Annotated in this window: 55 protein-coding genes and 1 tRNA gene (1 of these 56 only partly in view); 22 read left to right on the forward strand and 34 right to left on the reverse strand. The window is 69.3% G+C overall.

The genetic code is table 11. The features are described from left to right. Positions 1–486, reverse strand: the 5' end (the start) of a protein-coding gene (gene purF, locus E4P42_RS16360) for an amidophosphoribosyltransferase (RefSeq protein WP_135127127.1). The gene continues 1,047 nt to the left of window position 1, outside the view; only the first 486 of its 1,533 coding nucleotides appear in the window; its start codon is at positions 484–486; its stop codon lies off the left edge, out of view. 209 nt (positions 487–695) lie between these two features. Here purF and E4P42_RS16365 point away from each other — a divergent pair, with 209 nt between their 5' ends. Further along, positions 696–1,940: a DoxX family protein gene (locus E4P42_RS16365; protein WP_135127128.1), complete on the forward strand. Its 1,245-nt coding sequence runs from the start codon at positions 696–698 to the stop codon at positions 1,938–1,940. A 3-nt stretch (positions 1,941–1,943) separates the two neighbouring features. Here the strand turns inward: E4P42_RS16365 and E4P42_RS16370 are convergent, their stop codons facing one another. After that, the gene (locus tag E4P42_RS16370) at positions 1,944–2,336 is read right to left on the reverse strand and encodes a sterol carrier family protein (protein ID WP_135127129.1); all 393 of its coding nucleotides are present in this window, start codon (positions 2,334–2,336) and stop codon (positions 1,944–1,946) included. A gap of 16 nt (positions 2,337–2,352) precedes the next feature. Here E4P42_RS16370 and E4P42_RS16375 point away from each other — a divergent pair, with 16 nt between their 5' ends. Continuing rightward, on the forward strand, positions 2,353–3,558 hold the full coding sequence (locus E4P42_RS16375) for an MCE family protein (RefSeq protein WP_135127130.1): 1,206 nt from the start codon (positions 2,353–2,355) through the stop codon (positions 3,556–3,558). Here E4P42_RS16375 and E4P42_RS16380 read toward each other — a convergent pair. The 8 genes from E4P42_RS16380 to E4P42_RS16415 all read right to left on the reverse strand — a co-directional run bounded on the left by E4P42_RS16380 (position 3,548) and on the right by E4P42_RS16415 (position 17,090). Next, positions 3,548–4,180, reverse strand: a complete 633-nt coding sequence (locus E4P42_RS16380) for a CPBP family intramembrane glutamic endopeptidase (protein ID WP_135127131.1) — start codon at positions 4,178–4,180, stop codon at positions 3,548–3,550. The two genes, E4P42_RS16375 and E4P42_RS16380, sit on opposite strands and share 11 nt — an antisense overlap. Further along, entirely contained in the window at positions 4,180–5,853 is a 1,674-nt protein-coding gene (locus tag E4P42_RS16385; RefSeq protein WP_245234063.1) for an alpha/beta-hydrolase family protein, read from the reverse strand. Before E4P42_RS16385 ends, E4P42_RS16380 begins: the two co-directional genes overlap by 1 nt. Before the next feature lie 89 nt (positions 5,854–5,942). After that, entirely contained in the window at positions 5,943–8,240 is a 2,298-nt protein-coding gene (gene purL, locus E4P42_RS16390; RefSeq protein ID WP_135127133.1) for a phosphoribosylformylglycinamidine synthase subunit PurL, read from the reverse strand. Positions 8,241–8,249: 9 nt separating this feature from the next. Beyond that, positions 8,250–9,482, reverse strand: a complete 1,233-nt coding sequence (locus E4P42_RS16395; RefSeq protein WP_135127134.1) for a cation:proton antiporter — start codon at positions 9,480–9,482, stop codon at positions 8,250–8,252. A 142-nt stretch (positions 9,483–9,624) separates the two neighbouring features. Then, a complete protein-coding gene (locus E4P42_RS16400; RefSeq protein WP_135127135.1) occupies positions 9,625–11,670 on the reverse strand; it encodes a PE-PPE domain-containing protein in 2,046 nt (681 codons plus the stop codon). Positions 11,671–12,338: 668 nt separating this feature from the next. After that, entirely contained in the window at positions 12,339–14,921 is a 2,583-nt protein-coding gene (locus E4P42_RS16405; RefSeq protein ID WP_245234059.1) for a PE-PPE domain-containing protein, read from the reverse strand. A gap of 546 nt (positions 14,922–15,467) precedes the next feature. Beyond that, complete coding sequence (locus E4P42_RS16410; RefSeq protein ID WP_135127137.1) at positions 15,468–15,815, reverse strand: VOC family protein; 348 nt, start codon at positions 15,813–15,815, stop codon at positions 15,468–15,470. A 15-nt stretch (positions 15,816–15,830) separates the two neighbouring features. Then, positions 15,831–17,090: a M18 family aminopeptidase gene (locus E4P42_RS16415; RefSeq protein ID WP_135127138.1), complete on the reverse strand. Its 1,260-nt coding sequence runs from the start codon at positions 17,088–17,090 to the stop codon at positions 15,831–15,833. 50 nt (positions 17,091–17,140) lie between these two features. Between E4P42_RS16415 and E4P42_RS16420 the strand changes: the two genes are divergently transcribed. Together E4P42_RS16420 and E4P42_RS16425 are read left to right on the forward strand one after the other, a co-directional pair. Next, positions 17,141–18,160: a Dyp-type peroxidase gene (locus E4P42_RS16420; RefSeq protein ID WP_135127139.1), complete on the forward strand. Its 1,020-nt coding sequence runs from the start codon at positions 17,141–17,143 to the stop codon at positions 18,158–18,160. Further along, positions 18,160–18,957, forward strand: coding sequence for a family 1 encapsulin nanocompartment shell protein (locus tag E4P42_RS16425; RefSeq protein WP_135127140.1), 798 nt, complete (start codon positions 18,160–18,162; stop codon positions 18,955–18,957). The genes E4P42_RS16420 and E4P42_RS16425 overlap by 1 nt, the downstream gene beginning before the upstream one ends. A 12-nt stretch (positions 18,958–18,969) precedes the next feature. On the opposite strand, the gene purQ is transcribed toward E4P42_RS16425, so the two are convergent. Genes purQ through E4P42_RS16440 form a run of 3 tightly spaced genes read right to left on the reverse strand, consistent with a single transcriptional unit; the run spans position 18,970 to position 20,582 of the window. Continuing rightward, a complete protein-coding gene (gene purQ, locus E4P42_RS16430; RefSeq protein WP_135127141.1) occupies positions 18,970–19,644 on the reverse strand; it encodes a phosphoribosylformylglycinamidine synthase subunit PurQ in 675 nt (224 codons plus the stop codon). Beyond that, entirely contained in the window at positions 19,641–19,880 is a 240-nt protein-coding gene (gene purS, locus E4P42_RS16435; RefSeq protein WP_135127142.1) for a phosphoribosylformylglycinamidine synthase subunit PurS, read from the reverse strand. Before purS ends, purQ begins: the two co-directional genes overlap by 4 nt. Before the next feature lie 36 nt (positions 19,881–19,916). Next, positions 19,917–20,582 carry an ATPase gene (locus tag E4P42_RS16440; protein WP_135127143.1) on the reverse strand — a complete coding sequence of 222 codons (666 nt, stop codon included), beginning with the start codon at positions 20,580–20,582 and terminating at the stop codon, positions 19,917–19,919. Between the two features lie 45 nt (positions 20,583–20,627). On the opposite strand from E4P42_RS16440, the gene E4P42_RS16445 reads away from it, so the two are divergent. Beyond that, positions 20,628–21,281, forward strand: a complete 654-nt coding sequence (locus tag E4P42_RS16445; RefSeq protein ID WP_135127144.1) for an MBL fold metallo-hydrolase — start codon at positions 20,628–20,630, stop codon at positions 21,279–21,281. Here the strand turns inward: E4P42_RS16445 and E4P42_RS16450 are convergent. The 5 genes from E4P42_RS16450 to E4P42_RS16470 all read right to left on the reverse strand — a co-directional run bounded on the left by E4P42_RS16450 (position 21,278) and on the right by E4P42_RS16470 (position 26,211). Further along, entirely contained in the window at positions 21,278–21,982 is a 705-nt protein-coding gene (locus E4P42_RS16450; RefSeq protein WP_135127145.1) for a DUF2334 domain-containing protein, read from the reverse strand. The genes E4P42_RS16445 and E4P42_RS16450 overlap by 4 nt on opposite strands. Before the next feature lie 73 nt (positions 21,983–22,055). Continuing rightward, positions 22,056–22,544, reverse strand: a complete 489-nt coding sequence (locus E4P42_RS16455) for a glutathione peroxidase (RefSeq protein ID WP_135127181.1) — start codon at positions 22,542–22,544, stop codon at positions 22,056–22,058. Positions 22,545–22,579: 35 nt separating this feature from the next. Next, positions 22,580–23,134 carry a TetR/AcrR family transcriptional regulator gene (locus tag E4P42_RS16460; protein ID WP_135127146.1) on the reverse strand — a complete coding sequence of 185 codons (555 nt, stop codon included), beginning with the start codon at positions 23,132–23,134 and terminating at the stop codon, positions 22,580–22,582. Between the two features lie 42 nt (positions 23,135–23,176). Further along, complete coding sequence (locus E4P42_RS16465) at positions 23,177–25,321, reverse strand: S9 family peptidase (protein ID WP_135127147.1); 2,145 nt, start codon at positions 25,319–25,321, stop codon at positions 23,177–23,179. Beyond that, positions 25,318–26,211: a phosphoribosylaminoimidazolesuccinocarboxamide synthase gene (locus tag E4P42_RS16470; RefSeq protein ID WP_135127148.1), complete on the reverse strand. Its 894-nt coding sequence runs from the start codon at positions 26,209–26,211 to the stop codon at positions 25,318–25,320. The genes E4P42_RS16465 and E4P42_RS16470 overlap by 4 nt, the downstream gene beginning before the upstream one ends. A gap of 67 nt (positions 26,212–26,278) precedes the next feature. On the opposite strand from E4P42_RS16470, the gene E4P42_RS16475 reads away from it, so the two are divergent. Then, positions 26,279–26,896 (forward strand): hypothetical protein, encoded by a 618-nt coding sequence (locus E4P42_RS16475; protein ID WP_135127149.1) that lies wholly within the window; start codon positions 26,279–26,281, stop codon positions 26,894–26,896. A gap of 66 nt (positions 26,897–26,962) precedes the next feature. On the opposite strand, the gene E4P42_RS16480 is transcribed toward E4P42_RS16475, so the two are convergent. Genes E4P42_RS16480 through purB form a run of 5 tightly spaced genes read right to left on the reverse strand, consistent with a single transcriptional unit; the run spans position 26,963 to position 30,852 of the window. Further along, the gene (locus tag E4P42_RS16480; protein ID WP_135127150.1) at positions 26,963–27,538 is read right to left on the reverse strand and encodes a DUF1707 domain-containing protein; all 576 of its coding nucleotides are present in this window, start codon (positions 27,536–27,538) and stop codon (positions 26,963–26,965) included. Between the two features lie 10 nt (positions 27,539–27,548). Continuing rightward, positions 27,549–28,001, reverse strand: a complete 453-nt coding sequence (locus tag E4P42_RS16485; protein ID WP_135127151.1) for an SRPBCC family protein — start codon at positions 27,999–28,001, stop codon at positions 27,549–27,551. Positions 28,002–28,028: 27 nt separating this feature from the next. Next, positions 28,029–28,166: a hypothetical protein gene (locus tag E4P42_RS27015; protein ID WP_167759512.1), complete on the reverse strand. Its 138-nt coding sequence runs from the start codon at positions 28,164–28,166 to the stop codon at positions 28,029–28,031. Between the two features lie 23 nt (positions 28,167–28,189). Then, a complete protein-coding gene (locus E4P42_RS16490) occupies positions 28,190–29,437 on the reverse strand; it encodes a cytochrome P450 (RefSeq protein WP_135127152.1) in 1,248 nt (415 codons plus the stop codon). Further along, entirely contained in the window at positions 29,434–30,852 is a 1,419-nt protein-coding gene (gene purB, locus E4P42_RS16495) for an adenylosuccinate lyase (RefSeq protein WP_135127153.1), read from the reverse strand. Before purB ends, E4P42_RS16490 begins: the two co-directional genes overlap by 4 nt. A gap of 40 nt (positions 30,853–30,892) precedes the next feature. Between purB and E4P42_RS16500 the strand changes: the two genes are divergently transcribed. Beyond that, a complete protein-coding gene (locus E4P42_RS16500; RefSeq protein WP_135127154.1) occupies positions 30,893–31,621 on the forward strand; it encodes a DUF429 domain-containing protein in 729 nt (242 codons plus the stop codon). Here the strand turns inward: E4P42_RS16500 and E4P42_RS16505 are convergent. Together E4P42_RS16505 and E4P42_RS16510 are read right to left on the reverse strand one after the other, a co-directional pair. Beyond that, positions 31,584–33,008: an APC family permease gene (locus E4P42_RS16505; RefSeq protein WP_135127155.1), complete on the reverse strand. Its 1,425-nt coding sequence runs from the start codon at positions 33,006–33,008 to the stop codon at positions 31,584–31,586. The genes E4P42_RS16500 and E4P42_RS16505 overlap by 38 nt on opposite strands. A 94-nt stretch (positions 33,009–33,102) precedes the next feature. Next, the gene (locus tag E4P42_RS16510) at positions 33,103–33,714 is read right to left on the reverse strand and encodes a TetR/AcrR family transcriptional regulator (protein WP_135127182.1); all 612 of its coding nucleotides are present in this window, start codon (positions 33,712–33,714) and stop codon (positions 33,103–33,105) included. A 100-nt stretch (positions 33,715–33,814) separates the two neighbouring features. Here E4P42_RS16510 and E4P42_RS16515 point away from each other — a divergent pair, with 100 nt between their 5' ends. Then, positions 33,815–34,699: an alpha/beta hydrolase family protein gene (locus E4P42_RS16515; protein WP_135127156.1), complete on the forward strand. Its 885-nt coding sequence runs from the start codon at positions 33,815–33,817 to the stop codon at positions 34,697–34,699. 4 nt (positions 34,700–34,703) lie between these two features. Here E4P42_RS16515 and purD read toward each other — a convergent pair whose 3' ends face one another. Continuing rightward, on the reverse strand, positions 34,704–35,972 hold the full coding sequence (gene purD / locus E4P42_RS16520; RefSeq protein ID WP_135127157.1) for a phosphoribosylamine--glycine ligase: 1,269 nt from the start codon (positions 35,970–35,972) through the stop codon (positions 34,704–34,706). A 95-nt stretch (positions 35,973–36,067) separates the two neighbouring features. Between purD and E4P42_RS16525 the strand changes: the two genes are divergently transcribed. After that, positions 36,068–37,303 (forward strand): cytochrome P450, encoded by a 1,236-nt coding sequence (locus E4P42_RS16525; RefSeq protein ID WP_135127158.1) that lies wholly within the window; start codon positions 36,068–36,070, stop codon positions 37,301–37,303. 25 nt (positions 37,304–37,328) lie between these two features. Then, positions 37,329–37,925 carry a TetR/AcrR family transcriptional regulator gene (locus E4P42_RS16530; RefSeq protein WP_135127159.1) on the forward strand — a complete coding sequence of 199 codons (597 nt, stop codon included), beginning with the start codon at positions 37,329–37,331 and terminating at the stop codon, positions 37,923–37,925. A 73-nt stretch (positions 37,926–37,998) separates the two neighbouring features. Here the strand turns inward: E4P42_RS16530 and E4P42_RS16535 are convergent, their stop codons facing one another. Genes E4P42_RS16535 through E4P42_RS16555 form a run of 5 tightly spaced genes read right to left on the reverse strand, consistent with a single transcriptional unit; the run spans position 37,999 to position 42,788 of the window. Next, entirely contained in the window at positions 37,999–39,225 is a 1,227-nt protein-coding gene (locus E4P42_RS16535; protein WP_135127160.1) for a hypothetical protein, read from the reverse strand. Continuing rightward, on the reverse strand, positions 39,215–39,649 hold the full coding sequence (locus tag E4P42_RS16540) for a carboxymuconolactone decarboxylase family protein (RefSeq protein WP_135127161.1): 435 nt from the start codon (positions 39,647–39,649) through the stop codon (positions 39,215–39,217). The genes E4P42_RS16535 and E4P42_RS16540 overlap by 11 nt, the downstream gene beginning before the upstream one ends. 4 nt (positions 39,650–39,653) lie before the next feature. Further along, a complete protein-coding gene (locus E4P42_RS16545) occupies positions 39,654–40,517 on the reverse strand; it encodes an NAD(P)-dependent oxidoreductase (protein WP_135127162.1) in 864 nt (287 codons plus the stop codon). A gap of 31 nt (positions 40,518–40,548) precedes the next feature. Then, the gene (locus E4P42_RS16550; protein ID WP_135127163.1) at positions 40,549–41,310 is read right to left on the reverse strand and encodes an SDR family oxidoreductase; all 762 of its coding nucleotides are present in this window, start codon (positions 41,308–41,310) and stop codon (positions 40,549–40,551) included. 8 nt (positions 41,311–41,318) lie between these two features. Continuing rightward, complete coding sequence (locus tag E4P42_RS16555) at positions 41,319–42,788, reverse strand: aldehyde dehydrogenase (RefSeq protein ID WP_135127164.1); 1,470 nt, start codon at positions 42,786–42,788, stop codon at positions 41,319–41,321. 190 nt (positions 42,789–42,978) lie between these two features. Here E4P42_RS16555 and E4P42_RS16560 point away from each other — a divergent pair, with 190 nt between their 5' ends. From E4P42_RS16560 to E4P42_RS16600, 9 genes are all read left to right on the forward strand, one after another. Continuing rightward, entirely contained in the window at positions 42,979–43,563 is a 585-nt protein-coding gene (locus E4P42_RS16560) for a TetR family transcriptional regulator (RefSeq protein ID WP_135127165.1), read from the forward strand. Positions 43,564–43,585: 22 nt separating this feature from the next. Further along, a complete protein-coding gene (locus E4P42_RS16565; RefSeq protein WP_135127166.1) occupies positions 43,586–44,791 on the forward strand; it encodes a cytochrome P450 in 1,206 nt (401 codons plus the stop codon). A gap of 11 nt (positions 44,792–44,802) precedes the next feature. Then, positions 44,803–45,627, forward strand: coding sequence for an SDR family oxidoreductase (locus E4P42_RS16570; RefSeq protein WP_135127167.1), 825 nt, complete (start codon positions 44,803–44,805; stop codon positions 45,625–45,627). After that, complete coding sequence (locus E4P42_RS16575; protein WP_135127168.1) at positions 45,624–46,976, forward strand: cytochrome P450; 1,353 nt, start codon at positions 45,624–45,626, stop codon at positions 46,974–46,976. Before E4P42_RS16570 ends, E4P42_RS16575 begins: the two co-directional genes overlap by 4 nt. A gap of 8 nt (positions 46,977–46,984) precedes the next feature. After that, the gene (locus E4P42_RS16580) at positions 46,985–47,188 is read left to right on the forward strand and encodes a ferredoxin (protein WP_135127169.1); all 204 of its coding nucleotides are present in this window, start codon (positions 46,985–46,987) and stop codon (positions 47,186–47,188) included. A gap of 6 nt (positions 47,189–47,194) precedes the next feature. Continuing rightward, on the forward strand, positions 47,195–47,749 hold the full coding sequence (locus E4P42_RS16585; protein WP_135127170.1) for a nuclear transport factor 2 family protein: 555 nt from the start codon (positions 47,195–47,197) through the stop codon (positions 47,747–47,749). A 100-nt stretch (positions 47,750–47,849) separates the two neighbouring features. Then, positions 47,850–48,980 (forward strand): NDMA-dependent alcohol dehydrogenase, encoded by a 1,131-nt coding sequence (locus tag E4P42_RS16590; RefSeq protein WP_135127171.1) that lies wholly within the window; start codon positions 47,850–47,852, stop codon positions 48,978–48,980. Continuing rightward, positions 48,977–49,396: a nuclear transport factor 2 family protein gene (locus tag E4P42_RS16595; protein WP_135127172.1), complete on the forward strand. Its 420-nt coding sequence runs from the start codon at positions 48,977–48,979 to the stop codon at positions 49,394–49,396. The genes E4P42_RS16590 and E4P42_RS16595 overlap by 4 nt, the downstream gene beginning before the upstream one ends. Next, complete coding sequence (locus E4P42_RS16600; RefSeq protein ID WP_135127183.1) at positions 49,393–50,232, forward strand: SDR family NAD(P)-dependent oxidoreductase; 840 nt, start codon at positions 49,393–49,395, stop codon at positions 50,230–50,232. The genes E4P42_RS16595 and E4P42_RS16600 overlap by 4 nt, the downstream gene beginning before the upstream one ends. Before the next feature lies 1 nt (position 50,233). Here the strand turns inward: E4P42_RS16600 and E4P42_RS27595 are convergent, their stop codons facing one another. Next, the gene (locus E4P42_RS27595; RefSeq protein WP_371287045.1) at positions 50,234–51,946 is read right to left on the reverse strand and encodes a PGRS repeat-containing protein; all 1,713 of its coding nucleotides are present in this window, start codon (positions 51,944–51,946) and stop codon (positions 50,234–50,236) included. A 292-nt stretch (positions 51,947–52,238) separates the two neighbouring features. On the opposite strand from E4P42_RS27595, the gene E4P42_RS16610 reads away from it, so the two are divergent. After that, on the forward strand, positions 52,239–52,643 hold the full coding sequence (locus tag E4P42_RS16610) for an HIT family protein (protein WP_135127173.1): 405 nt from the start codon (positions 52,239–52,241) through the stop codon (positions 52,641–52,643). Here the strand turns inward: E4P42_RS16610 and E4P42_RS16615 are convergent. After that, the gene (locus tag E4P42_RS16615) at positions 52,615–54,069 is read right to left on the reverse strand and encodes a cell wall metabolism sensor histidine kinase WalK (RefSeq protein WP_135127174.1); all 1,455 of its coding nucleotides are present in this window, start codon (positions 54,067–54,069) and stop codon (positions 52,615–52,617) included. The two genes, E4P42_RS16610 and E4P42_RS16615, sit on opposite strands and share 29 nt — an antisense overlap. A gap of 63 nt (positions 54,070–54,132) precedes the next feature. Further along, entirely contained in the window at positions 54,133–54,852 is a 720-nt protein-coding gene (locus E4P42_RS16620; protein WP_135127175.1) for a response regulator transcription factor, read from the reverse strand. A gap of 94 nt (positions 54,853–54,946) precedes the next feature. On the opposite strand from E4P42_RS16620, the gene E4P42_RS16625 reads away from it, so the two are divergent. Further along, complete coding sequence (locus E4P42_RS16625) at positions 54,947–55,678, forward strand: hypothetical protein (RefSeq protein ID WP_135127176.1); 732 nt, start codon at positions 54,947–54,949, stop codon at positions 55,676–55,678. Positions 55,679–55,706: 28 nt separating this feature from the next. After that, positions 55,707–55,778, forward strand: a tRNA-Thr gene (locus E4P42_RS16630). Positions 55,779–56,334 lie beyond the last annotated feature (556 nt).

Raw genomic sequence — 56,334 nt, forward strand, 5'->3', positions numbered from 1 at the left:
GGCGGCGCCGTGGGCGAGCAGCGCGCCGAGGATGTCGGAATCGGTGGTGGCCGAGCCCTGGGCGCGGCCGTTGATCAGCCCGGCGTCGCGGGCGCGGGCAGCCAGCTCGGTGGTGTTGACCAGGTTGCCGTTGTGGCCCAGCGCGACGCCGGTGCCTGCGGCGGTGTTGCGGAACACCGGCTGGGCGTTCTCCCACGTGGTGGAGCCGGTGGTGGAGTAGCGGCAGTGCCCGACGGCGACGTGCCCGTGCATGGCGGCCAGCGTCTGCTCGTCGAACACCTGGCTGACCAGGCCCAGATCCTTGAACACCAGCACCTGTGAGCCGTCGGCGACCGCGATACCGGCCGCCTCCTGGCCGCGGTGCTGCAGCGCGTAGAGGCCGTAGTACGCCATCTTGGCGACGTCCTCACCGGGCGCCCAGACGCCGAACACGCCGCATTCTTCGCGAGGTTCGGTTTCGGTCTCGATGTCGTCGTGGCCGATCACGATAGGGCTGCTCCCAGGGGGCGGTGGGTGACGTAACTCAGTCTACGGGCAAAACCGGTCGACAAAAGAATCGGCCGATGGTGTCGTCGTCACGTCCAACGACTGGATCTCGCACCACATTTCCGTGTACACCGACGAAACCCAGGAGTCCGCTGTGATCCCTGTCGCATCTGCGGAGACGCTGACGCGGCCATCCCGTCACGCGCGTCGTGTTCCGCTTCGGTGTCGTCTATCTCGGGCTGTTCTGCCTGGTCTTCGCGCAGCTCACCTTCGCCTACGCCGGCGTGCTCACCCACTGGCTACCCGACAACGCGGTGATCTGGCAGCTGATGGCGCTCGAACCCCTGCTCGGCTTCGTCGCACGGCACCTGTTCGGCGTCGACGCGGTCCTGCATCTCGACTCGGGCAGCGGCGATCAGGCGATCATCTGGGTGCTGGTGTTCTGCCTGCTGGTCGTGGCGCTGATCGCGACGGCGGTGTGGAGCCTGCTGGACCGGAAACGGCCCGCCTACCCGCGGTTGGCCGCGTGGTTCCTGACGTTCCTGCGGATGTGCCTGGGCGGGCAGCTGCTGTTCTACGGGTTCGCCAAGGTCATCCCGACCCAGGTGCCCGCGCCGCCACTGTCGGCGCTGCTGCAGCCCTACGGTGACCTCAGCCCGGCGTCGGTGCTGTGGCTGCAGGTGGGCGGTTCGTATCCGTACGAGATCTTCCTGGGCGCGGCCGAGGTACTCGCCGGTGTGCTGCTGTTCTGGCCGCCGACCGCCACGCTCGGCGCGCTGCTGAGCGTGGCGGCGATGGGGCAGGTGTTCCTGCTGAACATGACCTTCGACGTGCCGGTCAAGATCCTGTCGTTCCACCTGCTGGTGATCAGCGCCGTGCTGGTGGCGCCGCACGCACGAGGCCTCGTCGACCTGCTGGTGCGGCAGCGGCCGTCCGGCCCCCTTCGGCAGCCGGCGCTGTTCGGCGCGGCCCGGGCCAACCGGATCGCCGCGGTCGTGCAGGTGGCCCTGGGGGTGTGGGTGCTGATCGGCTGTGTGTCGGTGAGCCGGCAGGCCTGGTACGAGTACGGCGGCGGGCGGCCGGAGCCCGAGCTGTACGGCATCTGGGCGGTGACGGAGTTCCGCGTCGACGGCCGGCCGACCCCGCCCCGCACCGACGACGCCGCCCGGTGGCAGCGGGTGGTCGTCGACCAGCCGGGCGCGGTCACGGTGCAGCAGATGGACGGCACGCTGACCACGGTGCCCGCCACCATCGACCCGGGATCGCGCACCGTCGAGATGCCCGACCTCGCAGCGGATCTGCGCTACCGCCGGCCCGACGGGGACCGCCTGATCCTGGCGGGCCGGGTCAACGGCCGCGCCGTCGAGATCGATCTCGATGCGGTGGACCCGAACTCGTTCACCCTGCGCAGCCGCGGCTTCACCTGGGTGCAGGAGTACCCGTACTTCCGCTGACGTTCAGTCACCGGCCGTCACCACGGGCAGCCAGTTCGCGATCTCCGGGGCGCGCGCCCCGGACAGCGTCAGCGTGCCCCCGGCCACGGCCCGATCGAACGCCAGCAGCCCGGTGGCGATCAGCAACCAGGTCCGGGGATCGGTCTCGACCACGTTGGGCGGGTTGCCGCGGGTGTGCGTCGGACCCGCGACGCACTGCACCGCGACGAACGGTGGGATGCGTACCTCGACGCTGGCCCCCGGGGCGATGGCGGCCAGCGTGCGGGCGGTGAGCCGAACCGCTTCGGCGAGCTCGGGTAGCGGCGGCGCCGGCGTCGTGTCGTCGCGCAGCCAGTCCGCGACGGCGGCCACGGCGGCGCGGGTCTTCTCCGGATCGGCGGTGCGGCGTGCAGCCATAACTTAGTGTCGCAAAGTGGCCCTCGACCGGCACCGACCGCCGTACCGGGCGGCCGGTGCGCTGGCCCTGGTGGCCGTCGGCGCGGTGGCGGCGGTGATCTCCATGGCGTTCCGCGGCGAGTTCACCGAGAGCACCACGTTGACGGTGCTGTCGTCGCGGGCCGGCCTGGTGGTCGACCCGGGCGCGAAGGTGACGTTCAACGGCGTCGAGATCGGCCGGGTCGCGCGCATCGCGACCGTCGACTCCGACGGGCGGGCCGAGGCGGCGCTGACGCTCGAGGTGGCGCCCCGGTTCCTGTCGGCGATCCCGGCCAACGTGATCGCCGACGTCACCGCCAGCACGGTGTTCGGCAACAAGTACGTGTCGTTGCGATCACCGGATGTCCCTGCGGCACACCGTCTTTCACCGGGCGACGAGATCCGGGCGGCGACGGTGACCACCGAGTTCAACACGCTGTTCGAGACCGTCGTGGCGCTGGCCGAACGCGTCGACCTGGTCAAGCTCAACCAGACGCTGGCCGCAACCGCGGAGGCGCTGACGGGGCTCGGTGACCGCTTCGGCGATGCGCTGACCGACAGCGACGCCGTCCTGGCCGACCTCACCGCTCGGATGCCCGAACTGAGGGCCGACCTGATGGGCGTCGCGGAGCTGGCCGACATCTACGCCGCCGCCTCACCGGCGCTGTGGGACGGTCTGGACGACGCGGTGCGCACGTCGGTCACGGTGTACGCGCAGCGCTCCGCGTTGGACCGCGCGCTGCTGGCAGCGGCGGGCTTCGGCACCGTCGGCGCCGACCCCGTCGAGCGGGCCGGTCCCTATCTGGTTCGCGGCAGCGTCGATCTGCAGCCGACCACCAAGCTGCTCGACGACTACCGCGGGATGATCTTCTGCACGATCCGCAACTTCCACGACGTCGCGCCGGAGATCCACCGCACGCTCGGCGGCGACAACGGCTACGCGCTGCGCGCCGCAGGAACCGTGCTGGGCGCGGGCAACCCGTACGTCTATCCGGACAACCTGCCACGGATCAACGCCCGCGGCGGCCCCGGCGGCCGGCCGGGCTGCTGGCAGAAGATCACCCGCGAACTGTGGCCGCACCCGTACCTCGTCATGGACACCGGCTACAGCATCGCGCCGTACAACCACGCCGAACTGGGGCAGCCGTTCGCGATGGACTACGTGTGGGGCCGTCAGATCGGCGAGCTGACCATCAATCCGTGACCGCGCGTCGGCGTCCGGTCCGCAGGGCCGCCACCGCACCGACCTCGTTGACGGCCAGGTGGGCGAGCATCGCCGCGGCGAGGCTGCCCGAGTGCTCGGCCAGCCGGGCGAACACCCAGCCCGCCAGCCCGGTCACCAGCACAGTGCCGGTCACGGGCTGGCCGGCCGCCCGGGCGTCGGCGATGTGGGAGAGCCCGAACGCCGCCGACTGCAACAGCCGGCCTCCGTCGGGACCGAGCGCGTCGGCGGCCACGTGGGCCAGCGCGCCGCGGAAGCTGGCTTCCTCGGCCCAGACGGTGCCCAGCGGTATGCGCAGCAGCATCCAGCGCGCCGGGGTGTCGATCGGGTCCTGGCCGGCCAGCGCCCGGCGCACCGGGGGCAGCGGCGCGGCGGCGGTCACCACCGCGACGACGACGGCGGTGGCGGCCGCACCGGTGCGCAGACCGGCGAGCAGCGGGGGCGGCCGCAGCCCCAGCCGCGGGCGGGTGAGCGCCACCAGGCCGGTGCCCAACAGCCCGTTGAGCACGGGATGCCACCGGGGGGACAGCCGTGGGCTCACCACCTTGTGCCAGGCGACCAGACCGCCGGCGAGCGCCGCGGCGTTGATGTGCTTGTGGCGCATCAGTATTCGGGTCCGTCCGCGGATTCAGTGTGATGCAGGACCTGGCGGATGCGTTCGGTGTCCGCGGCGGTCCATCCGGGCGGCGGCGCGACGGCGGCCCAGCCGTCGAGCACCGAGTCACCGTAGTTGTGGCCGTGTCCGCCGGGAACGGCCGCCGCATTCGTCATGTCGGCGCTCACCTGCCAGAACGTCACGATGGGATACCAGCGCATGGACGGGGTGCGGTCCCTGCCGGGTGGTTCCCGCAGCCAGTCGGGCCGGGTGGTCAGCAGGTCCGGCGACCACCACACGATCGGGTCGGAGGCGTGCTGCAGGAACAGCACCCGGGTGCCCTGCCACGGCGCGTCGGTGTCCCGGGCGATCTCGGCCGGAGTGGTGCCCTGCGAGAACCGCACGGTGCGCCCGTCGTCGTAGCGCGGATCGACCTGCGGGGTGCCGGGATCGCGGCGCTCGACGACCGCGCGCCACAGCGGGCTGGCGTTGGGTGGGCCCACCCACAGCACAGAGGAGAAACCCTTCTCGGCGATGTCGGGCAGCCAGCCGAACGCGCCCTGTCCGGCCATCGACCCGAGGCTCTCGCCGTAGAGCATCAGTTCGGGCCGCCGGTCCGGCGGCCGTGCCGCCCACCGCTGCTGCACCGCGTCGATCAGCAGCTTGCCCGCCTCCATGGACTTTTGCTGATCACCGAGGAACGAAATCCAGCTCGGCAGATAGGAATACTGCATCGCGACCATCGCGGTGTCGCCGTTGTACATCAGTTCCAGCGCGCGGGCCGCCACCGGGTTGACCCACCCGGTGCCGGTGGTGGGCACGATCACCAGGACGTCGCGGTCGAAGGCGCCGGTGCGTTCGAGCTCGCTGAGCAACACCGCGATGCGCTGCTCGTCGGTGTCGGCGGTCTGCAGACCGGCGTACACGCGGATCGGTTCCTGTGCCGGGCGGCCGTTGATGCGGGCGAGTTCGTCGGCGCGGGGTCCGGCGGCGACGAAGTTGCGGCCCTGGTAGCCGAGCGTGTCCCAGGGGGCGAACGATGCTGGGCTGCCGGAGCGTTCGGGCTCTGTGGGTTGGCTGATGCCGTCGCGGGTGGTGTTGTTCTGCGGCTGGAAGACGCGGCTGGCGCTGGCCAGGAAGCCCTGGAACAGCACGCCGTTGACCATCGTGATGATCAGGACGACGACGACCGCGGTTCCGATGAACAGCGCCGTCTCGTCGTGCAACCGGAACCGCCGGATCAGCAGCCGGGCAAGGGCTTTGATGGTGTCGAGGACGACCCGGGCGGCCGCGACGCACAGCGCACCGACCAGTGCGGCGATCACGAGCACGCGGGCATAACCCAGCGTGTCGGGGCCGGCCATCCCCATTTCCGCGGAGACCTGCCGCTGCCAGGCGGCGGCGGGCACGACCATGGCCGTACACGCCCCGAAGGCCAGCACGACGACGACCACCTTGAGCGCCTGCACCACCCGCCGCGACGGCGGCCACCAGCGGCGGTTGTTCAGCACGAACCGGTTGGACAGGCGCCAGGCGAAGACGCCGATGCCGTACCCGATGGCCGCGTTCACCCCGCCGATGAGGCCCTGGAACAGCCAGTCGCGCGGGAGCAGCGACGGCGTCAGCGACAGGCAGAAGAACAGCGCGCTGAAGGCGACGCCCACGACGTCGAGGCGCAGCAGTCCCCACACCCACGCCACCAGCGGATGCGGGCGCGGGCGGTCAGGGGTGGCGGCGACGGCGTCGCCGGTGAGTTGGTCGGTGCCCCCGCTCACCCGAACAATCCGGGCAGCACCGCCTCGGACGTGCTGCGCAGTTCGGCCAGCGACACCGTGAAGTGGTCCTGCACCTCGACCGAGTCGCTGCCTTGGTCGACGACGCCGACCCGAGTGACCGGCAGGCCGCGTGCCTCGCACATCGACCGGAACCGGCTCTCCTCGGTGCGCGGCACCGCCACCAGCACCCGTCCGGCCGATTCGCTGAACAGGAACACGAACGGGTCGGCATCCTCGGGAACCAGGAGGCGACAACCGGTTTCGCCGGCGAGCGCGGCCTCGGTGACGGCCTGGATCAGCCCGCCCTCGCTGAGGTCGTGGGCGGCGGAGATCAGCCCGTCGCGCGAGGCGGCGGTCAGCACGTCGGCCAGCAGCTTCTCGCGCTGGAAGTCGACCTTCGGCGGCAGCCCGCCGAGATGGTCGGCGGTGACCTGCGCCCAGATCGACCCGTCGAACTCGTCGCGGGTGTCGCCGAGCAGCATCAGCGTCTCCCCCGGCTCGGTGCCCAGCCCGGTGGGGATACGCCGCCGGACGTCGTCGATCACCCCGAGCACACCGACCACCGGGGTGGGGAGGATCGCGGTGGTGCCGGTCTGGTTGTAGAAGCTGACGTTGCCGCCGGTGACCGGGATGCCCAGGGCGACACAGCCGTCGGCGAGTCCGCGGACCGCCTGGGAGAACTGCCACATCACGCCCGGGTCCTCCGGGGAGCCGAAGTTCAGGCAGTTGGTGACGGCCACCGGGGTCGCGCCGGTGACGGCGACGTTGCGGTACGCCTCGGCCAGCGCGAGTTGCGCGCCGGCGTAGGGGTCCAGCGCGGTGTAGCGACCCGAGGCGTCGGTCGAGATCGCGATGCCGCGGCCGGTGGCCTCGTCGATGCGCAGCACGCCGCCGTCGGCGTGTTCGGCCAGCACCGTGTTCCCGCGCACGTAGCGGTCGTACTGCTCGGTGATGTAGCCGCGGCTGCACAGGTGCGGGCTGCCGACCATCTTCAACAGCGTGGCGCGCAGCTCGTCGCCGGTGGCCGGGCGCGGCAGCGCCGCGGAGGTGTCGGCGTTGAGCGCGTCCTGGGTGTCGGGGCGGGCGACCGGGCGCTCGTAGACGGGGCCCTCGTGGGCGACGGTGCGCGGCGGCACGTCGACGACGGTCTCGCCGTGCCAGGTGATCTCGAGCCGGTCGCCATCGGTGACCTCACCGATGACGGTGGCCAGCACGTCCCACTTGCGGCACACGGCGAGGAACGCGTCGACGTTCTCGGGGGTGACGACCGCGCACATGCGTTCCTGCGATTCGCTCGACAGGATCTCGGCGGGCGTCATATTGGCCGCCCGCAGCGGCACCTGGTCGAGTTCGACGCGCATCCCGCCGTCCCCGGCCGACGCGAGTTCGGATGTCGCGCAGGACAGTCCGGCGCCGCCGAGGTCCTGGATGCCGACCACCAGGCCGGCGGCGTAGAGCTCGAGGCAGCACTCGATGAGCACCTTCTCCATGAACGGGTCGCCGACCTGCACGCTGGGCAGCTTCTTACGCCCCGGGCCGCTTCCCTCGTCGCCGCCGAAGGTCTCGCTGGCCAGCACCGAGACCCCGCCGATGCCGTCGAGGCCGGTGCGGGCGCCGAACAGGATGATCTTGTTGCCGGCGCCCGAGGCGAAGGCCAGGTGCAGATCCTCCTTGCGCATGGTGCCCACGCAGAGCGCGTTGACCAACGGGTTGCCCGCGTAGGAGGCGTCGAAGACGGTTTCGCCGCCGATGTTGGGCAGGCCCAGCGAGTTGCCGTAGCCGCCGATGCCCCGCACCACACCGTCCAGCACACGGCGGGTGTCGGGGGCGTCGGCCGCGCCGAACCGCAGCTGGTCCATCACGGCGACCGGGCGGGCGCCCATCGCCATGATGTCGCGGACGATGCCGCCGACGCCGGTGGCCGCACCCTGGTACGGCTCGACGTAGGAGGGGTGGTTGTGGGACTCGACCTTGAAGGTGACCGCCCAGCCGTCGCCGATGTCGACGACACCGGCGTTCTCCCCGATGCCGGCGAGCATGGTGGAACGCATCTCCTCGGTGGTGGTCTCACCGAAGTAGCGCAGATGGACCTTCGAGGACTTGTAGGAGCAGTGTTCGCTCCACATCACCGAGTACATGGCCAGCTCGGCGTCGGTCGGGCGGCGGCCGAGGATCTCGCGGATCCGCTGGTACTCGTCGTCCTTGAGGCCCAGCTCGCGGAACGGCTGCGGTTGGTCGGGGGTGGCTGCGGCCCGCTCGACGGTGTCCGGCGTGGGGGCAAGCTCCTGCGTCACGAGGACAGTCTATTTCCCCGGGTCAGTGTGCTCGGGGTCACTGGACCCGGCGGCCGTCGCGGCGTGGGCGCGGGCCGCCGCGGGCGCCCCGAGGCCGTGCAGGACGACGCTGCCCAGGACGGTCACCACGGTGGTGATCAGCACGACGTGCTCGTCGGCTCCGGTCAGCGCGTTGTAGGCGAGCAGGCCGAAGACGATCGACGTCGTGCCGCGGGGTCCGAGGCCGCCGAGCAGCAGACGCTCCGGGCGGGTGAAGCGTGATCTCCACATGCTCAGCGCGGTCGGCACCATCCGGATCAGCGTCAGCGCCAGGACGGCGAAGACCACGGTGCCGATCGGCACTCCGGACTGCAGCGCGACCACCGCGGCCGCGCCGAACACGAACCACATGCCGACGACCAGCAGGAAGCCGACGTCGTCGACCAGTTCGAGTTCGTGGCGCAGGTCCCCGGTGCGGCGGAAGTAGTTGAATGCGATGCCGCACACGAAGGCGGCGACGAAGCCGTTGCCGCCGACGGCCAGGCTTGCGCCGAACGACAGCAGCGGGGCGGCCACCGGCACCAGCCGGAAAGACTGCGCCGTCATCCAGTCGCGGCGGTGTGCGGCGTTGACCGCGAGCGCCAGCGCGGCCCCGACGGCCAACCCGACCACGATGGCCTTCGCGGCTTGCGGCACCGCTGCGCCGAGCGCCTGCAGCGGGGTGTCGGCGCGGGTGTCCGGCGCGGCGAGCACCAGCGCGAAGATGAACAGTGGCGAGATGATGCCGTCGTTGTAGCCGGCCTCGACGTTGAGCAGGTTGCGCACCCGCTCGGGCACGCGGGCGTCGCGCACGATCGCCGGCGCCGGGGCGAAGTCGATGGGCACCACGATGCAGGCGATGATCAGCAGCACCGGCCAGGAGGTGCCCGGTAACAGCCACAGTCCCAGGACGACGGCGACGGCGAGGCTGAGCGGCATCGCGATGAACAGCACGCGCAGCGCCGCGCGCGGGTGGTCGCCGAACAGGCCGCCGCGCACGTCGGTGGCGTCGACGAACAGCAGGATCGCCAGGATGATCTCGGCGATGTGTTCGGCGGTGTCGGTGTTCAGTTGGGCGGCCAGCTGATCCGAGGCACCGAGGCCCACGGCGGCGCCCGCGAGCACCAGCACCATCGGCGCGGTGAGATGCCAGCGCTCCATGCGTCGCGCCGTCACCGACCATGCGGCCAGCACGGCGGACAGCGCGATCAGCGACAGGAGCACGGCGGGGATCTTTCCAGGGTGGGGCGAGGGTGTCCCGGCGACAAGGACTTCGACCCGGGACACGAGGAAGGCCTCCTGCCGGTCCGACTCGTCTCCCCCTCGGAGTCGGTGGCAGGAGGCCCCTGGTCTCGCTACGACGTGATCAGGCCGCCGCGTCGTTGGTGCTGTTGTCCTTGTCGGTGTCGTTGGTGTTGGTCTCGTTGTCGTCGTTGTCGGCGCCGTCGTCGTTGCTCTCGGTCGGCTGATCGTCGTCGTCGTCGTTGGTGGCCGCAGGCTTCTTGGGCCCGTTGACGACCTTGGTCAACGTGTCGCGGGTGCCGTTGATCGCGTCGTTGAGGCGCTTGCCTGCCTCGTCGATGGAATCCTGGAACCGCTCGCCGGCCTGGCGCAGCGCCTTCTCGAACTCGCTGGCGCGGTAGGCCGGTTTCGGGGTGACGGCTTCGTCGCCCTCTTCGACGACCTCGCCGTCGACCGGTCCGGTGCCCTCGGTCGTGTCGGTGACGCCCTGCTCGTTCGTGGTGTTCGTCGACACGAGGCGCGCCTGGTCCTCGGTCTGGCTCAGCGGACCCGGCAGACCCGGGATGTCCGGCAGACCAGGAATGTCCGACAGGTCTGGCAGCTCGATGTCGGGCAGCTCGAGACCAGGTAGATCCGGTCCGCCCGGCAGGCCGGGCAGGTTCAGATCGAGGTTGTCGAGGACGTCTTCGACGGCGGCTTCGATGTTTTCCACGAAGTCGCCCAGCCCTGGAATGCGGTCTGCGAGATCACCGATGGTGGTCGGCAGGCCGAGCAGGTCCAGCAGCGTGGTGATCGGGTTGGTCACGCCGCCGAGCGGCCCGCGCACGCCGGGGATGCCGCCGTAGAAGAAGGCGTCCTGGATACCGGCGAACAGCGCCTCGGCCAGGTCGCCGGGAACCTCGCCCCAGTCGATGTTCTGCGGGAGGGTGAAGAACGGCACGCCGCCAGGGCCTTGGCCGAGGTCACCGTCGCCGAAGTTGCCGGTGAAGTCGCGCGGATACGGATCCAACGGGTCATCCATGTTCTGGGTGACGTTGGTGTAACCCAGATTGGTCAGGATCTTCAGGGCCGGCTCGATCGCGTCGGCGAACGGGTTGGTGAAGCCGAAGATGCCGCCGGTGAAGAAGTTCGCGATGTCCGCGGGGTACCGGAACGGCTCGAGGATCGGGAGGCTGTCCACCGGCACCGTGAGGAAGATGTTGGCCGATCCCTCGGTCAGAACCTCACCGATCACCGAACCCAGATCGATCTGGTCGCCGAGTGCCGCGAAGTCGCCGCCGCGCAGGATGTAGGTCGGGAACAGGAATGCCGCGCCATTGTTGGCGAGCGTGAACGGATTCGGCCACGCCGCGAAGTCGGACAGCGGGTCGTACTCCACCGTCGCGTCGACCTTGATCGGCGTGAACGAGTCCGGGAAGAGCGGTACGCCGTCGCCCTCGACCTCCGGCGTGACGACGCTGTTGAGGCCGAAGAGCCCCAAGAAGGGATCGAGCAGGGGGAACGCCCGCGCGGCGATGCCGCCGTCCGCACGACCGGGGTTCCTCAGCAGGATCAGCGGCAGGATGGTCGCCGGGTTCAGGATCCCGGGCTCGTTCGCGTAATAGTCGGCGATGTCCGGATACGCCATCCCGGCGCCCAACGATCCGAGGCCGAAGCCAATCACCACGGGCACGCGGGCGCCGTTGAGGACGGTACCCAGCAGACCTGCCACCGCGCCGCCGGTCGGGCCGAGGAGCTGGGTCAGCAGCGGGGCCAGGATCTGGGTGAGCGCCGCGCCGTTGACCACGGTGTCGGTGCTGGTGACCTCGTCAGTGATCAGCGGCGGAAAGGCCGGCACGTAGCCGAGATTCAGCCCGAACAGCGCGGCGAGCGCGAAGGGCGGGCCGGTGGTCACGATGTTGATGCCGGCCGCTTCGAGTGCGTCGAGCGGGCCGTTGATGTCGTCGAGCGGGATGCCGAGCGCCTGCAGGAGCGGGCCCAGGTTCAGCACGTCGGTCAGCGCGGTGTTCTGCACCTCCGCGGTGACGGATCGCGCCTCGATGAGGGGCAGCGCGCTGGCCGTCGGGGCGGTGAGCCCCATGGTCAACGCCGCGGACGTCGCCGCCGCGCCTCCCATCAACGCGGCTTTCTTGATCCGCTTCCGCGCCTGCTTGTTCCGATGCCTCGCCACCAGGACCCCCTCCAGCAACCTTTGTCGATGTGTGATGAAGCTAACACAGCGCTAGGTGAACATGAAAAGAACCTGAGTAAGAACTGAGACTGTATTTGTAGATTCAAGCTGTGGCGACGCGACAACCCGCCGTGATCAGCGGCGATGCGCCCGCTTCTGCTGGCGCTCAATGGCGGCTTTGCTACGCGGCGCGTGACTTTTCTCAGTTTGCCTCCCGAGCCACCGGGCAGACAGTGATCCCACGACCGAATGGGGCAAGCGCTACACCGCCCTCAACCCCGAACCGGTTCTGGCTGCACACCGGCTCACCACTGCGCATGAGACAGATGTGAATGGTGGCTCGCACAGGTTGCGCACAAGCCAGCGCAGCTGAACCGTTACCGTCACGTGATGTTGCCGGAAGAAGCCCCCGCTTCGCCCTCAGCGGGGATGGATGTTGCTCAAACAACCGTTGAGGGCGCAAACAGCAGTTCAGCGGCTTGAGTTGATAACCTGAGAAGCGTTCCTAGCATTGAAGCGACGGATGGCCGCGCCGGTCGGCTCACGCCAGTACGCACGCGCTGCGAGCAAACATTTTCCCGCCACTGCGCACAACGCGGATCCGATGGCCATTGGGCCGGACACGAAGAAGACCCCACCCAAGATGGGTGGGGCCTTCTCCGCCGGGTCTACTCTGCGCCGGTCTCGCCGGTGCCGGCGTCCTGGTTGGCCGACTGCTCGCCGCCATCGTCGTCGTTGTCGACGGTCGTGCGCGGCTTCGGTGTGATGGCATCCCGGAACCTGTCGGCGGCATCGTCGATGCGGTCACCGATCCGCCCCACCGAGCGCTCGATGTTCTTCTCCGCTTCGCGAATCGCCTTGGAGATCGGACCGCCCCGCCACTGAGAGTTGCCGTTTGTCGACACCTTGTCGTCGCCGCCGGTCGGGTCGGTACCCTCCTCGAGGACTATCGAAGAGTTCGCGCTGTTCTGCTGCGCGTCACCGGCGGGCGGGACCTCGGGCTGGCCGGCCGACGGAACCTCCGGTGCCTGTTGAGCGGCCTCCAACGTCCGCTCGACCTGTTCGTCCTGCACGCCTGCGCGCGCCTGGTCGCCGGTGATCGCGACGCTGCTGGGCGCGCCGGGCAGGTCGTCGAGGGCGCCGAGCAGGGCCTCGTTGATCTCCTCGGTGAGTGCCCAGATGCGGTCGCGGAAGTCCTCGATCGAGCCGTCGGCGCCACCGCCGAGGGCTTCGGGCAGCGCATCGCGCAGACCGTAGAGCGCCGGGTCGGCCACCCACAGCGGAGTGTCGACCGTGTTCTCGATGAGGTCGGCCAACGCCTCCGGACCGCCCTCGGCGAGGGCCAACAGGCGGGTCGGCCCGAGGACCGACGCAGCCAGGAGGCGGAGTCCGCTGGCCCCCAAGCCTTCTGCGACATCGAATGCCGAGTCGACGGGGCCGGTGGACGGTGTGTACCCGACCGGTGCTTGGCGCTCGAAGGCCTCGTAGAGCGTGTTGGCCACGACCTCGCCGATCCGCGTCAGCGGGTCGTTGCTGTCGAGCTGCGGCGCTGCCAGCGCGGCCAGCGATCCGGTGGGCAGTCCGAGGTCGGCGCCGAGGATGTCACCGAGTCCGGGGAAGGCGTCGAGCAGATCCGGGAGCTCAGGGATGCCGCCGTCGAGTCCGAGTAGGCCGGCAATGACCGCCAGCGGATTCGCCACCGGCACACCGGGGTTCACGCCCGGAATGCCGCCGGAGAAGAAGGCACTCTGGGTGCCGGCCACCAGCGCGGTGAACAGGTCCTCAGGCACCCGATCCCACTCGATGCCCTCGGGGAAGGTGAAGAACGGGGCGTACTCGCTACCGAAGTTCCCCGCGAAATCCCGCGGGTACGGGTCCAGCGGATTGGTCATGTCCTGGGTGACGTTGGTGTAGCCCAGGTTGACAAGAATCTTGAGCGCCGGCTCGACCGCATCGGCGAACGGATTGGTAAAGCCGAAAGCGCCGCCGGTGAACAGATTCGCGACGTCCGCCGGATAACGGAACGGTTCGAGGAGCGGAAGTGCGTTCTGTTCAATGGTGATGAAGGCATTGATCGCCTGGAAGAACCCATCTTCGCCGTCAGGCAATTCGAGACCGAGAAGGCCATTCACGAGCGGCACCAACACTGATCTCGGCAGGGGCAGACTGCCGACGATCGGGATCCCACTCACAGTCAATCCGTCGCCAATGGCTCCGGACAAGACGTTGGTGAGGACACCGCCGAGGACCGGCTCGAGGACCTGCGGGAGCGCACTGGTGATGTCGGAGCCGCGCAAGATGTACGTCGGGAACAGGAATGCGGCGCCGTTGTTCGCCAGAGTGAAGGGGTTGGGCCACGCGGCGAAGTCGGATAGCGGGTCATACTCCACGGTGGCGTCGACCTTGATCGGCACCAGGACGGCACCGCCATCGGTTTCGACGTCCACCTCGGGAGTCACGACGCTGTTCTGGCCGAACAGCGCGAGCAATGGGTCGATCAAGGGCGCGAAGCGAGCCGCCACACCGCCGTCGGCGCGACCAGGGTTCCGCAGGAGAATCAGCGGCAGGATAGTGAGGCTGGTGCCGGCTTCTGCACCCTCGGCCGTACCGCCCGGCTGATTCGGCAGGTCGGCCACCACGTCGGGGTAGGCCATACCGGTGGCCAACGAGCCTAGCCCGAAGGCGAGCACGATCGGGATGCGAAGGTTCGGAAGCTCGATCGGAACACTGGGGGTTGCGGAGATGGTTTGGGGGATATTTCTGACGGCGTTCAGAGCATAGGCAGTTCGGCAAGCCGTATCGGCCGCCTGACATCCGCCGCCACCGAGGAACTTCGGCGCGGTCGACCCGACGTTGTAGGCCAGGTTGTATGCCGGCTGATAAGCCGGGTTCGGCACCGTGATCGGAATCGTGATGTCGGTGTCGATGCCGCCGTAGGGAGTGTTGTTGATCTCCTCGGCGATCCGGTCGGGAAACGCCGGCACCCATGTCGGGTTCAGCCCGAGGATGCCGAGCGCCCCGAAAGGCGGCCCCGTCGTGATCACGTTGACGGGCAGCTCGCCGACACCGGGAATGGAAGGGATCTCAAGCACGTCGCCGAGGTCCGGAACGCTGATCCCCAGCGCCTCCAGCACAGCGCCGACATTGAGCCCTTCGAGCGCCGCGAGATTGATCTCTTGCGATGCCGACCGGGGAACTGCTGCATTCGCCGCCGGCGCGGTCAGGCCCAAGGTCAGCGCGGTGGCAGTCACCGCGGCGCCACCCATCATCGCGGCTTTCTTGGTGTACTTCCGAGCAGCCTTGCTCCGGTGCTTTGACATTCCAGTGATTCCCCTCCAGCAACGCCTGAGTGCGTGTGAGGAAGCTAACACCAGAACGGCAAGATCATGAGATACGGCTGAGTATTTACTGAGAATCCGTTGCTTGGTCAAGCACTTGGAGAGTTGGCCCGAAACAAGATCAGCTACTTCTCCGGTCACTAATATCGGCTGGTTGAGGACACCGGGTTCATCCGGACCCGAACCACCGGCGTGACCCATTGCTGATACATCGTAGCACTTCAAGCGCTTACAGAGATCACGGGCGACGGCCAACGGCCCGTCAATCGGAGACGAAGGCGCGCCGGAATTTGATTCGCTTAGCTACCGACATCAGCCGCTGAGCGAAACGAGCATCACCATACCGATTCGCTGAGAATACAAAACTTGAAACAGCAACGTTTCCTCAGAACTGAGGGTGCGGACACGCGTGAGCCTCGCAGTAGTGATCTCTAGCCGCCCGGACCACGATTCCAGCAATCACGTCGCGGCGATGCAGAACGCATTCCCCGCCGGGTCGGCCAATACCACCCAACTGAAGTCCGGCCCGAAGCTGTGTCGGCCGGTCTCCGCGGCGCCGGCCGCCACCAGGCGAGCCACCTCGGCTTCGACGTCCGCGGCGGCGAAGTCCACGTGGATGCGGTTCTTGCCCGGCGTCACGTCGGGCACCTTCTGAAATCCCAATCGCAGCCCGGACTCGAGCATGACGACGACGAACTCGCCCGGCGCCAGGGCATTCACCTCACCGCCGATGGCGTCGGCCCACCAGGCCGACAGCGCATCCGGATCGTCACAGTCGATGGTGATCATTTCCACGGTCATGGCCATGGCGCCGACCATAGATCAAGCCGGTGACAGAAACGCCTGCAACGCCGCCGCGTAGGCCGCCACATCGTCGGCCCCCATCACTTCGCGCGCGGAGTGCATCGCGAGCTGAGCCGCGCCCACGTCAACGGTGGGGATGCCCGTGCGCGCGGCGGTCATCGGTCCGATGGTCGACCCGCACGGCAGGTCGGCACGGTGCTCGTAGCGCTGCATCGGCACCCCGGCCTGCGCGCAGGCCAACGCGAACGCGGCGGCCGTGCGACCGTCGGTGGCGTAGCGCAGGTTGGGCTGCACCTTGAGCACCGGCCCGGCGTTCACCTCGATGAGGTGTCCCGGCTCGTGGCGCTCCGGGTAGTTGGGGTGGGTGGCGTGCGCCATGTCCCCGGACGCCACCATTGAGCCGGACATCCGGCGCAGCAGCGTCTCCCGGTCGCCCCCGGCGGCCAACGTTATGCGCTCCAAGACGGTCGGCAGCAGCTCCGACTGGGCACCGTGGTCCGACGTCGAGCCCACCTCCTCGTGGTCGAACAGCGCCAGCACCGGCACGACGCCGGTCGGCTGCGCCGCCAGCAGCGCCTCCAGCCCGGCGTAGCAGGTGGCCTGGTTGTCCAGCCGCGGCGCGCTGAGCAGCGTGCGGTCCGCGCCCACCAGAGTCGACGGGGTCAGGTCATGGGTCATCAGATCGGCGGCGAGCACGTCGCCGGCCGGCACCCCCGCGCGCTCGGCCACCCAGTCCATGAACGAGCGGGCCGCGCTTCCCACTCCCCATACGGCATTGACGTGGCGCTGCGGGTCGAGGCTCACGCCCTTACGGTCCTCGGAGAGGTGGATCGCCAACTGCGGCACACGCAGCACCGGCTCATCGACCCGCACCAACCGGTCCTCGACACGGTCGCCCATCCGGACCGACAACCGCCCACTGAACCCCAGCTCGCGGTCCAGCCACGAGTTGAGCCACGCCCCGCCGTAGGGCTGCAGCGCCACCACCTGCCAGCCGGACACGAACCGATCGGGATGCTGTTTCACGCGCAGGTTGGGGCTGTCGGTGTGACCGCCGACGATGCGGAACGGCGCGGCCGTCTCACCGTTCGACCGCCAGGCCACCAGGGACCCCGCGCGTACCGTGAAGAAGTCCCCCACACCCGACGGCCATGCATCGGTTTCGGCGAGTTCGGTGAACCCGGCGTCGCGCAGTCGGTCGGCCACGGTGGCGCACACATGGAACGGGGACGGTGACGCGTCGATGAAGGCGCAGAGGCCATGGGGGCTAGCTGGCATCTTTCCATCTTGACCGGCGTTTTCGATCATGATCACGCTAGGGTCCAGTTGTGCCCGATCTTGAACCGCAACCGGTGCTCGCGCCGCTCACGCCGGCCGCGATCTTCCTGGTGGCGACGATCGACGACGGCGGTGAACCCACCGTGCACGACGCGTTGGGCGACATCTCGGGTCTGGTGCGCGCGATCGGGTTTCGTGACCCCACCAAGAACCTTTCGGTGATCATCTCGATCGGCTCCGATGCGTGGGACCGTTTGTTCGCCGGCCCGCGGCCCGCGCAACTGCGTCCGTTCCGCCCGCTCGACGGCCCACGGCATCGGGCCCCGGCCACCCCGGGTGACGTGCTGTTCCACATCCGCGCCGAATCCATGGACGTGTGCTTCGAATTGGCGATCAAGCTCACCGAGGCGATGGCCGGGGCCATCACGCTCGTCGACGAGGTGCACGGGTTCAAGTTCTTTGACAACCGCGATCTGCTCGGGTTCGTCGACGGCACCGAGAACCCGGACGGTGCGTTGGCCGGCGCGGCCACCCGGATCGGCGACGAGGACCCCGAGTTCGCCGGGGGCTGCTACGTCCACGTGCAGCGCTACGTCCACGACATGGCGGCGTGGAACGCGCTGTCGGTCGAGGAGCAGGAGCGGGTGATCGGCCGGACCAAGCTCGACGACATCGAACTCGGTGATGCGGTCAAACCGGCCAATTCCCATGTGGCGCTGAACGTCATCGAGGACGCCGACGGCAACGAACTGAAGATCGTGCGGCACAACATGCCGTTCGGCGAGGTCGGCAAGGGCGAGTTCGGCACCTACTACATCGGCTACTCGCGCACCCCGGACGTCACCGAACGCATGCTGACCAACATGTTCATCGGCGACCCGCCCGGCAACACCGACCGCATCCTCGACTTCTCCACCGCGGTCACCGGATCGATGTTCTTCACTCCCACCGTCGACTTCCTCGACGACCCTCCGCCGCTGCCCGATTCGGCTCCCCCGGCCGAGCCGGTCAGCGTCCCGAGCCGCGACGACGGCTCGCTGGGGATCGGCAGCATGAAAGGAACCCGTTGATGAACAACCTCTATCGCGACCTGGCGCCGATCACCGAGGCCGCCTGGGCGGAGATCGAACAGGAAGCGACGCGGACGTTCAAGCGCCACATCGCCGGGCGCCGCGTGGTCGACGTCAGCGGACCCGGCGGTCCGGCGACGGCGGCCGTCTCGACGGGTCATCTGCGCGACGTGACACCGCCCGGCGACGGCGTGGTGGCCCATCTGCGCGAGAGCAAGCCGCTGGTGCGGCTGCGGGTGCCGTTCACGGTCTCGCGCACCGCGATCGACGATGTCGAGAGGGGATCGCAGGATTCGGACTGGGATCCGGTCAAGGAGGCGGCCAAGAAGCTGGCGTTCGCCGAAGACCGGGCGATCTTCGAAGGGTATGGGGCGGCCGCTATCGACGGAATCCGGATGTGCAGCAACAACGCCGCACTCGCGCTACCGCAGGATCCGCGCGAGATGCCCGACGTGCTCGCCCAGGCGCTCTCGCGATTGCGCCTGGCCGGCGTCGACGGTCCCTACTCGGTGTTGCTGTCGGCCGAGGTCTACACCAAGGTCAGCGAGACCACCGAGCACGGCTATCCGATCCGCGAGCACCTCAACCGCCTCGTCGACGGTGACATCATCTGGGCGCCGGCGATCGACGGCGCGTTCGTTTTGTCTACTCGCGGTGGGGATTTCGACCTCCAGCTGGGCACCGATGTGTCGATCGGGTACCTGTCCCACGACGCCGCTTCCGTGCAGCTCTACCTGGAGGAGACGCTGACGTTCCTCTGCTACACCGCTGAGGCGTCCGTCGCGCTGACGGCCTGATCCCGGCTCGCCTCAGACGGTCAGCACCGCGTCGAGCGCGGAGTAGAACAGCCCGAGCCCGTCGTCGGACGGCCCGGTCAGCGCCTCGGTGGCGTGTTCGGGGTGCGGCATCAGGCCGACGACGCGTCCGTTGGCCGAGCTGATCCCGGCGATGTCCCGCATGGAGCCGTTGAGGTTCTCGCGGTAGCGGAACACCACCCGGCCCTCGCCCTCGAGTTCGTCGAGCACCTGCTCGCTGGCGACGTAGCGTCCCTCACCCGACTTGAGCGGGATCAGCAGATCAGCGCCCGCCTCGTACCGGGTGCTCCACGCGGAGGTGTTCGACTCGACGTGCAGCCAGATGTCGCGGCAGATGAAGTGCAGGCCGATGTTGCGGGTCAGGGCCCCGGGCAGCAGGCCGGCTTCGCACAGCACCTGAAAGCCATTGCAGATACCGAGCACCGGCATCCCCTGCTCGGCGGCGCGGATCACCTCACCCATGACGGGGGCGAACTTCGCGATCGCGCCCGCGCGGAGGTAGTCGCCGTAGGAGAAGCCGCCGGGAACGATCACCGCGTCGACGCCCTTGAGGTCGGCGTCGGCATGCCACAGGTTGACCGCCTCGCCGCCGGCGAGGCGTACGGCGCGGGCGGCGTCGATGTCGTCCAGCGACCCCGGGAACGTGATGACGCCGACGCGTGCGCTCATGAGTCCTCCCTGGTCACCGACCAGTCTTCGATGACGGTGTTGGCCAGGAGCGATTCGGCGATCTCGGCCACCGTCTCGTCCGTGACGCTGCCGTCGATGTTCAATTCGAATCGTTTGCCTTGACGGACATCTGAGACGCCCGTCACACCGAGACGCCCGAGCGCGCCGACGATCGCCTGCCCCTGAGGGTCGAGGATCTCAGCCTTGGGCATCACGTGCACCACAACCTTCGCCACGGCGACAACTTTACCGGTGACGCGGCGTGTCGCCGCCTACCGGCATGATCCGACGTAGGCCGTGCACAGCGGGGCGGCCAACGCGTCCAGGACGGCGCGGTCGGAGACCGCCGGCCAGCGCGTGTTCGGCAACGGCGTCGACCACATCGCGAGCTCGGCGATCGTGCCGCTTCGCGGGTCGGCCATGAGGTACTGGTGCAGTACCGAGCGGTCCGGTGACGTGAGCACGGCCGCCACCCGGGTCGGCTCGGCGAGCGTGACCGACGGTGACACCGGCGGCGCGGTCAGTTGGCAGGCCCGCAGCGCCGCGACCGCGTCGCCGAACACGGTGGACGCCAGCTCACCGCTCTGCCACGCGTCCCCACGCCAGTGCATGAGCTGCGCCCGCAGCCGCCACTGCCCGTCGGCTCCGGTGGCCTCGGCCCTGGCCGTCACCGCCCACGCGCGGGGATCCTCGGCCGCGGTCGGCACCCCGCACAGCTCCTCGAACCGGAACCGCGGGTGGACCGCGGTGACCGCCAGACCCGACAGCTCCGGCCAGCGGTACACCTCGTAGAGCGGGATCGAGGTGGGCGCGATCCACGCCGACCGCGGTATCCGGTCACAGCTCGGTGGGCAGTCCAGCGGCTGCCCCCAGGCCGCTGCCGGTGTGATCAACGCCATTGCGCAGCCGGCCAACACCGACGCCACCAGCCACCGCATCCCGAACCCCCACGTACGGCCCCGCCCGAGCGCCACAATATAGCCATGCAATTGACCCATTTCGGGCATTCGTGCCTACTGGCGAATTTCTCCTCGGATTCCGGCGATGACACCACGGTTCTGTTCGATCCCGGCACGTTCTCGCACGGATTCGAAGGCATCACCGGACTTTCGGCGATCTTGATCACTCACCAGCACCCCGATCATGCCGACACCGAGCGGCTGCCGGCGCTGCTCGAGGCCAACCCGCAGGCCGCGCTGTACTGCGATCCGCAGACCGCGCAGCAACTGGGCGGGTCGTGGCGCGCCGTGCACGCGGGTGACGAATTCACCGTGGGGCACCTGACCGTCCGCGGTGTCGGCGGACAGCACGCGATCATCCATCCCGACCTGCCGCAGATCGACAACATCTCCTACCTGATCGGCGACGGCGACCATCCGGCCCGGTTGATGCACCCGGGGGATGCCCTGTTCGCCCCCGGCGAGCCGGTCGACGTCTTGGCCACTCCCGCTGCGGCGCCGTGGATGAAGATCAGCGAGGCCGTCGACTATCTGCGGGCGGTGGCGCCGGACCGGGCGGTGCCGATTCACCAGGGCATCATCGACCCCAGTGCGCGCGGCATCTTCTACGGCCGGCTCAGCGAGATGACCGACACCGACTTCCGGGTGCTCGACGAGGAGAACGGCACCGAATTCTAGGCGGCGTCGGTCAGGGCGCGAAACGGCTCCCACTGGTACACCTGCGGCGCGCACTGGTGCATCAGAGCCAGGTCGACCGCGTCGAGCGCGGCTTGGCGGGGGCCGGTCCGGCCGAGCTGCTTGGCCGAGATCGCCAGCCGCACTATGCCGGCGCGGCGGGCGGTGCGCTCGGCCGACAGCACGACGGTGCGGCACCACCACGGCTCGGCGACGAATCCGGCGCCGATACCGACCACCCGGGCCCGCACCGTGGTCTGCCGCACCAGATCGGTGACGCTGTTGAAGCCGGCGAGCAGTCGGAAACCGTTGCGCGGCAACGCTACCGCGGTGCCCTGGGACACCGACCAGCCCGGGGCGGCGAACAGTCGTGTGCGCAGGCCGAGATGTTCGAGCACCCGGTCGGCGCCCATCAACCGCAGGTTGGCCTCGTGCGCCTGCAGCGAGGCGAATTCGCTACGGCGTTTTTTGGTGGCGGCCTCGTCGAAGCCGTGCAGCACGATCGCGTCGCCGTCGGCCCGCCGGTCGCGCAGCCACTCGACGGTCGGCGCGTCCTTCTCGAGGTGGTAGCCGCCCTTGAGGCGCGGGGCGACCAGGTAGGACGCGGGCACGCCGCGGGTGTCGAGATCCGCGCGGAACGCCGCGACGTCGCTCAGGGTGCGGGCGCTGATGTGCGAGATCGACACGATGAGTTGTCCAGCCACGTGCCCCAGTGTGACAACACCAGGTGTCGCGACGGTGGCTATGACGTCGACAACAGCTGTCGATCCGGTGGTGTTATCCGGGCAGCACGGCCTCGATGGCCGCAATGACCTCCGGGGCGTCGGGTTCGGTGCGGGGACGGAACCGGTTGACCACCTCACCGCCGGGCGCCAGCAGGAATTTCTCGAAGTTCCACTGCACGTCGCCGGCCTCGCCGGCGCTGTCGGGCGTCTTGGTCAGTTCGGCGTAGAGCGGGTGGCGGTTCGGCCCGTTGACGTCGGTCTTGGCCAGCAGCGGGAACGTCACGCCGTAGGTGGTGGAGCAGAACGTCTGGATTTCCTCCGCGGATCCGGGCTCCTGCCCCATGAACTGGTTGCACGGCACCCCGACGACGGTCAGTCCCCGGTCGCGGTAGTCCTGGGCCAGCTTCTCCAGCGCGCTGTACTGCGGTGTGAGGCCACATTTCGACGCGACGTTGACCACCAGCGTTGCGCCGTCGGCCAACTCGCGCAGTGTGGTGGACCGTCCGTCCAGCGTGTTGAGCTCGATGTCGGTCAGCGGCATGTCGGTCATGAGCGGACGCTACCGCACCGGGGCGCTCAGCTGGAGAACAGCATCCGTGCCGCGCGCTCCACCTCGGCCACCGGATCCCGTCCGGTGTCGATGATGTCGTTGAGCCACAGCATCGCGAAGCCGTGCACCAGCGACCAGGCGGCCAGCGCCGCGGCGTCGGGATCCTCGGCGGCGCGGCTGTCGGTGAGGGTGCCGACCCCGCGGCTCAGTTCGGCGCCCGCGGCGACCTGGGCCTGGATCAGGTCCGGGTTGGCCTCGTCGACCAGCGTCTTGTCGAACATGACGGCGTAGTGGCCGGGATGCTCCACGGCGAAGCCGACGTAGGCCTTGGCGGCGTTGAGGAACGTCGGCCGCGCCCCCTCGAGCGCGCGGGCGAGCAGCCACCACCCCTGGGCCGCCAGGGCGGTGAACAGTCCGCGCCGGTCGGTGAAGTGGTGCGCCGGTGCGGCGTGGGACACCCCTGCCGTCCGGGCCAGTTCCCGCAGCGAGATGCCGTCGACCCCACGGGTGGCCACCATCTCGGCGGCGTGGGCGAGGATGACCGCCTTAAGGTCGCCGTGGTGGTAGCTCGTCTTCTCCATGGTTCACCGTAGCGCGGTCATCTTGACAGCGGCTAGATAAGCTCAGCTGTGCGGGCCGCCGAAGAAGGTGCCCGCCTGGCCGCTGCCGTAGTTGTCCGGATCGGCGGTGGCCAGCAGCCACGCGTACTGGAACGCGGCCTCCTTCCACCGCTCGTAGCGGCCGCTGATCCCGCCGTGCCCGGCACTCATCTCGGTCTTGAGCAGCACCGGGTTGGTGTCGGTCTTCGCAGAGCGCAGCGCGGCAACCCATTTCGCCGGTTCGACGTAGTAGACCCGGGTGTCGTTGAGTGAGGTCATCGCGAGGATCGGCGGGTAGGCCTTGGCGGTGACGTTCTCGTACGGCGAATAGGACTTCATGTAGTGGTAGACGGTCTCGTCCTCGAGGGGGTTGCCCCACTCGTCCCACTCAGTCACCGTCAACGGCAGCGACGGATCGAGGATGGTGGTCAGCGGGTCGACGAACGGCACCTGGGCGAGGAAACCGGCGAACAACTCGGGCGCGAGGTTGGCCACGGCGCCGATCAGCAGGCCGCCCGCGCTGCCGCCGAGCGCCACCAGGTTCTGCGGGCGCGTGGTGTCGGTCGCGATGAGATGTCGTGCCACGGCGATGAAGTCGGTGAAGGTGTTGCCCTTCTCCAGCAGCTTGCCGTGTTCGTACCAGGGCCGGCCGAGTTCGCCACCACCCCGCACGTGGGCCACGGCGAACACCATGCCGCGGTCCATCAGGGACAACCGGGCGATGGAGAATCGAGGGTCCTCACACGATTCGTAGGCGCCGTACCCGTACAGCAATGTGGGCGCCGGGAATTGGAGACCGGCGCGGTGGACGATCGAGATCGGGATCCGGGCGCCGTCCGGCGCGACGGCCCAGTCGCGGCGTTCGACGTAGTCCTCGGGGTGGTAGTCGCCCAGTACCGGTTGTTCGCGCAGCAGCGTGCGCTCCCCCGTCGCCAGGTCGATGTCGTAGATGCGCACCGGGGTGACGAACGACGTGGCGCCGACCCGCAGCTTCGGTGCATCCCAATTGGGGTTGGCGGCCAGGCCCGATGAGGTCAACTCCGTGTCGAACGTGATGTCCTCCGCGCGACCGTAGGAGCCGTCGGCGCCCAGCGGCCACAGCTGGATCTTCGGCAGCGCCTCTGCGCGATAGCTGATCACCAGGTGCCCCTCGAACGCGTCCACCGAGTCCAGCCGCACGTCCTCGCGGTGTTCGATCAGCGTGCGCCCGGCGGTCGGGTCGTCGACCGGGGTTTCGATGAGCGCGAAGTTCTCGGCGCCGTCGTTGTGCAGGATCAGGAACCGGTCCTGCCCGCCGACCACCGCATGTTCCAGCGAGTACTCGACCCCGTCGCGGCGCGGCCACACCACGGTGAACTCGGCGTCGGCTGCGGCGGCGTCGGCGTAGCGCACCTCGGAGGTGACGGCGCTGCCGGCGGCGATGATCAGGTAGCGGTCGCTGCGGGTGCGGCCCACGCCGAGCCAATACCGTTCGTCGGGTTCGTGATACACCTTTTCGTCCGGCGTGTCGGCGCCGAGGCGGTGCCGCCACACGGTGTCGGGACGCCAGGCATCGTCGACGGTGGTGTAGTACACGGTGCGGTTGTCCGCGGCCCACGTCGCGCCGGCGCCGATGCCGGCGATGGTGTCGGCATACTGCTCACCGGTGCGCAGATCGCGGAAGCGCAAGGTGTACCGCTCGTCACCGACGGTGTCCACCGAGTACGCCAGGATGTTCCCGTCGATGCTGACCGACGCGGCGCCGAGCGCGAAGTAATCGTGCCCGTCTGCTTCGACGTTCTCATCGAGCAACACCTGTTCGCCCGGAATCTCGGTGTTCTCGTCGAACACCGGCGGTGTCCAGTCGTCCGGATCGCTGACCGGGCACCGGCACTGGACGCCGTACTGCTTGCCCTCGAAACTGCGGCCGTAATACCACCAGTCACCGCGCCGGGTCGGCACCGACAGGTCGGTCTCCTTGGTGCGGGCCTTGATCTCGTCGAAGATCTTCTGCCGCAACGGCGCCAGGTGCTCGGTCTGGGCCTCGGTGTAGGCGTTCTCGGCCTCCAGATGGGCCAGCACCTCGGGGTCGGTCTTGTCGCGCAACCACTCGTACGGGTCGAGGAAGACGTCGCCGTGGTGCTCACGACGCTGCTCGATCCGCTTGGCCTGCGGCGGTGCGCCGGTCATGCGCGCGCTCCGATCCACGCGTCGAAGCTACGGCCCGAGATGCGTTCGTACGCCTCGATGTAGCGGGCGCGCGTCACGTCGACGATCTCGGCGGGCAGCGGGGGCGGCGGCTGATCGCCGTTACGGTCCCAGCCCGAGTCCGGGCCCGTCAACCAGTTACGGACGAACTGCTTGTCGTAGCTGGCCTGCACCTCGCCCTCGCGGTAGCCGTCGGCGTACCAGTACCGCGACGAGTCGGGCGTGAACACCTCGTCGGCGAGCACCAGGGTGCCCTCGGCGTCCACACCGAACTCGAACTTCGTGTCGGCGATGATGATTCCCTTCGTCAACGCGTGCTCGGCGCCCTGGCGGTAGATCCGCAGGGTGTGTTCGCGCAGTTCGGTGGCTCGCTGTTCGCCGACCAGGCCGACGGTGTCGGCGAAGCTGATGTTCTCGTCATGCTCCCCCAGCTCCGCCTTGCTGGCCGGGGTGTAGAGCGGCTCGGCGAATCGGCTCGCCTCGGTCAGCCCGGGCGGCAACTCGATACCGCACAGCGTGCCGGTGTTGCGGTAGTCGATCAGGCCCGACCCGGTCAGGTAGCCGCGTGCCACACACTCCACCGGAAGCATCTCCAGCCGGCGAACCACCAGCGCGCGGCCGAGCACCTCCTCCGGGATGCGCGGATCGTCGGCCGGCCCGGCGAGGTGGTTGGGCGCGTCGATCACATCGAAGAAGAACACGCTCATCGCGGTGAGGATCCGGCCCTTGTCCGGGATCTCCGAGGACAGGACGTGGTCGTACGCCGAGATGCGATCGGTCGCCACGAACAGCAGGTGCTCGTCGTCGATGCGGTACAGCTCGCGAACCTTGCCGCTGGCCAGATGGCGGTAGTCGGACAGAGCGGGGCGCATCGGGCCAGCATAAGTTCCCCGACGACTGCGCTCCTGCCCGCCGTCTCCATCGGGCAGCATCGGACACATGAGTTCGCGCTTCGTGCCCTACGCCACCACACCCGGCCGCCTGCTGGGCCAGCTGGTCAGCGACATCCTGGTGGTGATCTGGACGCTGATCTGGCTGCTCGTCGGCATGGCGGTGCATGCGGCGGTGGACACCATCGCCCAGGTCGGCCGTCAGGTCGAGGCGGGCGCCAACGGCATCGCCGACAACCTCGAGTCGGCGGGAAACCAGACCGACGACGTGCCACTGCTCGGCGACGCATTACGCGGACCGCTCAACGCCGCCGGCGAGGCGGCGCTCGACATCGCCGGCGCCGGCCACAACCTGGACAGCACCGCCTCCTGGCTGGCGTGGGTGCTGGCGTTGGCGGTGGCGTCGCCGCCGATCCTGGCCGTCGCGATGCCGTGGCTGTTCCTTCGGATCCGGTTCTTCCGGCGCAAGTGGACGGCTCTCGCGCTGGCGGCCACGCCGGCCGGTGAACAGCTGCTGGCGCTGCGGGCGCTGGCCAACCGGCCGCTGGCCAAGCTGGTCAGCATCGACGACGACCCGGTCGCGGCCTGGCGCAACCAGGACATCGCCGCGATCCGCGGCCTCGCCACGCTGGAACTGCGCTCCGCGGGCATCGCCCGCCGCCTTTGACCAACCGTGATTTCAGCGCGCTGATCGACGCTCAACGCACGTATCCGCGCCGAATCCGCCCGAGGGTCAGCGCGCGGTGAATCGCCGCAGCGCCGCCCCGAACGGATGCCGCACGGTCACCGACCCCATCCGGACCCGGCCCCGAAGCACCACGTGCAGCCGCGGCGACGGTGGTGACGCGGCCACCCGCACGGTCGCGCTGCCCGCCACCGTCTCGATGCCCGCGATATCGGCGGTGGCGTCGTCGGGAACGATGATCTCGGTGGAGCTGCAGTAATCGTCGACCTCGATCTCCACGACCGAGCTCTGCAGCACCGCCGACCGGAAGTCGAGCGAGGTGTCGCACATCCGGGTGTTGAGCGAGATCCGCGGCGGCACCGTCCACCTTCCCTTGCGGGACACCGTCGTCATCCGCGCCCGCAGTTGCGCAGGCGCCGTGGCCGGCGCGACCGCGCGCCCGAACGGCAGATCGTGCAGCACGGCGTCGAGGTCGCCGCGGGTGCGGGCGGCCAGCACATGGTCCACCCGGTCGGAGTACTCGTCGAGGGTCAGCATGCCCTCGCCGACGGCGCGTTCGAGGATCCGCCGGACCCCGGTCCGGTCGGCGTCGGAAATCCTCATGTGCGCGTCGCCCGTCCCCATGCGTTCGAGGCTAACCGTGTCGCTCGGCGACCTCGGCGAGGCGGTCCAGCGACGCCTTGAGCTTGGCGCCGGTGGTGTCGCGGGCGCGTTTCATCCGCGCTTCGTCGGTCAGCTGGGTCCAGTCGTAGGTGTGGGTCACCAGCGTGCGGTCGGCCCCCAACGGCTCGAGCTCCCACCGCCACAGATGGCCCGGCGGCGGGCTGTCCGGTTCCGAGGGCCGCCACGCGATCAGGCGCCCCTCCTCGAATTCGACGACGTGGTTGTGCCGTTGCGCGCCGGTGGTGATCGCCATGGTGAACACGTCGCCGACCGCACGGACGCGCTGCCCGCCCGGCGCCTCGCTGAGATTGTCGTTGGCGTCCCACTCCGGCTGCCTGGCCGGGTCGGCGATCAGTTCGAAGATCACGTCGGCCGGCGCCTCGACATCGCGCCCGACGCTGACGATCCGCATGAAATCACCCATGTCCCCGACGGTACGACAGTGGCCCGGTCAGGCGCCCCGCCGCCAACTTCGGATCGCGGCCACGACCAGGCAGGGCAGCAGCGCCGCCGCGAGCACCATCAGTGGCTCGCCGACGATCCGGTGCCCGTGGTCCATCGCCGCGAACGACACGATGCCCGTCGCCATGACCGCAGCGAACCCGTCCGGCTTCACCGCCTGAGCTCGACCACCAGGTGGCGGATGCCGGTGTGCCGGTTGCTGCGGGTCCACTCCACCGGCTCGACCACCCGCACCGAACCGAATCGGGTCAGCAATTCGGAGAACAGCACCCGCAGCTCGAGGCGCGCGAGGTTGGCGCCGAGGCAGTAGTGCACGCCGTAGCCGAATCCCAGGTGCGGGTTGGGTTTACGGGTGATGTCGAAGACTTCCGGAGCGGCGAAGACGGCGGCGTCCCGATTGGCCGAGCCTTCCCACACCTGCACCTTCTGGCCCGCCTCGATCGAACAGCCGCCCAGCTCGACCGCGCGGGTGGCGGTGCGGCGTTTCGACGGCGACGGTGAGGTCCACCGGACCATCTCCTCCACGGCGGTGGGCAGCAGCGCCGGGTCGGTCCGCAGCGCCGCCAGCTGCGCCGGATGATCGGCCAGCGCGAGCAGACCCCCGGCGACGGCGTTGCGGGTGGTTTCCGCGCCGGCGCTGAACAACAGGCTGAAGAACAGATAGAGCTCGACGTCCGAGAGTGCAGGCAGCGAGTCGTCCAGGTCTGCGTTGGCGACCACCGACAGCATGTCGTCGGTCGGCTGCGCCCGCTTGGCCGCGATGAGCTCCATGCCGTAGCTGAACATCCGGGTGCCTGCGTCCTCGGCCGAGAGCCGACCGACCTGACCCAGTTCGGCCTTGCGGGCCCGGCCGAAGTCGAACTGCGGCTCGATGGCCTCGAACAGCCAGTGCCGTTCGCTCTCCGGAACGCCCAGCAGGATGCAGATCATCTGCATGGGCAGTTCGGCGGCGACGTCGACCAGGAAGTCGAACGGCTCCCCCGGTGTCAGCGCGTCGAGCAGCCGGCGCGTCCGCGCCCGCAGGTCGTCCTCGACCAGCCGGATCATCCGCGGGGTGAGGCCCGAACTCACCAGCCGCCGGATCTGCGCGTGCCGGGGGTCGTCCATCATGTTGAGCACCTGCCCCGCGATCGACAGGTCCTGCAGCAGCGTGCCCCCGTAGGGCCGGTCGCCGCCGGTCACCGATGAGTAGGTGTTCCAATCCCGCAGGACCGCAAGGGTTTCGGCGTGGGTGGCGACGGACCAGAAGCCCTCGCCGTCGGGGGTGTGCTCGGTGGGTTCGTGCCAGTACACCGGCGCAGCGCGCCGGTGCAGCGCGAACAGGTGGTGCGGGAAGCCGTCGGCGAAGTTGTCCAGATCAGTGAGGTCGATCTGCGACAGCCTCGCCGTCAGGCTCACAGGATGGCGCCGGAGGTGTACTTGGCCGCCTCCGGGTAGCGGCTGATCAGTTCGTCGACAGCCTGCGCGACCCGGTCGACCTGATCGGCGGCCGCGCCGGTGAAGGCCTGCTTGTCGGCCAGCGCATCGTCGAGCGCCACCCGGTCCAGCGGCAGCCGGGGGTCGGCGGCCAGCCGATCGAGCAGATCGGGCTCCTGCCCCTTCTCCCGCATCGCCAACGCCACCGCGACCGCGTGCTCCTTGATCACCTCGTGGGCGGCCTCACGGCCGACGCCGGCGCGCACCGCGGCGATGAGGATGCGGGTGGTGGCCAGGAACGGCAGGTACCGGTCGAGTTCGCGCTGGATCACCGCGGGGTAGGCGCCGAACTCGTCGAGCACGGTGAGGAACGTCTCGGTCTGGCCGTCGATGGCGAAGAACGCGTCGGGAAGCGCGACGCGCCGCACGACCGAACAGAACACGTCACCCTCATTCCACTGCGCGCCGGCCAGTTCGGCGGCCATCGAGGCGTATCCGCGCAGCACCACCTGCAGGCCGTTGACCCGTTCGCACGAGCGGGTGTTCATCTTGTGCGGCATCGCCGAGCTGCCGACCTGTCCGGGCGCGAACCCCTCGGTCACCAGCTCGTGGCCGGCCATCAGCCGGATGGTGTGCGCCAGCGACGACGCCCCCGCTCCGAGCTGCACCAACGCGGAGACGACGTCGTGGTCCAGCGACCGCGGGTAGACCTGCCCGACACTGGTGAACACGTCCTTGAAGCCGAGGAATTCGGCCACCCGCCGTTCCAGGTCGGCCAGCTTGGCGGTGTCGCCGCCGAACAGATCGAGCATGTCCTGCGCGGTGCCCATCGGGCCCTTGATGCCGCGCAGCGGGTAGCGCGCGATCAGCTCCTCGACGCGCTGCAGCGCGATCAGCGTCTCCTCGGCGGCCGACGCGAACCGCTTGCCCAGCGTGGTCGCCTGGGCGGCGACGTTGTGACTGCGCCCGGCCATCACGAGTTCGCGGTAGCTGACCGCTCGCTCGGCCAGCCGCGCCACCACGGCCACCCCATGGGCGTGCACCAGCTCCAGTGAACGGCGGATCTGGAGCTGCTCGACGTTCTCGGTGAGGTCGCGGCTGGTCATGCCCTTGTGGACGTGCTCGTGGCCGGCGAGCGCGTTGAACTCCTCGATGCGGGCCTTGACGTCGTGGCGGGTCACCCGTTCCCGCGCGGCGATCGACCCCAGGTCGACGCGCTCGAGCGCTCGTTCGTAGTCGGCCACCACCCCGTCGGGAACGCTGACACCGAGCTCGGCCTGCGCGCGCAGCACCGCCAACCACAGCCGGCGCTCCGCGACGATCTTGGCCTCCGGTGACCAGATCGCCACCATGTCCTCGCTGGCGTAGCGGTTGGCCAGTACGTTCGGGATCGTCACAGACACACAGCTTACGGCGGCGGACAGGCACAGTAGTCGGATGCACTTCGTCGGCATCGACCTCGCCTGGGGTGAGCGCAACCCGACCGGCGTCGCGGTCGCCGATGCCGCAGGCCGGCTGGTGCACGTCGCGGCCGCGCGGTCGGACGCCGAGATCGTGGCCACGCTGCGGCCCTACACCGCGGGGCCGGCACTCGTCGCGATCGACGCTCCGCTGGTGGTGACCAACCCGGTGGGCAACCGGCCGTGCGAGGCGGCGCTCAACCGGGACTTCCGGGCGTTCGACGCGGGCGCGCACCCGTCCAACACCAGCCGCCCGTGGTTCGCCGAGGGCACCCGCGGCGCGAGGATCGCCGCGGCGCTCGGCCGGCCGGCGATCGAGGTGTATCCGCATGCGGCGACGGTCGCGCTGTTCGGGCTGCCGAAGACGTTGAAGTACAAGCAGAAGCCCGGCCGCGACATCGGCCTGCTGCGCGCCGAGCTGCTGCGGCTGATGGACTTGATCGAAGGCCTCGCCGGGGCGACACCCGGCCTGCACGTCGCCGGACATCCGGAGTGGAGGGGCCTGCGGCGGGCCGTGCGGTCGGCCACCCGCAAGTCGGACCTGCGGCGCGCCGAGGATCCGGTCGACGCGGTGGTGTGCGCCTACGTCGCGTTGTTCGCCGACCGCCGCCCGGACGACGTCACCGCCTACGGCGACGACGCAGGCGGGTGCATCGTGACCCCGACGCTCACTCCGGCCGGTCGGCCAGATGCGTCGGGTCGGTGATGCCGGGGCCGCGGATGCCGAGCTGCCGATTGATCAGCATGGTCACGAAGAACAGCACGATGCCGACCCCGATCAGGATGAGCGCGACGTAGTACTGCTGCGCGGGCCGCCCGGACAGGGGTGTCACGAGGTACACCGATGCCGCGAACCCGATGACCGGTAGCGCGGTCGGGGTCCTGAAGTGTCCGCCCTCGGCGCGAACGTCGCGCCGCAGCCGCAGCACGGCGACATTGACCACCGCGAACACCGCGAGCAGCAGCAGGGAGGTGGTTCCGCCGAGCACGGTGATCGCACTGCTGCTGGCGAACACGCTGACGTAGAGGATGAGCCCGAACGCGATCACGGTGGTGAAGATGATCGCCACCCACGGGGTCAGGCGACGGGGGTGCACGGTGCCCAACACCGGCGGCAACACGTGCTGGCGGGCCATGCCGTAGATCAACCGGCTGGCCATGAGCATGTTGATCAGCGCGGTGTTGGAGACGGCGAACATCGAGATGAACGGGAAGATGTCGTCGATCGGCAGACCGGGTGCACCCGCCTTGACCACCTCGACCAGCGGGGTGTCGCTGTCGGCGAGGGTGCCGACGGGTACCAGCGCCACCGCCACGACCGCGACGAGCATGTAGATGATGCCGGCGATGGTCAGCCCGGACAGCAGGACCTTGGGGAAGGTCTTGACCGGATCCTTGGTCTCCTCGGCCATGTTGACCGAGTCCTCGAAGCCGACCATCGCGAAGAAGGCCAGCGACGTCGCCGCGGTGACGGCCATGAACGCGCTCTTCTCCCCGTCGGTGTCGAACGCCACGACGCGGGCCCAGTCGATGTCGCCGCCGCGGGTGAAGGCCCAGAGGCCGACGAACAACACCAGCATGAGGCCGGTGGCCTCGATGATGGTGAGGACAACGTTGAGTTTGATGCTCTCCCCGACACCGCGCAGGTTCACCGCCGCCAGTAATGCCATGAAAACCAGCGCGATGATCGCGATACCAGCTGTCCCCCAGGCCAATCCGAACCCCTCGACGAAGTTCGACCCGAAGAACCTCGAGGCTGTCGATGCCGACGTGATGCCCGAGCACATCACCACGAAGGCCACCAGGAACGTCACGAACTGCACGCCGAATGCCTTGTGTGCGTACAACGCTGCGCCGGCGGCCTGCGGATACTTGGTAACCAGCTCGAGGTAGCTGAACGCGGTGATGGTGGCGATCAGGAATGCCACGAGGAACGGAAGCCACGCCGCGCCACCGACTTCGGCGGCGACGTCCCCGGTCAGGGCGTACACACCGGTGCCCAGGATATCGCCCACGACGAACAACAGCAGCAGGCCGGGGCCCATGACACGACGCAGTGCCGGCTGTTCCTCGACGGTGTCTGGCTGGCTCATGGGCTCCTCCGACGTCGACTCGATGAAAGGTCCATCATCGACCAGCCGTCCCCGCACCGCAGGGTCATTGCCGCAATCAGCGGCAAAGCGGTGGTCAGCCGACCGGGGCGAGGACGTCGATGACGTCGATCAGCGTCGCCCGGGCGGTGGCCCTGGGGCCGTCGCCGTCGCCGACCAGCGCGGCGACCACCGCACCGTCGACGGCGCAGACCAGCGCCGTCAGATACTCCGCGCGCACCGACCGGCCGGAGCGTTCGACCACCTCCACGACGGCGTCCGTGCGCTGCTGGAGGATCCGGCGCTGGATGTCGCGCAGCGCCGGCTGCCGGGCGCAGGCGATGTAGCGCTCGTACCGGGAGATGATCTCCTCACTGCCCCGCGCGCTGAGCGCATCGCCGAGCAGCAGGTCCACCAGGACGTCGGCGGTGGACTCCGCGCCGCGGCGCCGCCGCGACAGCGCCGCGACGCGGCGGCGCAACTGGTCGGCTTCCCGGAGGCCGACGTACTCGACGGCGTTGGCGATCAGATCGTCCAGCGACGAGAAGTAGTAGGTGGTCGACGCCAGCGGCAGCCCCGCTCGCCGCGCCACCGCCCGGTGGCGCACGGCGTCGAATCCGCCCTCGCACAGCAGATCAGCGGCCGCGCTGACCAGCGCGTAGCGCCGACGTTCTCCTTTGGGAGTGACTGCTGCCGTCACGCATTGCATGCTGCCAGCCACCGGGGTGCGGCACCGTCGTTTCGACCAATCCCCAGCCATTAATCAGACAAGCCGGCGCGGGTCGGTCCCGTGTCGGCACGGTGGCATGATGGCCGCCATGTCTGCCCAGCTCAACCGCCGCACCGTCCTGCGCCTCGCCGCGGGCGTGGCGGCGGGCGCCGCGGGTGCGCACGCCCTGGCCGCGACGCCGGACCCGGTTGCCGGCCGTCCCGTCGCGCTGACCGGCCGGGGCGCGCCGATGCCGCTGTCCCCGCCGTCGGCCGCCCCGACGTATGTGACCGGATCGTTCGTGTCGGCCGCCCGCGGCGGCGTCACGACCAACTTCGCGATCGCCCGCCCGCCGGGACAGCAGACCGCGCTGCGTCCGGTGATCGCCCTGCACGGGAAGGGCGCCGACGCGGCGCAGGTGATGGCCGGTGGGGTCGAGCAGGGGCTGGCGCAGGCGGTGTCGGCGGGTCTGCCCGCGTTCGCCGTGGTGGCCGTCGACGGCGGCGGAAGCTATTGGCACCGGCGAAAGTCGGGCGAGGACTCCGGGGCGATGGTGCTCGACGAGCTGCTGCCGATGCTCGGCGACCACGGCCTGGACACGTCGCGCGTCGGCTTCCTGGGCTGGTCGATGGGCGGATACGGCGCACTGCTGCTGGGCGCCCGGCTGGGCCCGGCCCGCACCGCGGCGATCTGCGCGGTCAGCCCGGCGCTGTGGACATCCGCGGGCGCCGCGGCGCCGGGCGCGTTCGACGGCGCCGAGGACTACGCCGCCAACAGCGTGTGGGGGCTGCCGGAGTTCGCGTCGATTCCGATCCGGATCGACTGCGGCACATCGGATCCGTTCTACGCGGCGACGCAGGAATTCATCGCCCAGCTGCCGAATCCGCCGGCCGGGGGCTTCTCCCCCGGCGGACACGACGCCGGTTTCTGGAGCTCACAGCTGCCCGCCGAGATCTCGTGGATGGCGCCGCTGCTGACGGCGTGAGCGCCTAGAGCCGGATGCGGCCTTCGGCGGCGGCTTGACCGATGTCGCCGCGGAAGTGGCTGCCCGGCAACCGGATCGACGACACGGTGCCGTATGCCGCGGCGCGGGCGCTGTCGAGGTCGGCGCCGGTGCCCACCACGGCGAGCACCCGGCCGCCGGAGGACACGACCGCGCCGTCCTCGCGCCGGGTGGTGCCGGCGTGCAGGACGCCGTCGGCCTCCGCACCGTGGATCACATCGCCGACCCGCGGCCGGCCCGGATAGTTCTCCGCGGCGATCACCACGGTCACCGCGGCGCCGTCGCGCCACTGCAGCGGCGGGAAGTCGGCGAGCCGGCCGGTCGCGGCGGCGTGCAGCAACTGCGCGAGCGGTGAGTCCAGCAGCGCGAGCACCGACTCGGTCTCCGGGTCGCCGAACCGGCAGTTGAACTCCACCACGGCCGGTCCGCGCGAGGTGATGGCCAGGCCGGCGTAGAGCAGTCCGGAGAACGAGCTCCCCCGGCGGACCAATTCGGCCGCAACGGGTTTGACGATCTCGTCGACGATCTGGGCGTTCACCTCGGCGGGCAGCCAGGGCAGCGGCGCGTAGGCGCCCATGCCGCCGGTGTTGGGCCCGCTGTCGCCGTCGCCCACCCGTTTGAAGTCCTGCGCGGCAAGTAACGGCACCACGGTCTCGCCGTCGACGACGCAGAACAGCGACACCTCGGGTCCGTCGAGGAACGATTCGAGCAGAACCGGGTGCCCGGCGTCGAGGAGTCCGGCGGCGTGCGCGCGGGCGGCGTCGCGGTCGGTGGTGACCACCACGCCCTTGCCCGCGGCCAGGCCGTCGTCCTTGACCACCCACGCGGCCTCGCCGGCGGGCGGGCCGAACCGGTCGAGCGCGGCGTCGAGGTGGGCAGGGTTGTCGACGATCTCACTGGTCGCGGTGCGCACCCCCGCCGCGGCCATCACGTCCTTGGCGAACTGTTTGGAGCCTTCGATGCGGGCGGCGTCGCGGGTGGGACCGAAGCAGGCGATGCCGGCGGCGCGCACGGCATCGGCGACACCGAGCACCAGCGGCACCTCGGGCCCGATCACCACGAGGTCGGCGTCGATGCTGCGGGCCAGCGCGGCGACCGCCTCACCGGAGGTGACGTCGACCTCGTGCTGGTCGGCCAGCGTCGCGGTGCCCGCGTTGCCGGGGGCCACGGCCAGCCCCTCGACCTCGGGGTCGCGGCGCAGCGCGAGCAGCAGGGCATGTTCACGGGCACCGGATCCGATCACCAGGACGCGCACATCTGCACCCTAATGCCCGGCTCCGGCCATACACTTGACAGCGCTGTGTATGGTCGATCGCAGAGTGGTCACCGTCACAGTGAGGAGGTCGACCGATGACGACCATGGAGAAGGGGTGCCCCTTCGGCCCCGGGTACGACTTCACCGACCCCGACGTCCTACTGCACGGCATCCCGGTGGCGGAGTTCGCCGAACTGCGCCGCACCGCGCCGGTGTGGTGGAACGAGCAGTCGGAGTCGATCTTCGACGACGGCGGCTACTGGGTGATCAGCCGCCACGAGGACATCAAGGCCATCTCTCGCAACGGCGACCTGTGGTCCACGAACGCCAAGGGCGCGGTGATGCGGCTGCCCGACGGGGTGACCGCCGAACAACTCGACCTGACCAAGGCGCTGCTGATCAATCACGACGCGCCCGAACACACCCGGCTGCGCAAGATCGTGTCCCGGCTCTTCACGCCGCGGGCGGTGGCCGCGCTGGAAGAGAAACTGGCGGTGGCCGCCCACACGATCGTGGCCGCCGCAGCCGAACGGGACTCCGGCAACTTCGTGGACGACATCGCGATGCGCCTGCCGCTGCAGGCGATCGCCGACCTGATCGGTGTTCCCGAGAACGATCGGGAGAAGTTGTTTCACTGGACCAACTGCATCATGAACACCGATGATCCGGACTTCGACTCGGATCCGACCACCGCCAATGCCGAGTTGATGGGTTATGCCTACGCGATGGCCGAGGAGCGCAGGCGCTGCCCGGCCGACGACATCGTCACCCGGCTGATCCAGGCTGACGTCGATGGGGAGTCTCTGGGCGACGTGGAGTTCGCATTCTTCGTCATCCTGCTCGCGGTGGCGGGCAACGAGACCACCCGCAATGCCATGACGCACGGGATGAACGCGTTCTTCGAGCACCCCGACCAGTGGGAGCTGTTCAAGCGCGACCGTCCGGACACCGCGGCCGACGAGATCGTCCGGTGGGCCACCCCGGTGCACTGCTTCCAGCGCACCGCGCTGGCCGACGTGGAACTCGGCGGGGTGACGATCCGCGCGGGGCAACGCGCCGGCCTGTTCTACAGTTCGGCCAACTTCGACGAGGACGTGTTCGAGTCCCCGTTCCGGTTCGACATCCTGCGGAACCCCAACCCGCACCTTGGCTTCGGCGGCAACGGCGCGCACTACTGCATCGGTGCGAACCTGGCCCGGATGGAGATCAAGCTGATCTTCAACGAGATCGCCGACCAGATCCCCGACATCGCCAAACGGGGCGAGCCGCAACGGCTGCGGTCGGGCTGGATCAACGGCGTCAAGGAGTTGCCGGTCAGCTACCGGGGCTGACGGGGCGCGCACGTACCATCTGCGCATGCGCACCCACGGCTGGTCCGGTTCGGCGCCGGCCAGCGACGCCGAGGCCGTCGAGCGGATTTTGGCGGCCGCCGGTAAGGCGATCGACGAACGCGGCGCGGACCTGAGCATCGCCGATGTGGCCCGCACCCTCGGTGTCACCCGCCAGACCGTCTACCGCTACTTCCCGAGTACTGAGGCGCTGCTCGTCGAGGCGGCGGTGCATGCGGCCACCGGCTTCCTGGACCGGCTGGCCGACCACGTCCACGGCGTCACCGAGCCGGTCGAGGCGGTGACCGAGGCGATCGCGACGGCGCTGGAGTGGCTGCCCAAGGACAAGCACATCGGTCTGCTGGTCACCCCCGGCCGCGCCGACGTCCACTCCGAATCGGTGACCTCGGATGTGGCGCTGCAGTTCGCGACGGCGATGGTGCGGCGGTTCGACGTGGACTGGGCCGCGCTGGGCTACACCGATGCCGACCTCGACGAGCTGGCCGAGTACCTGCTGCGGATCATCCAGTCGTTCGTCGTCGACCCCGGTCGCCCGCCGCGCACCGGCGAGGCGCTGCGCGGATTCCTGCGCCGCTGGGTCGGCGCCGCGGTGCGCCAACCCTGACGCCTTCGTTGAGACTGCTCACAGATCGCGAAATCCGCCATTGTCGCGATCTGAGTACAGACTCAACGCAGACTCAGACCACCGTCAGCGGCAGCGACCGGCGCGGCTGGAATTCGAAGGCCACCCCGCCGCTGACCCGCACCACGCCCACCTCGGACAGCTCCTTGGCGGGGGTGTCGCGTCGCACCACCCGCGCGGTCCAGTCGGTGTCGCCGCCGGTGACCTCGACGTCGAGGTGCGGGTCGATCGCGGCGGCGGCGGCCCGCAGCGGGCGCACCTCACCGGGATGCACCAGCGCCGGCCACGCCCCGTCCTCGTGCGCGGATGAGCGCTCGACGTGCACGGTGTCGGGACCGAACTCCGCGGTGACGTACGGCGCCGGGTTGAGCATCGGGTGCAGCGCCAGCGTGCGCACCGCACCCTCGATGCCGCCGGGCAGGCCCAACGCGCGGTGGATGCGCTCGGCCGCCACGCCCGCGACGCCGATCAGCTGCTTGGTGCAGATCTCGGTGGCCAATTCGGTGTTGGTCCCGGCCCGCTTGCCGACGGCGATGACGAAGCTGAGGTTGAGCAGGTGCATCTGCAGGCAGACCTCGTCGGCCATGCGGATCAGCGCCGAGCGGGAGAACGCGGCGAAGTCGAAGTCGCTCAGCAGCGGCCCCGAGTAGTCCGCATGCCCCTCGTCCGACGGGTCGATCGGGTCGAGTTCCGTGCGCGCGGCACGCGACCGGCCGACCACCTCGAGCACCGGGTGGTCCTCGACCTCCGGATGCGACTCGTCGATGACGACGGTCCACGCGCAGTGCGGCTGCCGGTCGGCCGGGGTGCGCGGCGGCCGGTGAATCGGCCGGATCTGCGCCCGCCGGTTGGTGGCCACGGCCGTCGCGTCGAACGTCGGATCCTCGATGTCGTGGCACATCCCGCGCACGTAGTCCTCACCCATCGGTTCGACGTCGAGCAGCGCCCCGCAGTGGTCGAGGTGGAATTCGCCGTGCCAGCGGTCGTGCACGGTGTAGCGGAAGTCCATGAACTGCGGTGGGGCGCCGATGTCGAGCTGCAGGCCCTTGAAGATCGTGATCACGTCGACGCCCTCGTATCGCAGCGCCCGCTGCATCCGCCGGGTGTAGATGGGGCTGGCGCCCATCCACTCCTCGATCGCGATCTGCAGCATCTCGTCGCGGCCGAAATTCGCGATGCACCAGGCCATCCCGGACCGGTCGATGAGCTGGCCGATCAAAAACAACTCCGGCACCAGGCGCGCGAGCTCATCCCGCGTCAGGGATTCGAACCTACTGGTCATCGAGTGTGCTTCCCGAGTGCATGTTCAGCGCGGCATTCACATTGGCCTTCTTGTCCTCGCCACTGCCGGCGTTCTTCTTCCGCTGCTTGGCCACCTTGGTGACGACACCGTCGAGTTTGGAGCCCAGCGGGAAGCCAAGGTAGTGGGTGAGGAAGATCGCCATCTCCTTGAGCTCGTCCTCGCTGAGCTCCTCGTTGGCCATCGCGGCGTTGGCCTGGATCTCGGCCAGATCGGTGATGCCCAGGGCCGTCACCACGGTGAGCGTCATGATCCGCTTGTCGCGCATGGACAACCCGGGTCGGTTCCAGATGGTGCCGAACAGGTGGTCGGCGGTCAGAGCGAAGTAGTCGCCGGGCATGTCCGGCATCTCCCAGCCGTACACCTCGTTCATCTTCTCGAGGCCCTTACGGCGCAGTTCGTCCATCAGCTCACTCCTCCTCGCTCGAGGCGACGTGCGGAACACCCAGGCCGTCCGCGAGGTCGCGCAGGGCCACCTCCGCCAGCGGCAGATCGACCGACACCGCCTCGCCGAGGGCCAGGGCCAGGCTCAGGTCCTTCTCCCCCAGCCCCCGGGTGTGCAGGAACATGTCGTAGAGGAAATGGTCGTGGTCGAGCGGGTTCATGTTGTCGCGCACCATGATCGCGCCGGGCCCGCCGGTGAGCGCGTCGGTGTGGCGGACCACCCGGCCCAGCGCCTGGATGTCCAGGCCGGCGTGTTCGGCCAGCCGCATCGCCTCGCAGGCCGCCGCGAACCCGGTGAACGACAGCATGTTGCGGGCCAGCTTCATCCGGGTGCCGGCGCCGGGCTCACCCGCGTAGACGACCATCGACGCCCACTGCTTGAACGCGGGCTTGATCCGCTCGTACACCGCACGGTCGGCGCCGACCATGGTGGCCAGCTCGCCCTTCTCGGCTGCTCCCGCGCCGCCGCTGACCGGCGCGTCGACGATGTGGATGCCCTTGGGGCCGAGGTCGGCGGCGAGCTGTACCGCGGTGTCGGGGCTGATGGTCGAGTGGATCGCGATCACGGTGCCCGGCTTGGCGCGCGGGGCCAGTTCGGCGACGACGCCGCGCACCTGATCGTCGTTGAGCACGGTGATGCTGATGATGTCGGCGGCCGCGACGTCGGCCACGCTGTCGGCCGGCGAGGCCCCCGCCTCGGCCAGCGGTGTCATCGCGTCGGTGCGCACGTCGAACACGATCAGCCCGCCGGGCCAGTTCACCAGCCGCCTGGCCATCGGGGCGCCCATGTTGCCCAGGCCGATGTAGCCGTAGCGCAAGTCGTCGCTCATGTGTGCCCTCCGTTCTTCGCGCAAGCGCTCATCACCGGATGATCTGGCCGCCGTCGACGTTGAAGATCTGTCCGGTGATCCACTTGGCCTGATCCGACAGCAGGAACAGGCACATCCCGACCAGATCCTCGGGCTGCCCCATGCGCGAGAGCGGGATGCCCTTGACGATGTCGGCCACCATCTCCTGCGGCGTGGTGGTGCGGTTGGCCTCGGTGTCGATCGGTCCGGGCGCGATGGCGTTGACCCGGATGTTCTGCCCGCCGAGTTCGGTGGCCAGCTGCTGGGTCAGGCCGTTGATGCCGACCTTGGCCAGCCCGTAGAAGTTCGAGTACAGCCACGCCGCGGTCGAGGACTGGTTGACGATCGCGCCCCCGCCGCGTTTGGCCATCTTGCGGTACACCGCGCGGGTGCACACCAGTGCGCCGTCGAGGTTCACGCTCATGAACTTCTTGTAGTACTCCCAGTCGACGGTGATCAGGAAGTCGAGCTTCATCCCGCCGAAGATCGCCGCATTGTTGACCAAATAGTCGATGCCGCCGAACTCCGACAGCGTCTGCGCCGCCATCTCTTTGGCGGAATCGGGATCGGAGACGTCGACACGTACCGCCAGCGCGTTTCCGCCCTCGCCGGTGATGCCGTCGGCCACCTTCTGCGCACCCTCGACGTTGATGTCGGCCACCACCACCGCGGCGCCCTCCCGCGCCAGCGCCTCCGCGTACGCCTGGCCGATCCCGCCGCCCGCGCCGGTGACGATCGCGACCTTGTCCTTGAAGTCGTCGCCGTAGTTGACCATCCGCGCTCCTAGTTCGCTGCCGTGGCAATGAGTTTGATCTCGGTGTACTCCTCGAAACCGGCGACGCCCATCTCGCGGCCGATCCCGGACTGCTTGTAGCCGCCGAACGGCGCATCCGCCGAGTACCAGATGCCGCCGTTGACACTGACGGTGCCGACCCGCAGCCGGGCCGCCACCGCCTGCGCACGGTCGTCGTCGCCGCTGAACACCGTGCCGGACAGTCCGTAGGGCGAGTCGTTGGCGATGCGCACCGCGTCGTCGTCGCCGTCGTGGGCGATCACGGTGAGCACCGGGCCGAAGATCTCCTCACGGGCCACCCGCGCGTCGTTGGTGAGCCCGGCGATCACCGTCGGCTCGATGAAGAAGCCGGTGTCGCGGTCGGCGGGACGGCCTCCGCCGCAGGCGAACCGGCCGCCTTCGACCAATGCCAGGTCGAGATAGCCCTGGATGCGGTCGCGCTGGCGCGCAGAGATCACCGGACCGCAGACGGTGCGCTTGCTCGTCGGGTCACCCGGCGCGAGTGAGCCCATGGTGGCCGCGGCGACCGCCACTGCGTCCTCGTAAACGGCCCTCGGCACCACCAGGCGGGTGGTGATCGCACAGCCCTGTCCCGCGTGCATCGCGGCGGTGAACGCGGCCATCGAGCAGGCTCCGGCCAGGTCGGCGTCGTCGAGCACCAGGAACGCCGACTTGCCGCCGAGTTCGAGGAACACCTTCTTGATGGTGGCGGCCGCATCGGTCATCACCGCACGGCCGGTGGCGGTCGACCCGGTGAACGACACCATGTCCACCCGCGGGTCCTGCGACAGCATCGCGCCGACCGCGTGGTCGCTGGAGGTGACGACGTTGATGACGCCCGGCGGGAAATCGGTGTGCTCGGCGACGATCTCGCCGACCGCGGCCGCGCACCACGGGGTGTCGGGCGCCGGCTTGAGGATCAGCGTGTTGCCCGCCGCCAGCGCGGGGCCGACCTTGGCGAGGTTGATCTGATGCGGGAAATTCCACGGGGTGATCGCGCCGACGACGCCGACGGCCTCGCGGGCGAGTGTGCGCCGGGTCGGAATGCCCTGCGGTGTCGCATGACCGAGGTCGGTGCGCCACTGATAGGACTCCGCGGTGTCGGCGGCGAAGGTCAGGTCCTCGATGGGGCCTTCCAGTTGCGCACCGGAGGTGAGCATGCGCGGTGCGCCGACCTCGGCGATGGTCAGGTCGCGCAGTTCCTCGACGTGCTCGCGCAGCGCGTCTTTGAGCTGGCGCAGGCAGCGCACCCGCAGTGCGGTGTTGATGGACCAGTCGGTGTCGTCGAACGCCGCCCGGGCGGCCTCGATCGCACGATTCATATCGCCGGCGTCGGCGTCGGCGGCGACGCCGAGCACCTCCTCGGTGGCCGGGTTCACCGTGGGGAACGTGCCCCCGCTGCCGGTGACCAGCTTGCCGTCGACGAGCAGACGGCTCTCGCGATCGTCCAGGATCGGCATCCTTGGCTCCACTTCCCACGCTCACTGGACAACTGTCCGGATCAGGTGAGTCGAACATAGACCGCACGCGATACGGGTGGCAAGCAGTCCCGGCGCGGTCCGCGGGCCCGCTCGCGGACAGATGGCCGATGATCTGCGATTTCACTGCCGCCGCTTGCCCCGGACCCGGGGCGTCGCCTACGTTGGACATGTGTCCAGCGAGCCCGTGGTCGCGATCACAGAGACGCCGCGCAACCGGCGGCAGGAGGAGACCTTCCGCAAGGTGCTCACCGCCGGTGTGGAGATGCTGCGCGAATCGTCCTATGCCGACCTCACCGTCCGGGCGGTGGCCGCGCGGGCGAAGGTCGCACCTGCCACCGCCTACACCTACTTCTCGTCGAAGAATCATCTGATCGCCGAGGTGTACCTGGACCTCATCCGGCAGGTGCCGTACTTCACCGACGTGAACGACAGCCTGCTGACACGGGTGGACAAGGCCCTGCGCAGCATGACGCTGATGCTGGCCGACGAACCCGAGGTGGCGGCCGCCTGCACCACCGCGCTGCTGAGCAACAGCGACGCCGCGGTGCGCACGGTGCGCGACCGGATCGGCGCCGAGATCCACAAGCGCATCACCTCCGCAATCGGCCCCGGCGCGGATGCGCGCAAGGTGTCGGCGCTGGAGATGACCTTCTTCGGTGCGCTGGTCAACGCCGGCAGCGGCGCGTTCACCTATCACCAGATCGCCGACCGCCTCAGCTACGTGGTGGGGCTCGTCCTCGGAGAGGACCGATGAGCAGAAGCCTGGGAGACGACCATTGACCGTGACTGACCTGGTTCTCGACCCGTACGACTACGACTTCCACGAGGACCCGTACCCGTACTACCGGCGGCTGCGCGACGAGGCCCCGCTGTACCGCAACGACAAGCTCGGCTTCTGGGCGCTGAGCCGGCACCAGGACGTGCTGCAGGGGTTCCGCAACAGCACCACGCTGTCCAACAAGTACGGCGTTTCGCTCGACCCGGTGTCCCGCGGACCGCACGCCGCGAAGACCATGTCGTTCCTCGCGATGGACGACCCTGCGCATCTGCGCCTGCGCACGCTGGTCTCCAAGGGATTCACCCCGCGCCGCATCCGCGAGCTCGAACCGCGGGTCACCGAGCTGACGGTCAAACACCTCGACACGATGCTCGAGAAGGCCGGTGACGGCACCGTCGACTACGTTGCCGAATTCGCCGGCAAACTCCCGATGGACGTCATCTCCGAGCTGATGGGCGTCCCGGAAGCCGACCGTGACCGCATCCGGGCGCTGGCCGACGGGGTGATGCACCGCGACGACGGCGTCACCGACGTCCCCGCCGAAGCGGTGGAGGCATCACTCAACCTGATCGTCTACTACCAGGACATGGTCGCCGAGCGCCGCAAGACCCTCACCGACGACCTGACCTCGGCGCTGCTGGAGGCCGAGATCGACGGTGACCGGCTCACCGACGAGGAAGTGCTCGGCTTCATGTTCCTGATGGTCATCGCCGGCAACGAGACCACCACCAAACTGCTGGCCAACGCCGCGTTCTGGGGCCATAGGAATCCCGATCAGCTCGCACCGGTTTACGAGGATCTCTCGACGGTCCCGCTGTGGGTCGAGGAGACGCTGCGCTACGACACCTCCAGCCAGATCCTGGCCCGCACGGTCGTCGGTGAGCTCACGCTCTACGACACCCGCATCCCCGACGGCGACGTCCTGCTCCTGCTGCCCGGGTCGGCGCACCGCGACGAGCGGGTCTTCGACCACCCCGACGAGTACCGCATCGGTCGTGAGATCGGTTCCAAGCTGATGAGTTTCGGCAGCGGTGCACATTTCTGCCTCGGCGCCCACCTGGCCCGCATGGAAGCCCGGGTGGCCCTGACCGAGCTCTTCCGGCGAATCCGCGGATACGAGGTCGACGAGGCCAACGCCGTCCGCGTCCACTCGAGCAATGTCCGCGGATTCGCCCACCTTCCCATCAAAGTCCAGATCCGCTGAGGGGTCGCCAGATGCCACGTTTCGCACCACTTCCCGAGCGCCGGCCGGTGATCGTCGCCGGCGCCTCCTCCGGGATCGGGGAGGCCACCGCGATCGAACTCGCCGCCCACGGCTTCCCCGTCGCGTTGGGCGCCCGGCGCGTGGAGAAGCTGGCCGACCTGGTCGGCAAGATCGAGGCCGACGGCGGTGAGGCCGTCGGCTTCCACCTCGACGTGACAGATCCGAACTCGGTGAAGGCGTTTGTGGCACAGTCGGTCGAGGCGCTGGGTGACATCGAGATTCTGGTGGCCGGCGCCGGTGACACCTACTTCGGCAAGCTCGCCGAAATCACCACCGACGAGTTCGAGTCCCAGTTGCAGATCCACCTCGTCGGTGCCAACCGGCTGGCAGCCGCCGTGCTGCCGGGCATGCTCGAGCGCCGGCGCGGCGACCTCATTTTCGTCGGCTCCGACGTCGCGCTGCGGCAGCGCCCGCACATGGGTGCCTACGGAGCCGCGAAAGCCGCGCTGGTCGCCATGGTGAACAACTTCCAGATGGAGCTGGAGGGCACCGGGGTACGCGCCTCGATCGTGCACCCCGGCCCGACCAAGACGTCGATGGGCTGGAGCCTGCCCGCCGAGAAGATCGGTCCGGCACTGGAGGACTGGGCCAAGTGGGGGCAGGCCCGCCACGACTACTTCCTGCGGGCGAGCGATCTCGCCCGCGCGATCACATTCGTCGCCGAGACGCCGCGCGGCGGGTTCATCGCCAACATGGAACTGCAACCCGAGGCACCGTTGGTCGATGTCAAAGACCGTCAACAGCTCAAGCTGGGACCGGAGGGGATGCCGTCATGACCGCACTCAAAGAGGTGCAGCGGGTTTCCGGTGGCGAGGAGGAACACGGCCACCTCGAGGAGTTCCGCACCGACCCGATCGGCCTCATGCAGCGGGTCCGCGAGGAGTGCGGGGACGTCGGCTGGTTCCAGCTCGTCGACAAGCACGTGATCCTGCTGTCTGGCGCGCAGGCCAACGAGTTCTTCTTCCGGTCCGCCGACGAGGATCTCGATCAGGCCGAGGCGTATCCGTTCATGACGCCCATCTTCGGCAAGGGCGTGGTGTTCGACGCCAGCCCCGAGCGGCGCAAGGAGATGCTGCACAACTCGGCGCTGCGCGGTGAGCACATGAAGAGCCACGCCGCCACCATCGAGGGCGAGGTCAAGAAGATGATCGCCGACTGGGGCGACGAGGGCGAGATCGAGCTGCTCGACTTCTTCGCCGAGCTGACCATCTACACCTCGACGGCGTGCCTGATCGGCCTGAAGTTCCGCGAGCAGCTCGACCACCGCTTCGCCGAGTACTACCACGAGCTCGAACGCGGCACCGATCCGCTGTGTTACGTGGATCCCTACCTGCCGATCGAGAGCTTCCAGCGCCGCGACGAGGCACGCGTGAAACTCGTTGCGCTGGTGCAGGAGATCATGACCCAGCGGCTCGCCAATCCGCCCAGGGACAAGGCCGACCGCGACATGCTCGACGTGCTGGTGTCGATCAAGGACGACGACGGCAACCCGCGGTTCTCCGCCGACGAGGTCACCGGCATGTTCATCTCGCTGATGTTCGCCGGGCACCACACCAGCTCCGGCACGTCGTCGTGGACGCTGATCGAGCTGATCCGCCACCCCGAGGTGTACGCCGAGGTGCAGGCAGAACTCGATGAGCTCTATGCCGACGGGCAGGAGGTGAGTTTCCACGCACTGCGCCAGATCCCGAAGCTGGACAACGTCGTCAAGGAGACCCTGCGCCTGCATCCCCCGCTGATCATCCTCATGCGGGTGGCCCAGGGCGAGTTCGAGGTCGAGGGCTATCCGATCCACAAGGGCGATTTCGTCGCCGCGTCACCGGCGATCTCCAACCGGATCCCCGAGGACTTCCCCGACCCCGATGCGTTCCAGCCGGACCGCTACAACAAGCCCGAACAGGCCGACGTGGTCAACCGGTGGACGTGGATCCCGTTCGGCGCGGGTCGTCACCGCTGCGTGGGGGCGGCGTTCGCCACCATGCAGATCAAGGCGATCTTCTCGGTCCTGCTGCGGGAGTATGAATTCGAGATGGCGCAGCCGGCGGACAGCTATCGCAACGATCACTCGAAGATGGTCGTTCAGCTCGAGCGGCCGGCCAAGGTGCGCTACCGCAAGCGGGTCTAGGCGTCGTCATGGGATTCCGGATCGAAGTCGACATCGACCTGTGCCAGGGCCACGCCATGTGCGAGCTCGAGGCGCCCGACTACTTCCGCGTACCCAGGCGCGGACAGGTCGAGATCCTCAAAAGCGAAGTCCCCGAGGAGGACCGCGCCGAGGTCGAACAAGCCGTGTGGGCGTGTCCCACGCAAGCACTGTCCATCAAAGAAGAGGATTGAGTGAAGATGCCGGCATTTCCCCGCGAACAGCTCGACGACTGGGTGCAGCGGTGGCTGCAGGTCAACCGCGACGCCGAGAAGGCCGGCGACTGGAAGCCGCTGGCCGACTTCTACGCCGACGACGCCACCTACGGCTGGAACATCGGTCCCAAAGAGGACGTGATGTGCATCGGCATCGAGGAGATCCGCGACATCGCCCTCGGGCTGGAGATGGCCGGTCTGGAAGGCTGGAAATACCCCTACCAGAAGGTGATCATCGACGACCGGATCGGCGAGATCGTCGGCTTCTGGAAGCAGGTCGTCACCGACCCGGACAACCCGGGGGGCGGCGAGCGGGAGATCTACGGGATCGGCGGCAGCTGGTTCCGGCTCAACGGGAACCTCAAGATCGAGTGGCAGCGCGACTTCTTCGATTTCGGCCACGTGCAGAAGCTGTACCTCGACCTGATGAAGGACGGGAAGCTGTCGGCGGGCATGCAGAAGCGCATCGAACGCAGCCTGGCCGGGGAGAAGCTGCCCGGCTACTACCCCCTCGGCCAATCCCCCGTCCCGATCTGGTGACGGCCGACGGAACTGTGTACTTTGACACCCGTCGAGTGGTGATGAGACCTACGTCACTACTCTGGTGCACACGGATCTCCTCACGGAAAGCAGGACGAGCATGAAGACCAAAGGCGCTCTCATCTGGGAGTTCAACCAACCGTGGTCGATCGAGGAGATCGAGATCGGTGATCCGGTCAAGGACGAGGTCAAGATCCAGATGGAAGCCTCGGGCATGTGCCACTCCGACCACCACCTGGTGACCGGCGGCATCCCGATGGGCGGCTTCCCGGTCCTGGGCGGCCACGAGGGCGCCGGCATCGTGACCGAGGTGGGACCCGGCGTGGAGGATCTCGCCCCCGGCGACCACGTCGTACTGTCGTTCATCCCGTCGTGCGGCCGCTGCCCGTCATGTCAGGCCGGGATGCGCAACCTGTGCGATCTGGGCGCCGGGCTGCTCGGCGGGCAGGCGGTCTCCGACGGCACCTTCCGCATCCAGGCCAAGGGTCAGCCGGTCTTCCCGATGACGCTGCTGGGCACGTTCTCGCCCTACATGGTGGTGCACAAGAGCTCGGTGGTGAAGATCGACCCGTCGATCCCGTTCGAGGTGGCCTGCCTGGTGGGCTGCGGTGTGACCACCGGCTACGGCTCGGCCACCCGCACCGCCGACATCCGGCCCGGTCAGGACGTCGCGGTGATCGGCGTCGGCGGCGTCGGCATGTCGGCGCTGCAGGGTGCGGTCAACGCCGGCGCCCGGTACATCTTCGTCGTCGAGCCGGTCGACTGGAAGCGCGACGCCGCGCTGAAGTTCGGCGCCACCCACGTCTACCCCGACATGGAGACCGCGATGGCCGGCATCGCGGAGGTCACCTGGGGCCTGATGGCGCACAAGGTGATCGTCACCGTCGGTGAGCTGCACGGCGCCGACATCGACAACTACCTGAACATGACGGCCAAGGGCGGCACCTGCGTCGCCACGGCCATCGGCAGCCTGCTCGACACCCAGGTCACGCTGAACCTGGCGATGCTCACGCTGATGCAGAAGAACCTGCAGGGCACCATCTTCGGCGGCGGCAACCCGCACTACGACATCCCGCAGCTACTGTCGATGTACAAGGCAGGCAAGCTCAACCTCGATGACATGATCACCCGCCAGTACAAGCTGGAGCAGATCAACGAGGGCTACTCCGACATGCTGGAGGGCAAGAACATTCGCGGCGTCATCCGCTACACGGACGACGACCGCGGATGACCACGGTCGAGGAGACGCCTGCGGTCGCGGCGTCGCAGGCGTCGTGGCGGTGCGTGCAGTCCGGGGATCGCGAGGGCTGGCTGGCACTGATGGCCGACGACGTGGTCGTGGAAGACCCGATCGGGCAGGCCGTCACGAACCCGGACGGCAACGGGGTCCGCGGTAAGGAAGCGCTCGCCGCGTTCTACGACGCGAACATCGGCCCGAACACGTTGACGGTGACGTGCGAGGAACGGTTTCCCTCGAGCTCCCCGACCGAGATCGCCTACATCCTGGTGCTGCGCACCGAATTCCCGAACGGGTTCGTGGCCACGGTCCGCGGCGTGTTCACCTACCGCGTCAACGACGCCGGGCTGATCACGAACCTGCGCGGCTACTGGAACATGGACGCGATGACGTTCAGCGAGGGCAACTGACCGGCGCCGTCGTCGTCGGTGGATCCCGCGGCGTCGGGCTCGCGGTCGCCGAACTTCTTGCCGCCCAGGGCTTCGGCGTGGTGGTCAACGGCCGCGACGCCGACACCGTGGCCACGGCGGCCGAACGGGTCGGCGGCATCGGGATGGCCGGGTCACCGGCCGACCCGGCGGTCGCCGATGCGCTGATCGACCGCTGCGTCGACGAGTTCGGGCGCATCGACGCACTGGTCAACTGCGCCGGCACCGCGGAGCCGCCCGGGTCGTCGATCCTGACCGTGACCTCCGCCCTGTTCCGCGAACTGCTCGACGCCCACCTCGGCACGGTGTTCGAGACGTGCCGGGCGGCGGCGCCGCGGATGGTCGCCCAGGGCGGCGGCGCGATCGTCAACACCAGCTCGTTCGCGTTCCTCGGCGACTACGGCGGCACGGGATATCCGGCGGGTAAGGGCGCGGTGAACGCGCTGACGCTGGCGCTCGCCGCGGAACTGCACGAGCGCGGTGTGCGCGCCAACGTTGTGTGTCCGGGCGCCAAGACGCGGCTGTCCACCGGTCCGCAGTACGAGGCGCACATCGCCGAGCTGAACCGGCGCGGGCTGCTCGACGACGTCAGCATGCGGGGCGCGCTGGACGCGGCACCGCCCGAGTACGCCGCGCCGACGTACGCGTACCTGGTCAGCGACGCCGCCCGCGACATCACCGGCAGGATCTTCATCGCGGCCGGTGGCTTCGTCGGCGAATTCCCGCGCCCCACACCTGATTTCCTCGCGTTCCGCGACCATCACGACTCACCGCCGTGGGCCGTCGAAGAGCTGCGCGGGGTGATCTCCCCGCGCTGACTCACCCGCCGCTGTCGGTCTGCGCGCCGGCGCCGGGCTGGCCGTCGGCGCCGTCCGTCGCGCCGCTTCCACCTTGCCCGCCGGCGCCCCCTGTGCCGCCCTCGCCACTTCCCGGCCCGCCATTGCCGCCGCCGCCACCGGTGCCCAGCGGGGCGTTGCCGCCGCGGCCACCCTGGCCACCGTCGCCATTACCGAGCAGGGAGAAACCCTCACCGCCGTCACCGCCCCTGCCGCCGGTTCCGGTGACGGCGTCTCCGCCGGCACCGCCGTCACCGCCGGAGCCATCATCGATGTCGATACCGAGCCCGCCGTGGCCGCCGTCACCGCCGTCACCGAGGAGGCCCGCATCGCCTCCCGCGCCCCCATTGCCGCCCAAGTTGGAGCGGATGCCGCGCTCGTAGTCGACGCCGCCTCCGTCGCCGCCCGCACCACCGTCGCCGCTGAGCAGACCTCCTCGGCCGCCCGTACCGCCGTCACCGCCGATGCCGTTCGAGTACTGGAGCGAGCCGATGCCGCCCGCGCCACCGGCGCCGCCGTTGCCGAGGAGCCCGGCGTCACCGCCCGCGCCGCCGTGGCCGGCCGTTTGGGCGACGCTCAGGTCTTCGCCGAGCATGAGCAGAGAGCCACCGGCACCGCCGGATCCGCCGTCACCGGCCAGCAGGCCACCGTTGCCCCCGTCGCCGCCGTTCTGCGCCGATACCGCTGTCCGGCCGTCCGCGTCACCGGCTGCACCACCATTGCCGCCGACACCCAGCAGCCCCGCATCGCCGCCGGCACCACCGGCACCGCCGAACGCGTCGCCGCGCACGGATCGCGCCGACCCGCCGATGCCACCTGCGCCCCCGTTGCCCTGGATGAGGCCACCCGATCCGCCGGCCCCGCCCGAGCCGGCGTATGCATCTCTCTGGAATACGAGCGCCGTCACGATCCCGCCGTCGCCGCCCGCTCCTCCGTTCCCGAACAGACCCGCGTTGCCGCCCCGGCCACCCGTACCGCCGAACCCGTCACGATCGAGGCTCGCAAAGTCGAGGCCGCCCATGCCGCCGTCCCCGCCGTTGCCCGCGATCCACCCGCCGCGACCGCCATTGCCGCCGGCCTGTTCGCGGACCCCCATGCCGCCCGCGCCGCCGTTGCCGAACAGGCCGGCGCTGCCGCCGTCGCCGCCGCGCATGCCCAGCTCGTTGCCGTCACCGCCGTTACCGCCGTCACCGAACAGGAACCCGCCGTTGCCGCCCTTCTGGCCGGGCGCACCGTCGGCGCCGTTGCCGATGAGCAGACCGCCGTTCTGTCCCGGCAGCACGCCGTCGCCGATGAGCAGGCCTCCGGGTCCGACCAGCGGCCGCAACAGTGGATTCGTCGACGGGGCGAAGTCGAACGTGACGCGTGCCGCCGGTCGCTCGCCGCCTGACGCATCGAGAGACTGGGCGAGCGACAGGATCAGCGCATCTGCCTCCGACGGTGCGGTCGGCCACGCGAGAAGACCCGTCTCTGAGACGGTTTCGCGTGACGCCGTCGGGTCGCTCGCCGACGGCTGTCCGGCACGTGCAGGCATCACCGCGACGGCCGAGCCGAACAGGGCGACCGGTTCGGCGTCCGCGCTCGACACGGCGACACCACCGGTCGGCGCCGGCGCCGGCGTGCCGCTGACCGGCGTGACGCCGGCCGATGTGGCGGCGGCCGCGATCGGTTCTGCGGCTCCCGCCAGCAGTGGCACGGGTGTGCGGGGCGCGTCCTGGTCGGGAGCGGCGGCGGCCGCCGCGGCGATCACGCCAACGGCCAGGGCAGCAGTAGCAGTCGTCTTCCTGGTGCTCGGACTCACCGGGCGCCACCTCTCTGGACACGGGGCGGCGGCGAAGGAGATGCGACGCCATTCAGTTGCAGTCGGCAGAATTTACCTGGCCGACAATCCCACGCACAATGATCGCTAGCGAAGGCAATGATCCGCTGATCAAGCAGGTCAAGATCGCTGTCGGGAGCCGGCGCCGCGTTCACTATGCTCGAAGCCCATGGCGACCGTCTTCACGAAGATCATCAACGGGGAACTGCCGGGCCGTTTCGTCTACGAGGACGACGACGTCGTCGCCTTCCTCACCATCGCGCCGATGACACAGGGCCACACGCTGGTGGTGCCGCGCGCCGAGATCGACCAGTGGCAGGGCATCGAACCCGCCGTGTTCGGCCGCGTCATGGAGGTCGCGCAGCTGATCGGCAGGGCCGTGGTCAAGGCGTTCCCCGCCGAGCGCGCCGGCCTCATCATCGCCGGACTCGAGGTGCCGCACCTGCACGTGCACGTGTTCCCGGCCCGCGATCTGGCGGACTTCGGCTTCGCCAACGTCGACAACAACCCGTCGCCGGAATCGCTGGACGAGGCGCAGGCCAAGATCAAGCAGGCGCTCGCCGAGATCCGTTGACGCGGATCGTTTCCCGTTCCGGCGGTTCGGTGACCCGCGGGATGGTGACGGTGAACCGGCAACCTTCACCGGGCGCGGTGGTCACCCGCACCTGACCCGCGTGGGCACGGACCAGCGAGTCCACGATCGACAGCCCCAGCCCGGTCCCGCCACTCTCGCGCGCCCGCGACGAATCGGTGCGGTAGAAGCGTTCGAATACCCGCAGCGCGTCGTCCTGGCTCATCCCCGGCCCCTCGTCGCGCACCTCGAGGACCGCGTCGCCGTCATCGGTGCCGACCCGCACCGTGATCCCCGCCGACGGCGGGGTGTGCTGGAGCGCGTTCGCCACCAGATTGCCCAGCACCTGACGCAGCCGCGCCTCGTCGCCGAGCACCTCGGGGGTGCCTGGCCCGTCGAGCACCTCCAAGGTGATGGTCCGCTGCGGCGCGATGGACCGGGCATCGTGCACCGCGTCGGTGGCCAGCGCCAGCAGGTCGACGCGGTGCCGGTCCAGCGGGCGCTGCGCATCGAGGCGGGCCAGCAGCAGCAGGTCGTCCACCAGCAGCCCCATCCGCCGGGACTCACTCTCGATGCGGCTCATCAGCATCTCGACGTCACGGGCGGCGCCCTGCCGGTACAGCTCGGCGAATCCGCGGATGGTGGTCAGCGGCGTCCGCAACTCGTGGCTGGCGTCGGTGATGAAGCGGCGCATCCGCTCCTCGGAGGTCCGGGCGTCGGCCGCCGAGGACTCCGACGACGCCACCGCCCGCTGGATCTGCGCGAGCATCCCGTTGAGCGCCAACGACAGCCGGCCCACCTCGGTGCGCGGATCGCGCTGCGGCACACGGCGGTCGAGCTGGCCGGCGGCGATGGCGGCCGCGGTCTCCTCGACCTCGGTCAGCGGGCGCAGGCTGCGGTGCACCATCGCGTACCCGGCGACGCCGAGCACCAGCAGGACCGCGGCGCCGATCCCGGCCTGTGACCAGACGAGCGCCCGGACGGTGGACTGGACGTCGGACAGGTCGATCGCGACGGTGGTGCGCTGACCGTCCGGACCCTCGATCGTCATAGCCCGCCATTGGACGTTGGAGTGATCGACCGATCCGACCGTGACCGGTTCGGCGCCGACGTTGTTGTCGGGGGGCAGCACCGGTTCGGCCTCGCGGTCGTTCACCGCGGTCCACATGTGCCCGTCGGGCGTGGTGCCGCGGACGTAGAAGTCCGACGGCGGCCGGGCCGGGTTGGGTCCGCTGACCGGGACGGCGGGGATCTGCCGCGGGGCCTGCGCCCAGCTGCGGGAGGCGTCGAGCAGCGACTGGTCGACGCGGCTCTCCAGGGAGTGCCGCATGATCGAGGTGACCGCGATGCCGGAGGCCAGTAGCCCGAACGCCACCAGCACCAACGCCGCGGCGACCAGACCGACGCGCAGGGGCAGGCCCCGACGCACTACCGCAGCTCTCGGCTCTTCGCGCAAGCGCTCATCGGCGCCCTCGGCTCTTCGCGCAAGCGCTCATCGCGGCTCCCGGAGGACGTACCCCACCCCGCGCAGCGTGTGCAGCAGCCGCTTGTCCCCGGTGTCGATCTTGCGGCGCAGGTAGGACACGTAGGACTCGACGACGTTGACGTCACCGCCGAAGTCGTAGCGCCAGACGTGGTCGAGGATCTTCGGTTTCGACAGCACCGTGCCCGCGTTGATGATGAAGTACCGCAGCAGCGTGAACTCGGTCGGCGAGAGCGACACCGGCTCGCCGGCTTTCCACACCTCGTGGGTGTCCTCGTCGAGTTCGATGTCGGCGAAACGCAGCCGAGACGTCTTCGGCTCCTCTGCGCCGTGACCGGTGCGACGCAGGATCACCCGCAAACGTGCGACGACCTCCTCGAGGCTGAACGGTTTGGTGACGTAGTCGTCGCCGCCGAGGGTCAGCCCGGCGATCTTGTCCTGCAGCGAGTCGCGGGCGGTCAGGAACAGCGCCGGCGCGTCGATGCCGTCGGCGCGCAGCCGGCGCAGCAGCCCGAACCCGTCCATCCCGGGCATCATCACGTCGAGGATCACCGCGTCCGGGCGCACGTCGCGCGCCTTGTCGAGGGCGGCGGCGCCGTCGGCGGCGGTATGCACCTCGAAGCCCTGGAACTTCAGGCTCACCGACAGCAGTTCGACGATGTTGGCCTCGTCGTCGACGACGAGCACGCGCGCTTCGGGGGTGGTGTCCTGAACTGCTGCCATGGCCATGTCATCAATGTCCTCCCCCGCGCTGGGAGCAACGCTGCGGGTTGACTGTGAGATTTCTGTGAGTCCATGGTTGCACTGTCCATAGACTGTTGCGATGGATCTCGGCAAGAACCTGGTGCAGCTCGCGACCATGCCGGCACGGGTCGGCCTGGCCTTCGCCGAGACGGGTCTGGAGGTTGCCAACGGCGCCCTGGGGCTGGCCAAGTCCACGCTCGGGGAGACCGACTCGACGGTCAGCATCCGCTCCGGTGGCTTCGCCCAGATGCTGGGCATCGACGACGCCGTGGAACGCGCCAACCGCCTGGCCCGCCTGATGGACCCCGACCAGCCGCTCGGGCGCGCGCTGGAACCCGGCGGCCCGATCGACCGGCTGCTGCAGCCCGGTGGCGTCGTCGACCGGTTGACGGCGCCCGGCGGGGTGCTCGACCGGCTGACCCAGGAGGACGGCGGGCTGATGCGCGCCATCGAGCCCGGCGGCCTGGTCGATCAACTGCTCGACGAGGAGGGTCTGGTGGAGCGGCTGCTGGCCGAGGACGGCATCGCCGATCGGCTCCTGGCCGAGGGCGGGCTGATCGACAAGCTGACCGCCCGCAACGGCCCGCTGGAGCAGCTCGCCGACGTCGCCGACACCCTCAACCGCCTGACCCCCGGCCTCGAGGCGCTGGCGCCCACGGTCGAGGCGCTGCGCGAGGCCGTTATCACGCTCAGCCAGGTGGTCAACCCGCTGAGCAACATCGCCGACCGCATCCCGCTTCCCGGCCGCCGCGTCGGCCGCCGCACCACCAGCCCGGTGCGCTCACAGCGTGTGATCGACATGCCCGAGTGACCGGATAAACTCTCAAGCCGTTCGACCCGCCTCCTTAGCTCAGTGGTAGAGCAACGCACTTGTAATGCGTAGGTCGTCAGTTCAATCCTGACAGGGGGCTCTACTACGTCACACCCCTTGGGGGTTGGCTGCGCCTACTGACGGGTAATCTCCGCCCGTGCTTAATGGAGACGGACTGACCGTCATCGACGCGTGCCACGGCTGTGGCTATCCGCGGCTCGGGCCCGGTCTGTGCGCCCCGTGCCAGTCCGTCACCGCCTCGCCGTTCGGCTGGCCGACCTCCCAGTTTGAGGACCGACTCACCGGGTAGGTGTGGCTTCGACCGCGAGCGACGACGCCGAGTCGCGCCCAGCGCCGACAGGAAGAAGCCAGCATGTCACCGAACTCCTCGCAAAGTCCCTCTCGTCGCCGGTGGTCAACCGCCCTCGGGATCGGTGCGGCCACCCTCGTCGCGCCGCTGGCCGTCGCCTGCGGCAGCGGTGAGGAAGGCGGCGAGACGACGTCGACCACCCCCAGCACCTCCACCACGTCGGCGACCACACCGAGCACTACGCCTCCGGCCACCACACCTGCAGCGCCCGGCGCTCCGGCCGATACCGGCGCCCCCGCGGCACCCGGCGCACCTGCCGCGCCCGGCGCGGGCGCACCTGCAGATC

The sequence above is a fragment of the Mycobacterium sp. PS03-16 genome (genome assembly GCF_004570325.1).
Classification (GTDB): domain Bacteria; phylum Actinomycetota; class Actinomycetes; order Mycobacteriales; family Mycobacteriaceae; genus Mycobacterium.

Bases quoted from the DNA above. Each gene is read 5' to 3' on its own strand.
- E4P42_RS16515 (WP_135127156.1), top strand. From the start codon at position 33,815: ATGGCCGCCATGTCTGCCCAGCTCAACCGCCGCACCGTCCTGCGCCTC.
- purQ (WP_135127141.1), bottom strand. From the start codon at position 19,644: ATGAGCGCACGCGTCGGCGTCATCACGTTCCCGGGGTCGCTGGACGAC.
- E4P42_RS16380 (WP_135127131.1), bottom strand. From the start codon at position 4,180: ATGCGCCACAAGCACATCAACGCCGCGGCGCTCGCCGGCGGTCTGGTC.
- E4P42_RS16525 (WP_135127158.1), top strand. From the start codon at position 36,068: ATGACGACCATGGAGAAGGGGTGCCCCTTCGGCCCCGGGTACGACTTC.
- E4P42_RS16550 (WP_135127163.1), bottom strand. From the start codon at position 41,310: ATGGTCAACTACGGCGACGACTTCAAGGACAAGGTCGCGATCGTCACC.
- E4P42_RS16570 (WP_135127167.1), top strand. From the start codon at position 44,803: ATGCCACGTTTCGCACCACTTCCCGAGCGCCGGCCGGTGATCGTCGCC.
- E4P42_RS16485 (WP_135127151.1), bottom strand. From the start codon at position 28,001: ATGGGTGATTTCATGCGGATCGTCAGCGTCGGGCGCGATGTCGAGGCG.
- E4P42_RS16470 (WP_135127148.1), bottom strand. From the start codon at position 26,211: ATGCGCCCCGCTCTGTCCGACTACCGCCATCTGGCCAGCGGCAAGGTT.
- E4P42_RS16460 (WP_135127146.1), bottom strand. From the start codon at position 23,134: ATGGAGAAGACGAGCTACCACCACGGCGACCTTAAGGCGGTCATCCTC.
- E4P42_RS16535 (WP_135127160.1), bottom strand. From the start codon at position 39,225: ATGACCAGTAGGTTCGAATCCCTGACGCGGGATGAGCTCGCGCGCCTG.
- E4P42_RS16475 (WP_135127149.1), top strand. From the start codon at position 26,279: ATGAGTTCGCGCTTCGTGCCCTACGCCACCACACCCGGCCGCCTGCTG.
- E4P42_RS16580 (WP_135127169.1), top strand. From the start codon at position 46,985: ATGGGATTCCGGATCGAAGTCGACATCGACCTGTGCCAGGGCCACGCC.
- E4P42_RS27015 (WP_167759512.1), bottom strand. From the start codon at position 28,166: ATGGCGACGGGCATCGTGTCGTTCGCGGCGATGGACCACGGGCACCGG.
- E4P42_RS16465 (WP_135127147.1), bottom strand. From the start codon at position 25,321: ATGACCGGCGCACCGCCGCAGGCCAAGCGGATCGAGCAGCGTCGTGAG.
- E4P42_RS16620 (WP_135127175.1), bottom strand. From the start codon at position 54,852: ATGGCCATGGCAGCAGTTCAGGACACCACCCCCGAAGCGCGCGTGCTC.
- E4P42_RS16590 (WP_135127171.1), top strand. From the start codon at position 47,850: ATGAAGACCAAAGGCGCTCTCATCTGGGAGTTCAACCAACCGTGGTCG.
- E4P42_RS16410 (WP_135127137.1), bottom strand. From the start codon at position 15,815: ATGGCCATGACCGTGGAAATGATCACCATCGACTGTGACGATCCGGAT.
- E4P42_RS16425 (WP_135127140.1), top strand. From the start codon at position 18,160: ATGAACAACCTCTATCGCGACCTGGCGCCGATCACCGAGGCCGCCTGG.
- E4P42_RS16415 (WP_135127138.1), bottom strand. From the start codon at position 17,090: ATGCCAGCTAGCCCCCATGGCCTCTGCGCCTTCATCGACGCGTCACCG.
- E4P42_RS16555 (WP_135127164.1), bottom strand. From the start codon at position 42,788: ATGCCGATCCTGGACGATCGCGAGAGCCGTCTGCTCGTCGACGGCAAG.
- E4P42_RS16455 (WP_135127181.1), bottom strand. From the start codon at position 22,544: ATGCCGCTGACCGACATCGAGCTCAACACGCTGGACGGACGGTCCACC.
- E4P42_RS16540 (WP_135127161.1), bottom strand. From the start codon at position 39,649: ATGGACGAACTGCGCCGTAAGGGCCTCGAGAAGATGAACGAGGTGTAC.
- E4P42_RS16480 (WP_135127150.1), bottom strand. From the start codon at position 27,538: ATGGGGACGGGCGACGCGCACATGAGGATTTCCGACGCCGACCGGACC.
- E4P42_RS16370 (WP_135127129.1), bottom strand. From the start codon at position 2,336: ATGGCTGCACGCCGCACCGCCGATCCGGAGAAGACCCGCGCCGCCGTG.
- E4P42_RS16440 (WP_135127143.1), bottom strand. From the start codon at position 20,582: ATGCGGTGGCTGGTGGCGTCGGTGTTGGCCGGCTGCGCAATGGCGTTG.
- E4P42_RS16530 (WP_135127159.1), top strand. From the start codon at position 37,329: ATGCGCACCCACGGCTGGTCCGGTTCGGCGCCGGCCAGCGACGCCGAG.
- E4P42_RS16500 (WP_135127154.1), top strand. From the start codon at position 30,893: ATGCACTTCGTCGGCATCGACCTCGCCTGGGGTGAGCGCAACCCGACC.
- E4P42_RS16595 (WP_135127172.1), top strand. From the start codon at position 48,977: ATGACCACGGTCGAGGAGACGCCTGCGGTCGCGGCGTCGCAGGCGTCG.
- E4P42_RS16575 (WP_135127168.1), top strand. From the start codon at position 45,624: ATGACCGCACTCAAAGAGGTGCAGCGGGTTTCCGGTGGCGAGGAGGAA.
- E4P42_RS16510 (WP_135127182.1), bottom strand. From the start codon at position 33,714: ATGCAATGCGTGACGGCAGCAGTCACTCCCAAAGGAGAACGTCGGCGC.
- E4P42_RS16505 (WP_135127155.1), bottom strand. From the start codon at position 33,008: ATGAGCCAGCCAGACACCGTCGAGGAACAGCCGGCACTGCGTCGTGTC.
- E4P42_RS16585 (WP_135127170.1), top strand. From the start codon at position 47,195: ATGCCGGCATTTCCCCGCGAACAGCTCGACGACTGGGTGCAGCGGTGG.
- E4P42_RS16625 (WP_135127176.1), top strand. From the start codon at position 54,947: ATGGATCTCGGCAAGAACCTGGTGCAGCTCGCGACCATGCCGGCACGG.
- E4P42_RS16545 (WP_135127162.1), bottom strand. From the start codon at position 40,517: ATGAGCGACGACTTGCGCTACGGCTACATCGGCCTGGGCAACATGGGC.
- E4P42_RS16610 (WP_135127173.1), top strand. From the start codon at position 52,239: ATGGCGACCGTCTTCACGAAGATCATCAACGGGGAACTGCCGGGCCGT.
- E4P42_RS16445 (WP_135127144.1), top strand. From the start codon at position 20,628: ATGCAATTGACCCATTTCGGGCATTCGTGCCTACTGGCGAATTTCTCC.